This is a genomic window from Serratia sp. NFX21 (assembly GCF_048517035.1).
Taxonomy (GTDB): domain Bacteria; phylum Pseudomonadota; class Gammaproteobacteria; order Enterobacterales; family Enterobacteriaceae; genus Serratia; species Serratia quinivorans.
This window is the reverse complement of sequence record NZ_CP183196.1, coordinates 1,260,222-1,317,892: the sequence shown is the minus strand read 5'-3', so window position 1 is coordinate 1,317,892 and position 57,671 is coordinate 1,260,222. Positions and strand designations below refer to the sequence as shown.

The following is a 57,671-nucleotide window of genomic DNA, read 5'->3' as shown; positions in this document are numbered from 1 at the left end:
CACCCTGCTGCTGATCGCCCTGTGCTTTGCACTCTGCCTGGTACCTATCGCCCTTACCACCCGCACCAACGCACGGCATATGTCACCAGCTCCTATGGAGCTGCGCTACTTTATCGGGGCCATTCCCAAGGTGCTGGCGACCACGCTGGTGATCGGCATGGTGGTGGGATCTTTCTATGGTTTGGCACCGGTGTACGCAAGTCTGCAATCGCTGACCACCCAGCAAACTGGCCTGTTTATGGCGATAGCCATCTTCGCCGGGCTGGTGGCGCAGTTCCCACTCAGTTGGCTGTCAGACCGTTACAACCGAACGCTGCTGATGCGCATCAACGCCATTTTATTGATCGTAGCTTCCCTGCCGCTGGCGCTGGTACCGCACATTGATTTTCCGGTGTTGCTGGTGGTGGGCTTTATCGTCAGCATGTTGCAGTTCACGCTGTATCCGCTGGTGGTCGCCCTGGCGAACGATTTGATCGAACCGGAACGGCGCGTATCCCTCGCCGCCTGTTTGCTGATGGCCTTCGGTGTCGGTGCCAGTATCGGCCCATTGGCGGTCGGTTCACTGATTGAACAGTTAGGCGGCAATATTCTGTATGCCTTCTTCTCGCTTTGCGGCGTGCTGCTGGTGGGCTTCAGCCGGACGGTAAAACAGGACGAGTCGCAGTTTGTGCAGGATGCGCCATTGCCACATATTCCGCTGCCAGACAGCCTGACCAGTTCCCCACTTTCTCCGGCGCTGAACCCAACCTTCGATGAGCAGACAATCCACGACACCATGCCGCCACCGGAGGCGGCGCCTGATCCGGTAGAACCGCAGGTCAGTGAAACGTCGGGGGAAGAAGAAGCCGAGGCGGCCATCCCGCAGGGGGCCGATCCTGATGAAGATACCGGGCTGAAGAAGGCCCACTCGATGCTTTAAGCGGGCCATATTTATATCAGGTTGTGCCTGTTACAGATCGAGGAAAGAACCCAGGCGGTAACCGCGTTCCGCGATCGCGGTTTTAAGCCCCGGCGAAGTCAACACGTCCACTTCGGCCAGCCGTGGATAGCAATACTTGCTCGCCAAAATAGTGTTATCCAGAAACGCCGGGTGGCACATCATCTCCACCGACCGGGCGCCGCGTTGATCGGTGCGCTCAAGCACCTGTAAAAACAGCGCCTCGGATATTTCCTCACCATAAAAGCCCGCATCAAACCATTCGGTGCTGTGGCCATAGCGCAGTGGAATGCCTTGCCGTTCAACCTCCTCGCGACCTATGCGCAACGGCAGGGATTTAGACTGGGCAAAAGCCTCCACCAGCGGATAAATCTGCGGCAGCATGTGCACGTGATGGTGGCTGTCGATATGCGTCGGCGCTTTACCGAACACCGCGACGAATTTGTCATATTGACTCACCAACTCGTCGTGAATTTCATCCAGATCCAACTGCGCGGACTCAGCCCTTTCCCATAACCACTTGCCCAATTCCCCACGTTCGTTGACCAGCGACGACATGGCAGTCAGGGGCTTCCCGTGGGTCAGCACAAAGTGCAGGCCAATCTGCAGCCCGGAATAGAGCTGGCTGAGCCTGGCGGCATGGTGTACATCCACGCTATTGACCATGGCAGTGGTTGAAGAGACAACCCCGTAGTGATACGCCTCGATAACGCCATAATTCTGGCCCTTGCTCAGACCAAAATCGTCAGCATTCACTATCAGTAACTTTTCCATTTTGGCATCCATTTAACAAATTTTTGGCAAGGGAATACCGTCCGTCAGGTACGGCAATTCCCCTTCGCTTAAGCAAAGAAATTTATCTCATCAGGCTATTGGCGGCCTGAAAGGTATTCGGAATATCGGCGTTAATGCTTATCGGGAGCGGCCCTAAATAGGGCCGTAGAACTTTTTTCGGTAATTACCCGGCGTCACTTCAGTGAGTCTTTTAAAGTTTTTAATAAACAGGCTCACGTCGCCATAGCCCGAATCAAAAGCAATATCCGAGACCGAATAGTTGGTGACCTCAAGCTGGGTTTTGGCGAAATTAATGCGAATTTCATTAATCACCTGCATCGGCGTTTTATGGTAATAACGCCGCATTGCCCGGGTCAGGTACTCCTGGGTTTTCCCCGACAGCTCAACCATATTGAGCAACGCCTTTTCACCAAACATCGCTTTATCATGCATGCCGGCCAGGGTGTTCTTCAGCCACTGAGGTATATCATCCCCCTCGCCACTATCTTCTTTATAATGACGAATGCGGCTGATGATATAAAAGGTCAGCGTTTCCAGAAACTCGGCAAAATCATCCTCACGGAACTGTGGGGAACCTACCACCGACTCGATATAAGCCAGAAACTCATTCTTCAGGCTATAGGCCTGAGAGGCGACAAAGCAGCGAGGCAACTGCTGCAGATAGTTTTCTTCAAAGAAAACCTTGCCGACCGCCACGTTAAAGATTTTCGCGGCGCCGAACTCATAGAAGCTCTGGTGACGCGAGCCAATGGGGATAAACACAAAGTCCCCCCGCTCCAGCAGCACCCGCTTACCGTTGATCTCCTGATAGCATTTGCCGCTCAGGACGATAGTGAATTCATAATAGTCATGCTGATGCAGCCCGGTGGCGCTCTCCACCTTGTTATAGATAAACAGATGGAAATCTTTGCAGTTAAAAAAATCCTGCTCCCGAATCAGCTTAACGTCGTTGGTATTCAGCGAAACCAGGTTGTCAGACACCGCGCGCGCTCCCATTAATCAAAACCGTTTTGCCTGGCCGTCTCGGCAAACCAATAGCCGCTCTTTTTAATCGTACGTTGCTGGCTATCCCGCTCCAGCCGGACCAACCCGTAGCGATTCTTGTAGGCATTGAGCCAGGACCAGCAGTCAATAAAGGTCCATAGATGGTAGCCCTTACAGTTGGAGCCCTCGGACAACGCCTGATGCAACCATTTCAGATGGTCACGAATAAAGTCGATTCGATAATCGTCTTCTACCCGCCCACTGGCACCGGTGAAGGCCTCTTCGCCCTCCACGCCCATACCGTTTTCTGAAATATAGCAGGGAATGTTGCCGTAGTTTTCCTTCAGATCCATCAGGATGTCATACAGGCCTTTTTCATAGATTTCCCAGCCGCGGTGCGGGTTAATCTTGCGGCCCGGCATGGCGTAATAGCTGAACAGGTCTTCCGGCATCGTTACCGGGTCGCTGGCCTGATAACCTTCTTTTGCTTTGACCCTGCGCGGTTGGTAGTAATTCACGCCCAGAATATCCACCACCCCATCGGCAATCAGCTGCGCGTCTTCCGCTGCTGTCTGCGGCAACAAATCATTGGCCCGCAGTAAATTCACCAAATCGTCCGGATAACGCCCTTTGGTCACCGGATCGAGGAAGCTTTTATTCAGCAACAGATCCGCATAGTGAGCCGCCACGCCATCTTCCTGGCTGTCCGAACGAGGATAGGTCGGGCTCAGGTTCAAAATAATGCCGATAGAACCCTGGTTCCCCAGCGCCCTGAACTCGCTCACCGCTTTGGCATGGGCCAACACGCTGTGGTAAGCCACTGTAATTGCCCTTTTGAAATCAATGACACAAGGATAATGCAGGTCGTTCAGATACCCGGCTTCGACCGGGACAATCGGCTCATTAAAGGTGAACCAATGGCTGACTCTGTCGCCGAACAGGCTGAAGCAGGTTTTGGCATAACGCGCATAGGCATCAACCACCGCCCGGCTTTCCCAGCCACCTTGTTGCTGCATACACAGCGGCATATCGAAATGGTAAAGATTGATAAATGGCGTGATGCCCTGGGCCAACAGGCTGTCGATCAGCGCATTATAGAAAGCCACCGCTTTCGGATTCACTTCGCCATCCCCATCCGGGATCAACCGCGACCAGGAGATAGAGGTTCTGAAGCTATTATGCCCAAGGTTTTTTAACAGCAGGATATCTTGCTGGAAGTTGTCATAAAACGTGGAGGTCTCGGACGGGCCGACCTGATGATGAAAACGTTCTGGTGCAATCTCATACCAGTAGTCGAAGATGTTCTGGCTTTTGCCATCCCGTGCGGCAGCCCCTTCCGACTGGGGTGCCGAGGTGGCGCTTCCCCACCAGAAATCGTCAGCAAATTGATATTTCATCAGAAGCCCCTCTAAAACCGGGGCAGCGGATTGCTGCCCCAGACTGCAGTTAGAATTTCAACGCCTTGGCGATGTCTTCTTCACTTTCCGTTGCCTGATCAATCTGGCTCTGCGCCTTGTTAGAGATCATCACAAACGGCAGGTAAATCAAGGTCGCGACGCCCAGGTTGAAGAAGCTCAGCAACATGGCAACGATACTGCCGTTAGTGTTGAAGAACGCTCCCAGCCCCACCGGCATGGTCCATGGCGCAATATTGGTGATTGGCGGGATCAATCCGGTGTAATAAGCCACCGTGGTAATAATCGTCAGTACCGGCTGAACCAGAATAAAGGGAATAAACATCACCGGGTTCATAATCACCGGCAGACCGAACAGGATGGGTTCGTTGATCTGGAAGATGCCCGACGGCGTCGCCAGCTTGGCGACCTGACGATAATCTTCACGGCGTGAAGCGATAAAGATGGCAATAATCAGCCCCAGTGTCGAACCCGTCCCGCCCAGATAGATGTAGGAGTCAACGAACGGCTTCGCCCACATGTGGAACTCTTTACCCGCAGCCACCGCGGCTTCGACGGAACCGTACTTGTTGTACAGCTCGACGTTCTCCAGTGCGAATGGCGTCATGATACCGCTGTCCAATGCGGCCAACGCCATTGAACCATGTACCCCGAAGAACCACAGCAGAGAGGAGAACATCACATACACCCAGCCCACTACGCTGCCCATTTTTGCCAGCGGTGCCGAGATGCTGTCCATGATGATTTGGTGGAAGTTGGTGCCCCACAGCGTCAGACAATAGGCCAGTACGCCCATGATCGACAGGATAAGAAAGCCGGGGATCAAGGCCGAGAACGAGCGTGACACTGAAGAAGGTACGCTGTCCGGCAGGCTGATCACCCAATTGCGGCGCACCACAAAGGTAAACATCTCCGCCACCACCAGGCCGATCACCATACCGGAAATGATGTTGGCACCACCCAGCCAGTTAGCGCCTACGGCATAAGCCTCACCGACGCTAAACGGGGTCACGGTCATAAAGGCGGCAACCGCCAGCAGCGCTGCGGCCAACGGGTCGACTTTGCGCTCTTCAGCTAAAGCCATACTGATAAAAAAGGGCGTCATCAGGGACATAATCCCCAGGGTGCCGTTATAAACGCTGCCACCGATGGCCTTCAGGCCATTCAACGTCTCAATGGTAGACGCATCCAGCCGCACCCCCATTGAAAAGAAGAACGAGCCTTCGCCGAAGCTAAGAAACACGTTGTTGATCAGCACGAACATCGCCCCGGTCAACGTCAGCGGCATCAAGCGAATGAACCCGTTTTTGATGGCATTAACATGGGGCTGTTTACCAATTTTCACGGCAAAGGGCAGAATGACCTTTTCCAACGAGGCAATTAACGTATTCACGGCAGACCCCTTTATTGGTTAGCTTTTTTTATGGTGGCGACTGCGGCCTTCAACACGCCCAGGCCATCGAGCTTGCCGTATAAGGCAGAGTCGATCACTTCAACGGGCTTGTTGGGTAACTGCTTTTGCACTTCGGCGAGCGTGTAGGCAATCTGTGGCCCGAGCAGAATCAAATCCGCCTCGGCACCCTTTTCTGCGGCCAACGCCTCAGGATAGGCGGCAATGATCACCGGCACTTCGTACTTCTCGGCCTGTGCTTTCATTTTTGAAACCAGCAGGGAAGTCGACATACCAGCAGAACAAAACAGATAGATTTTTTTCTTTTCCATACCCAATCCCTCAAGATAATCAAAAAAGCCCCGTGTCATTTGTTTGCCAGATGCAATAGCCATTGCCTCACGCACATTCCTTATGAAAATTTCCGTTACTTTGCCCTGGTTGCAGACAGTATACGGAGGCAGTGAAGCGGAACGGTAAGCCATCACCAGTAAGAACCGTCTCTGCTTGACCTTCCTGATTGACCCTCTTCACATTTCACATAAAAAAATAGTGTGATCTGTCTCGCAAATAACCTTTAATTACTGAATAAATTCGTCATAAATAAGCAAATAACAATTATAAACAGTAAGTTATAAACATGCAGGGTATTTATGGATAATTCTATGCGCAGGGTCATCCATCGTTCGATTGATGAGCATAAAATCGTTCGCCCTTGATTAGAACACTTCAGCAAGATAAGGCTATCCAGCGGGTGGAAAAGAAGTGGTAAATGGAAGAATTTTTGGGGCTGGTTTGGCAGGTCAGGCTCAGACAGGGCTGGGTTACTCTTCGGGACAGATCGCCTGATTGGGGTAACACACTGCTTTGATTGCCCACTAAGGACATCTCTGTATCCCCCAAGATTAACCTGTGCAACGCTCTCCCCTGCCTTACAAATCAACTTTGCGTAAAGCTTCCCATTTTTACCTGTGACAGCCGATTGCCCGCTGGGCTAGTATAGCGACAGTATTAAGGGCTTATTGATCCTTACCGCCGTCAACCACTGCTCTATCGAGTGGTTTTTTTGTGCCGCGGCGTGAACCCTAATGATGACAATCAACATCACAACCAACTTTAAATTCAATGGATTGGAAACAGTAATCTTATGAATAGTACCGATAAGCTCGATTCACACACGCCAATGATGCAGCAGTATCTGCGCCTCAAGGCACAGCACCCCGAGATCCTGCTGTTCTACCGCATGGGCGACTTTTACGAGCTGTTCTATGACGATGCCAAACGTGCTTCCCAACTGCTGGATATCTCGCTGACCAAACGCGGTGCCTCAGCGGGCGAGCCCATTCCGATGGCCGGCGTCCCTCACCATGCGGTCGAGAACTATCTGGCCAAGCTGGTGCAGCTTGGTGAATCCGTCGCCCTGTGCGAACAAATCGGCGATCCGGCCACCAGTAAAGGCCCGGTGGAACGCAAAGTGGTGCGTATCGTTACGCCAGGCACCATCACCGACGAAGCCCTGCTGCAAGAACGTCAGGACAACCTGCTGGCGGCCATCTGGCAGGACGCACGCGGCTTTGGCTACGCCACGCTGGACATCAGCTCAGGTCGTTTCCGCGTGGCCGAACCGGCAGATATCGAAACCATGGCGGCAGAGTTGCAGCGCACCAATCCTGCCGAGCTGCTTTACCCCGAAACCTTTGAACAGATGTCGCTGATTGAACAGCGCCATGGCCTGCGCCGTCGCCCACTGTGGGAGTTTGAACCCGAGACTGCGCGCCAACAGCTGAATCTGCAGTTCGGCACCCGCGATCTGACCGGTTTCGGCGTTGAACAGGCCCATCAGGCACTGCGCGCCGCCGGTTGTCTGCTGCAATATGTTAAAGATACTCAACGCACCTCATTACCGCATATCCGTGGCATCACCATGGAGCGCCAGCAGGATGGCATTATCATGGATGCCGCCACGCGGCGTAACCTTGAGCTGACCCAGAACCTGTCCGGCGGCAGCGAAAATACCCTGGCGGCCATCCTCGACCACAGCGTGACGGCGATGGGTAGCCGTATGCTTAAGCGCTGGCTGCATATGCCGACCCGTGACATCAAAGTATTGAATAACCGTCAGCAGGCGATCGGCTCCCTGCAGGATCTGTATAGCGACCTGCAACCTTCGCTGCGTCAGGTAGGCGATCTGGAACGCATATTGGCCCGTCTGGCATTACGCAGTGCCCGTCCACGCGATCTGGCCCGTATGCGTCATGCTTTCCAACAGTTGCCGGATATCCACGCGTTACTGAAAGGGGTAGAAACCCCGTATGTGCAACAGCTACTGTCACAGGTCGGTCAGTTTGATGAACTGCAAGACTTGCTGGAACGCGCAGTGGTCGAAGCCCCACCGGTATTGGTACGCGACGGCGGCGTTATCGCTCCCGGCTACAATAGCGAGCTGGATGAATGGCGCGCACTGGCCGATGGTGCCACCGACTACCTCGACCGTCTTGAGATCCGCGAGCGCGAAAAGCTGGGGCTGGATACGTTGAAGGTCGGCTTCAATGGCGTGCATGGTTATTACATTCAAGTCAGCCGTGGGCAGAGCCACCTGGTACCGATCCACTATGTGCGCCGCCAGACGCTGAAAAACGCCGAACGCTACATCATTCCCGAATTGAAAGAGTATGAAGACAAGGTTCTGACTTCCAAAGGGAAAGCGTTGGCGATCGAGAAGGGTCTGTACGAAGAGTTGTTCGACTTGCTGTTGCCTCACCTGGGCGATCTACAGCAAAGTGCTGCTGCATTGGCCGAGCTGGACGTGCTGGCCAACCTGGCTGAACGTGCAGAAACGCTCAACTACGCCTGCCCAACCATCAGCGAACAGCCCGGTGTACGCATCACTGAGGGCCGCCATCCGGTGGTCGAACAGGTACTGAGCGAGCCGTTTATTTCCAACCCGCTATCGCTGTCGCCTCAGCGGCGGATGTTGATCATTACTGGCCCTAATATGGGCGGTAAAAGTACCTATATGCGCCAAACGGCGCTGATCGTGCTGATGGCACACATCGGCAGCTACGTGCCGGCGAGCAAGGCGGTCATCGGCCCGGTAGACCGAATCTTTACCCGCGTGGGCGCGGCAGACGATCTGGCCTCCGGCCGTTCTACCTTTATGGTAGAGATGACTGAAACCGCCAATATCCTGCACAATGCCACCGAAAACAGCCTGGTGCTGATGGATGAAATTGGCCGCGGTACCTCAACCTACGACGGTCTCTCCCTGGCCTGGGCCTGCGCCGAGAACCTGGCCAGCCGCATTAAAGCCATGACGCTGTTTGCTACCCATTACTTTGAGCTGACCACGTTGCCGGAGAAAATGGAAGGCGTGGTCAACGTACATCTGGACGCGCTGGAGCACGGCGACACTATCGCCTTTATGCACAGCGTACAGGACGGTGCCGCCAGCAAGAGCTATGGCCTGGCGGTTGCCGCTCTGGCAGGCGTGCCACGTGAGGTGATCAAACGCGCGCGCCAAAAACTGCGCGAGCTGGAGGCGATATCCAGCCATACCGCGACGGGTACCGTTGATGCCACCCAGATGACGCTGCTGAATGAGGAAACCTCACCGGCGGTTGAAGCGCTCGAGGCACTGGATCCGGACTCACTGTCACCTCGTCAGGCGCTGGAGTGGATTTACCGCCTGAAGAATATGGTCTGACCCTTCGCAGGTCGCAGGCATAAAAAAACGGTGAGCATAGTGCTCACCGTTTTTATTTTGATGCGATTCAACTGCCTGGGTTACTCGCGGAACAGTGCCTCAATGCTCAGGCCCTGCATTTGCAGAATTTCACGCAGACGGCGTAAACCTTCAACCTGGATCTGACGTACTCGCTCGCGAGTCAGGCCAATTTCACGACCCACATCTTCAAGCGTTGCCGCTTCGTAGCCCAGCAGGCCAAAACGACGCGCCAGCACTTCACGCTGTTTGGCGTTCAGTTCGAACAACCATTTAACGATGCTCTGTTTCATGTCATCGTCTTGCGTGGTGTCTTCTGGTCCGTTGTCTTTCTCGTCGGCCAGAATGTCCAGCAAGGCTTTCTCCGAATCCCCACCCAATGGCGTATCGACAGAAGTGATACGTTCATTCAGGCGCAGCATACGGCTGACGTCATCGACCGGCTTGTCGAGTTGCTCTGCAATCTCTTCAGCGCTCGGTTCATGATCCAGTTTATGAGAAAGCTCGCGCGCGGTGCGCAAATAGACATTCAGTTCTTTAACAATGTGGATAGGCAAGCGGATAGTACGGGTTTGGTTCATGATCGCCCGTTCAATCGTCTGCCGGATCCACCAGGTTGCGTAAGTCGAGAAACGGAAACCGCGTTCTGGGTCAAACTTTTCCACTGCGCGGATCAGACCGAGGTTACCCTCTTCAATCAGATCCAGCAGCGCCAGGCCGCGATTGCTGTAACGGCGGGCGATTTTCACCACCAACCGCAGGTTACTTTCAATCATTCGGCGGCGGGACGGCACGTCACCGCGCAGTGCACGCCGCGCAAAATAAACTTCTTCCTCTGCGGTCAGCAGCGGAGAATAACCGATTTCGCCAAGATAGAGCTGCGTCGCATCCAATACGCGTTGGGTCACGCCTTGTGACAACAACTCTTCTTCCGCTAGATCACTCTCACTGGCCTCTTCTTCAACCAGTGCTTTTTCGTCGAATGATTCCGCTTCCGTTGCGTTCTCGTCGAAATCCGCATCGTCATGTAACTCGTTAACTTTCAGCGTATTTTGGCTCATATGCTGCTCCTACCCGTGATACCGCGAGCAGAATACAGCGTATTCTGCCCAATCTATCGCTGCGGAAGATAACGCAGCGGGTTTACGGATTTCCCCTTGTAACGAATTTCAAAATGCAAACGTACTGAACTGGTTCCGGTGCTACCCATGGTGGCTATTTTTTGACCCGCCTTCACTTCTTGTTGTTCCCGGACCAGCATTGTGTCGTTGTGAGCGTAGGCGCTCAGGTAATCATCATTGTGTTTGATGATGATTAGATTACCGTAACCCCGTAAAGCGTTGCCTGCGTACACTACACGACCATCGGCGGTAGCGAAGATAGGCTGCCCACGAGTCCCGGCGATATCGACACCTTTATTCCCACCTTCTGATGAGGAAAAGTTATCAATAATCTTACCGTCAGTTGGCCATCTCCAGGTACTTACTGGGGCGCTGTTGCTGACGGTGCTGCTCACTGGGGGAGCAACGACCGGTGCGGTAACAGGGGCTGTTGCGGTAGTTGCCGCCACTGCGCCTGCTGCAGGTAACATCTTACCTACATTCTGTTTACCCGAATTATCAGAATACGCGTTAGTTGATGGAGAATCAACCGTTGCAGTTTGTATCTGAGAGGTCGATGGTGGCTTAGGAACACCGCCGCTGGTCGCGTCTGTTGCCGCCAGCATACCGCCGTTTCCGTTGGCGGAACCATTACCAAGCTGAATGCTTTGGCCCACATTCAGGCTGTATGGCTCAGGGATATTGTTGCGCTGGGCCAGGTCACGGTAATCGTTTCCGGTGATCCAGGCGATGTAAAACAGCGTGTCTCCGCGCTTAACCGTGTAGGTATTGCCGCTGTAGCTCCCTTTGGGGATCGAAGTGTAACTGCGGTTGTAAACAATGTGCCCTTCAGCGTTAGCCTGCGCTCCAGCGTTGCTGGATGCGGCGGCTCCGCCACCGTCCACGCTACTAATAGGGGCCGATGTCGATTCAGTGTTCGTACAACCTGCCAACCACAAACTTACCATCGTACACACCGCAACCCGGCGTAATGTAATCATTGGGCTTCCCGTGCTCATGCTTCCCCCATGACAGCAATATCAGCGATATATCCAAATACCCTTTACATGGTAGCTGAGCTTTTAACATTCTCTCGATTTCTACCCTGAAAGGTGCCCACGGCCGATCCCTGAACGTCAGGAAATCTCATACCGGAGCCTCAAAACAGCGCGCCAATGCTAACCACATTAGCGCTGCTGCACCATAAGACAACTACGCAGAAAGGCAATTGTATTGAAAATTAGTTTTATTGAAACGTTAAAACATTAACCGGAGGTGATGAAAGTGCAACAGATTTCGTTTCCTGTCGAAAATTCAGACAATCGCTAGGCCAGTTCACCCTTCACCAGGGGAACAAAACGCACCGCTTCGACGGTATCGATAACAAACTCGCTTCCCTGTCGCCGAATGTACTTCAGAGTTTGGGCCTGCTCACCGACAGGTAACACCAGAATGCCACCGTCGTCCAACTGCTCCATCAGCGCCGGAGGGATCTCCGGCGGCGCTGCTGTGACAATGATGGCATCAAACGGCCCTCGCGATGCCCAACCCTGCCAGCCATCGCCATGACGAGTGGAAACATTGTGAAGATCGAGTTGTTTCAGCCGCCGCTTGGCCTGCCATTGCAGCCCCTTAATACGTTCAACGGAACAAACATGCTGTACCAGATGCGCCAGGATAGCGGTTTGATAGCCAGAACCGGTGCCGATCTCCAATACTCTGGAGGTTGGCGTCAGATTCAGCAGTTCGGTCATGCGTGCAACCATATAAGGTTGAGAGATAGTTTGGCCGGAGCCAATAGGTAACGCCGTATTCTCATAAGCCTTGTGTTCAAGTGCCTCATCAACAAAGCGTTCACGCGGCACTGCTTCGATCGCCTGTAGCAACCGTTCGTCCCGGATCCCCTGTTGACGCAGCTGCGTCAGCAATGTTTGCATACGCTTGTTCACCATTCCCCGCCAACCCCTGCTTTGGTTAACCACGTTTTTACCACGTCCTGGGCTGCATAAGCGGTTAAATCCACCTGCAGTGGCGTGATGGCCACATAACCCTGTTCTACCGCAGCGAAATCCGTGTCCGGCCCGGCATCAAACTTATCACCAGGCGGCCCAATCCAATAGAGATTTTGCCCACGCGGATCTTGTTGGCAGAACACTTTGTCAGCCGGATGGCGACTACCGCAGCGGGTCACACGAATGCCCTTAATCTGGTCCAGCGGCAAATCCGGCACGTTGATATTCAGAATTTTACCGGTGCGCAACGGTTCGCGCTGTAACGCACGCAGCACCCGGCAGGTGATCGCCGCGGCGGTCGCATAATGCTGATGGCCGTTCAACGACACGGCCAGCGCAGGCAATCCCAAATGGCGTCCTTCCATAGCAGCCGCTACGGTGCCGGAATAGATAACGTCATCGCCCAGATTGGGGCCCGCATTGATGCCGGAAACCACGATATCCGGCGCAGGCTGCATCAGGGCATTCACTCCCAGATACACGCAGTCTGTCGGCGTTCCCTGCTGTACGGCGATATCTCCATTGGGCATCGTCAGGGTGCGCAATGGAGATTCCAGCGTCAGCGCATTGGAAGAACCACTGCGGTTACGATCGGGTGCCACAACTTGCACTTCGGCGAACTCTCTCAATGCCGCCGCCAGCACCTGGATGCCCGGGGCGGTCACGCCGTCGTCATTACTCAGCAATATCCGCATAAAAGATTGTCTTCTTTTTTCTCTCTCAATCAGAACGCCTTTAACGCGGCCTGGTATTTAAATACTCGAAATCAACGCCCAAAAGGAGGGACTTAACCAGCAGATATTATGTTTACTCCCCCCGACATGTCCAGTCACCAAGGGAAAAGACGATTTTTCGCGCTGCTTCCAGGCCTCGTGTTAGCACCGAAAACCGCAGTTGGGCAAACACACCTCATTACGTCGTCATGCTCCAGACGAAAAAAAACCTGCATAAGCAGGTTTTTAATTATTACTCACTAATATCCGCATCACTACTGTCCTGCCGCATAATTTCGCGCACCACGCTGGTGGCGAAACTGCCGGCCGGCAGCCAAAAACGCAGTTCAACGGTGGCATCATCCCACCATTCCCACTGCATGTTTTTTGGCTGTAACAGCAACGCACGGCGGGCCGGATCAACACGCTCACGCTTTAAAAGCGCCATCAGTTCCGGTTGCTCCAGCAAGCACTGCTGTTCAAAACTCAGTGCTTCACCGGCGGTGCCTGGTTCGCCGTCACCCGGCAAAGGGGCAGTAATCATCAGTTCGCCGGCATCCAGCCGCTGTTGCAGCGTTTCCAGCTCTTCCGGCTTGGCGACAAACCAACTGCCACGCCCACTGAGCTGTAAGGCATCACCTTCCAGCACGGTATGTTGTTGCTGGTTGGCCAAGCGTCGGCTGGCAATCAAATTAAACAGCGCACTGCGGCTGGCGGAAAGATAAAAACTGCGCTTGCTGCGTTCTTTAACCCGGATCTCATCATTTGCCCAACGGCGCGCCATCACCAGGTTATTGCCGCCGCGACCAAAGCGCTGGCTGCCAAAATAGTTTGGCACGCCGCCGGTTGCAATCGCCTGCAGCCGCGGTTCGACATCCTGACGGTCGGAAATATGACGCAGCACCAGGGTGAAAGCATTGCCTTTTAGCGTGCCAATTCGCATTTTGCGCAGGTGGCGGGCGCTGGCCAGCACTTCGCAGCCTTCCAGTGAAAACTGAGTAAAATCAGGTGTCTCTTTGCCCGGTAGATGCAGGCAGAACCATTGTTCGGTCACCGCATGGCGATCTTTCAGACCCGCGTAACTGACAGAACGGGCGTGAATACCGGCAAAGCGCGCCAAATAATCGGCGACAAACTGAGTGTTACAGCCGTTCTTGCGGATGTTCACCAGCACATGTTCGCCTTCGCCGTCCGGCTCAAAGCCCAGGTCTTCCACCACCACGAAATCTTCCGGGTTGGCTTTCAACACGCCGGTGCTCTGTGGCTGGCCATGCAGCCAGGTCAGGTTAGCCATATCCATGCGTTTATTCCTTGATCAACAAGGCGACCGCTTCACAGGCAATGCCCTCGCCGCGCCCGGTGAAACCGAGCTGTTCGGTGGTGGTAGCCTTAACGTTGACGTCGTCCATATGACACTGCAGATCTTCCGCCAGGAATACGCGCATTTGCGGGATATGCGGCGCCATTTTAGGGGCCTGGGCAATAATGGTGATATCCAGATTCCCCAGACGATAGCCTTTGGCACGGATGCGTTTCCAGGCCTCACGCAGCAGAACACGGCTGTCGGCCCCTTTGAATGCCGGGTCGGTATCCGGGAACAGCTTGCCGATATCCCCTAACGCCGCCGCCCCCAACAGAGCATCGGTCGCCGCATGCAGCGCCACGTCACCGTCGGAGTGAGCCAGCAAACCTTTTTCATAAGGGATACGAACACCACCGATCACCAGCGGCCCTTCGCCACCAAATTTATGTACGTCAAAACCGTGACCGATACGCATGATGCGCTCCTTAATTGTCCAACTGAGTTAAGTAAAAGGCCGCCAGCGCCAAATCTTCCGGGCGCGTGACTTTAATATTGTCCGAGCGTCCACTGACCAGCAGCGGATGATAGCCACAATGCTCCAGGGCAGAAGCCTCATCGGTGACCGTCGCACCGTCATCCATCGCTCGCTGCAGGCAGAGCTTGAGCAACGCCAGCGGGAACAGTTGCGGAGTTAACGCATGCCACAGATCCTGGCGTTCAACGGTGTGTGAGATAGTACTGCGACCAGGTTCGGCACGCTTCATGGTATCACGCACCGGCGCGGCCAAAATGCCCCCCACCTCGCTGTGTTCGGTGATCGCCAGCAAACGTTCCAGATCTTCGGCATGCAGGCAGGGTCTTGCCGCGTCGTGTACCAGCACCCATTTGGCCTCGCCGGCCAGTTGCAACCCGGCCATCACCGAATCGGCGCGTTGCTGACCGCCGACGGTGACCCGCACGCGGGGATCTTTGGCAATCGGTAACTGGTGGAACTGCTGGTCATCGGGACCTATCGCCACAATCACCTGCGGAATACGCGGATGGCGCAATAGCGCATGGATCGCGTGCTCGAGAATGGTTTGGTGGCCGATGGTTAAATACTGCTTCGGGCAATCCGCCTGCATACGGCTGCCGATACCGGCAGCGGGCAGGACGGCAATCACCGGTGGAAAGGTTCCTGCGGAGTGATTCATGCGTTACTTTTGTAGGTTATTTTGCGAGGAGGACGCCGCGTTGCGTCTGGATTGGTCAGGAACCAGACGATAGAAAGTCTCACCGGGCTTGATCATGCTCAGTTCATTGCGCGCACGCTCTTCGATCGCTTCCTGACCGCCGTTCAAATCGTCGATTTCGGCGAACAGCTGATCGTTACGCGCTTTCAATTTAGCATTGCTGCCCTGTTGGACCGCAACGTCATCATTGACCCGCACGTAATCGTGAACACCATTTTTGCCCAGCCACAGTGAATACTGTAACCAACCGAGCAATGCCAGCAATAACAGCGTAAGTTTTCCCATCTCCGCCCCCTGAAAAACCGCCTAATCATCCCACAACTTTTCGTTGGACTCCACACTGGGAACGGCATTTCACCGCCAAATTCAGAGTAGGATGAGAATTTCTTCAGTTTATAACCTAAATTCGCGCCGAAAGCGGCAAAAAAAAGCACTTTCACCCGATAACTCACCAATCGACAGCTTCACATTCCCTCACTCAATGTTTATATCGGTTATGCAGCAAGAAAAACTGGCTGCACCGCCGTTTCGCCAACGCTTCCGCCAATCGCAATGGAAAAGTGCATATTTATCACCATTAAAAATCACACCATCAGGTAGGAGTTGTATTTTTATTCATTGAAGGTTATTTTTATGCACACATAGTGCATAAATAAATCCAATGAATAACTTTTAATTATCGGGGATAGTGATGTTAAAACGCATAATTCTGATTGGCGCCTGCCTGGCCGCCACCCTGTCGGCTTCTGCTCTGGCGGCAGAACCCACTTACGTCGTCGGCTCCGGCGGCACCTATCGTCCGTTCGAATTCGAAAACAGCAGCAAACAGCTGGAAGGCTTTGATATTGATATCATCAAGGCCGTCGCCAAGGCCGAAGGTTTCCAGGTCAAGCTGGTAAATACACCGTGGGAAGGCATCTTTGCCACGCTGAACTCCGGCGATCGCGACATCATTATTTCCGGCATCACCATCACCGATAAACGCAAGCAAATGGTTGATTTCTCTGCGCCTTACTTCCCGGCGGAGCAGACCATCGTGGTTCCCAAAGACTCTCAAGTGAACTCTATTGCCGCGCTGAAAGCGCTGAAAGTTGGCGTGGTGAACTCCAGCACCGGCGACATCGTGGTATCCGACGTGCTGGGTAAAAACAGCACCGCCATCAAACGTTTCGACAATACCCCGCTGCTGCTGCAGGAGTTGTACGAAGACGGCATCGGCGCAGCCGTAGGTGACGTTGGCGTAGCCAAGTTCTACATAAAAACCCACCCGGAAAAAGAGTTCAAATTGGTGTCAGACGCCAAATTCGAACGTCAGTATTTCGGCATTGCCGTTGCCAAAGGCAACGATGAACTACGCGGTAAAATCAACGCCGGCCTGAAGAAAATCATCGCCGACGGCACCTACGCCAAAATTTACCAGACCTGGTTTGACAGCAACGTGCCGACACTGCCTGCCGAATAAGCCTTAAGTGACCGGAGCTCGCACGAGCTCCGGAGCAACACTATCGTGAGAACACCGAGAAGGAACACCCATTGAATTTCCGTTGGGAGATTATCCAGGAATATGCCCCGCTGTTTATGGAAGGCGCCTGGATGACCATCAAATGCACCATTATCTGCGTGATACTGGGCACCACCTGGGGGCTGCTCCTGGGGTTAGGCCGTCTGGCGCAAGCGCCACATGGCATCTGGAAACCAATACTGCATTACGGCGTACAGTGGCCGGTGCGCATTTATATCAGCGCCTTCCGCGGTACGCCGCTGTTCGTGCAGATCATGGTGGTGCACTTTGCCCTGGTGCCGCTGTTTATTAACCCGCGTGACGGCCTGCTGGTCACCAACGGCCTGATGAGCACTGATTTCGCCCGTGCATTGCGCTCCGACTATGGCGCATTTCTCTCCTGCGTGGTGGCGATAACGCTCAACGCCGGTGCCTACGTCTCGGAAATTTTCCGCGCCGGTATTCAGTCAATCGATCGCGGCCAGATGGAAGCTTCGCGCTCGCTGGGCATGGGCTACGGCAAAACCATGCGCAAAGTGATCCTGCCGCAGGCATTCCGTCGCATGCTGCCACCGCTGGGCAATAACGCCATTGCCATCGTCAAGGATTCCTCACTGGCCTCCGCCATCGGTCTGGCCGATTTGGCCTATGCAGCCCGGACGGTTTCCGGCGCTTATGCCACCTATTGGGAGCCTTACCTGACCATTTCGCTGGTCTATTGGGTCCTCACCTTCCTGCTTTCGCTGATGGTGCAACACATGGAAAAGAGGTTCGGGAAAAGTGATTCGCGTACATAACCTGCAAAAACAATTCGGCGAAAGCCACGTACTGCGTGGTATCTCCTGCGAGATCGCGGCCAACGAAGTGGTCTGCGTCATTGGCCCATCCGGTTCCGGTAAAAGTACCTTTCTGCGCTGTATCAACGCGCTGGAGACTCTTTCCGGCGGCGAAGTCCTGGTCAACGGTTTCGCCATCCACAGCCAGAAAACCGATCTCAATAAAATGCGTGAAAGCGTGGGGATGGTGTTTCAGCGCTTTAACCTGTTCCCGCATATGACGGTGCTGGAGAATATTATTATGGCGCCGATGGGGGTGAAAAAACTGTCGCGTGCCGACGCTATCCTGCGTGCAGAAGCGCTGTTACGCAAAGTGGGTCTGTTGGACAAGATTGATGCCTATCCCAGCAGCCTGTCCGGCGGCCAACAACAACGGGTGGCCATTGCCCGGGCGCTGGCGATGGAGCCAAAAATCATGTTGTTCGACGAACCCACCTCAGCACTTGATCCCGAGTTGGTCGGCGAAGTGCTGGCGGTGATGAAGTCATTGGCACACGAAGGTATGACCATGGTGGTGGTGACCCACGAGATGGGCTTTGCCCGTGAAGTGGCCGATCGGGTGTTGTTTATCGATCAGGGGATCATTCAGGAAGAAGGCACACCGCAGCAGATTTTCAGCAATCCGACCAACCCGCGCACTCAGGCTTTTCTAAGCAAAGTTTTGTAACCTTCGGCACGGCTTTGCAATGCTTCGGGTGCAGGCAACTGCGCCCACTCTCTCACCAGCCGGTGAGAAAACTGAATACCAGCCAGAACAGACACAGCACGATAGCGCCGGTCAGCAGCAGCGTCAGGATCAGGCGACCGCGCAACAGCATGCTGAGCGTGATGCCAATCAGCACCGATACCGGCATCAGGGCCAGGAAGAACGGCCAAGTGTAGAGCAGGAAGAATAGCGTGTTGGAACCGTAGACCACAAAAGGCACCGCGAACGCCAGCCAGTAGAAAACAAAGCCGCAGACGCCGCCCAGGAAAGAATAAGAGGGTTCCTCTTTCTCCTGGTTTGAGTCAATCAAGATGGGCGAGACATTTTGCATAGTGATCCCTGGTTATTCGGCACGCTCTCCGGCGGGCTTAGCGTAAAAAGCGTATGGTGCAAAAACGCCACACGCTTTTCTGAATTCAGGGTTTGATAATAGCCCGACCACGCAGCACGTCTAACAATTGCGCAATCAAATTTGTTACCAATTGTTGGCCATCAAGGTGAATATCCGGCCGTTGCGGGGCCTCGTAAACCGAGTCGATTCCGGTGAAATTACGCAGTTCCCCTGCCCGGGCTTTTTTGTACAACCCCTTCGGATCGCGCTGCTCACAAATCGCCAGTGGCGTGTCGACAAACACCTCGATAAAGCGCTCTTCATCAAGCAGTTCGCGCACCATCTGCCGTTCTGTGCGGTGCGGTGAAATAAACGCGGTCAGCACCACTAGCCCGGCATCTACCATCAGTTTGGACACTTCACCCACGCGGCGAATATTCTCACGCCGATCGTCATCTGAGAATCCCAGATCGCGGCACAGGCCGTGACGCACGTTATCGCCATCCAGCAAATAGGTGCTGACGCCAAGGGCGTGCAGCGCCTGCTCCAGCGCACCGGCAACGGTGGATTTACCCGAGCCGGACAGCCCGGTAAACCACAGCACCACGCCTTTATGGCCATTACGGGCTTCGCGATCCGCACGCGCTACCGCATGCGGATGCCAGACCACGTTGTCATCATCCGGCCCGGTGGGTCGTTGCTCTACGTCGGCCACGTTACTTGCCCCCGATCAGGTCGCGTGCGCCCCAATGCGGGAAGTGTTTACGCACCAGGGCATTCAGTTCCAGCTCGAATGCGCTGAAATCACCAGTGGCAGCCTGAGCGTCCTGCAAGGTTTCGCGGATCAGCCCGGCACCAACCGTGACATTGCTCAGGCGGTCGATAAAGATAAATCCGCCGGTGTCATGATTACGCTGATAGCTGTCCAGCACCAGCGGTTCGTCGAAGGTCAGTTCCACCAGGCCAATGCCGTTCAGCGGCAAGGTATCCGCCTGATGCTGAGCCAGCGAGTTGATTTCTACCTGGTGGCGAATGCCTTCCACTCGTGCGCGAGTCTTTTTGCCAGCGACCTTGATGTCGTAGCTCTGCCCCGGTAACAGCGGCTTCTCGGCCATCCACACCACGTCCACCAGTGCGCTTTGCGCCGCCTGCAGGGTTTCCCCGGCATCAACCAGCAAATCGCCGCGGCTGATATCCACTTCATCCTTCAGCACCAGGGTGATCGCTTCACCCGGTACCGCTTCCTGCAAATCACCATCAAAGGTGACAATACGTGCAACGGTGGATTCCACACCGGAAGGCAACACCTTCACACGTTGACCCACGCGCACGACACCGGCCGACAGGGTGCCTGCATAACCACGGAAATCCAGGTTCGGACGGTTAACATATTGCACCGGGAAGCGCAGCGGTTGCGTTTCACGCTCGCTGACAACATCCACGCTTTCCAATACCTGCAACAACGTAGGGCCGTTGTACCAAGGCATATGGGTGCTTTCGCCAGCTACGTTATCGCCGTCCAGTGCCGACAGCGGGACAAACTTGATATCCAGATCCTTTGGCAACTGCTGAGCGAAGGTCAGATAATCCTGCTTGAACTGCTCAAATACCGACTCTTGGTAATCCACCAGATCCATCTTGTTGACCGCCACCACCAAATGGCGAATGCCCAGCAACGTAGCAATAAAACTGTGTCTGCGGGTTTGATCCAGCACCCCTTTACGCGCGTCAATCAGCAAAATTGCCAGATCGCAGGTGGAAGCACCGGTCGCCATATTGCGGGTGTACTGCTCATGCCCAGGGGTATCGGCGATAATAAATTTACGCTTTTCAGTCGAGAAATAGCGATAGGCCACGTCAATGGTGATGCCCTGCTCGCGCTCGGCCTGCAGGCCGTCGACCAGCAATGCCAGATCGAGCTTTTCGCCCTGGGTTCCGATACGCTTGCTGTCACTGTGCAGCGTGGACAGCTGATCTTCGTAGATCTGGCGGGTATCGTGCAGCAGACGACCGATCAGGGTACTTTTACCGTCGTCGACGCTGCCACAGGTCAGGAACCGTAACAGGCTTTTATGTTGCTGCGCGTGCAGGTAAGACTCGACCCCGCCCTGGTCAGCGATTTGTTGGGCAATTGCCTGGTTTTGCGAAACTATAGTGTTCATCCGGCGGCTCCTTAGAAATACCCTTGACGCTTTTTCAGCTCCATCGAGCCGGACTGATCGCGATCGATCATCCGTCCCTGGCGCTCACTGGTGGTGGATACCAACATCTCTTCGATGATTTCCGGCAGCGTTTGCGCTTCGGACTCCACCGCGCCGGTCAGCGGCCAGCAACCCAGGGTGCGGAAGCGCACCATGCGCTGGCTGATCACTTCGCCCGGCTGCAGATCAATGCGATCGTCGTCCACCATCAACAGCATGCCGTCACGCTCTACCACCGGACGTGGTTTCGCCAGGTACAAAGGAATGATGTCGATTTTTTCCAGGAAAATGTATTGCCAGATATCCAGCTCGGTCCAGTTCGACAGCGGGAACACGCGGATGCTCTCGCCCTTGTTGATCTGACCGTTGTAGTTGTGCCACAGCTCCGGGCGCTGGTTCTTCGGATCCCAACGGTGGAAGCGGTCGCGGAAAGAATAGATACGCTCTTTGGCGCGTGACTTTTCTTCGTCACGGCGAGCGCCACCAAAGGCGGCATCAAAACCGTATTTGTTCAGCGCCTGCTTCAGACCTTCGGTTTTCATGATATCGGTGTGCTTGGCACTGCCGTGAACGAACGGGTTGATGCCCATCGCCACGCCTTCCGGATTTTTATGTACCAGCAGCTCAAAACCGTATTCCTTGGCGGTGCGGTCACGGAACTGGTACATCTCGCTGAATTTCCAGCCGGTATCCACGTGTAGCAGTGGAAACGGCAGCGTGCCTGGGAAGAAGGCCTTGCGCGCCAGGTGCAGCATCACGGAAGAGTCTTTGCCGATGGAATAGAGCATCACCGGGTTGCCGAATTCAGCGGCGACTTCACGGATGATATGGATACTCTCCGCCTCCAATTGCCGCAAATGAGTGAGTCGTTTTTCGTCCATAACAGATCCTTAAGCCAAATTCACGACGGCTGGGCGTGATACCCCTTCCGCCTGCGGTTGATGCCCAAACCAGGCGATTTGGTGATGTAATTCCACCACTTCGCCGATCACCAGCAGCGCCGGTAACGGTGCCTGTTGAGCCAATTGTTCGAGTTGTTGCAGCGTACCGGTTTGCACCAGTTGGTCCGCACGGGTGCCACGGCTGATTACCGCCACCGGCGTTGTAGCCGCACGGCCGTGGGCTATCAGGCGCTGGCTGATATCCGCCGCCTTCATGGTGCCCATGTAGATAGCCAGAGTCTGGCGCGCACGCGCCAAATCGGCCCAGTCCAGGCCATCGCCGTCGGGGCGACAGTGGCCAGTAATAAAGGTAACGCTCTGTGCGTGATCGCGGTGCGTCAGCGGGATGCCGGCATAGGCGGTTGCCCCGGCGGCGGCCGTTACTCCCGGTACCACCTGGAAGGGAATGCCCGCCGCGGCGGCCACCTGTAATTCTTCACCACCACGGCCAAAGATAAAGGGATCGCCACCCTTCAGCCGCACCACACGTTTGCCCTGCTGTGCCAGTTCCACCAGCAGACGGTTGGTTTCTTCCTGGATCACTGAGTGTGCGCCGGCGCGTTTGCCCACGCAGATGCGTTCGGCATCCCGACGAACCAAATCAAGAATTTCATCGCTAACCAGATGGTCGTACAGCACCACGTCGGCCTGCTGCATCACCTGCAGCCCGCGCAGGGTCAGTAACCCCACGTCGCCCGGCCCGGCCCCCACCAGGGCAATTTCGCCCTGAGTGCCTTCGCTGCCCTGTGCAAACTGCTCTAAGTCCTGCTCCAGTTGCCGCTGCGCCTCGGCGGTTTGGCCATTGGCCACCAGCGTTGCGAAGCGGCCGCCAAAGGTTTTCTCCCAAAAGCGGCGGCGTTCGCCAATGGCATTCAACCGTTGCTTCACCTGACCACGCCAGCGCCCGGCGACCTCAGCCATCTGTCCCAGGCTGGCGGGCAACAAGGCTTCAAGTTTTTCACGCAGCATGCGTGCCAGCACCGGTGCCTGACCACTGGAAGAGACGGCGACCACCAAGGGTGAACGGTCGATAATCGACGGGAAGATGAACGAACAGCGCGGCTGATCGTCCACTACGTTGGCCAGCACCCGGCGTTTATCCGCCTCGCTAAATACCTCGGCATTCAGCGCACTGTCATCGGTGGCGGCAATCACCAGGAAAACCTCATCGAGTTGCTCAGCGACAAAAGCCTGTCCCAGCCAGTGGATCTGCCCCTGCTGACGCAGATGTTCGAGTATCGGTGAGAGTGACTGCGCAACTATCCGTATTTCAGCCCCGGCGCGCAGGAGAAGGTCAACTTTGCGCGCAGCCACTTCACCGCCGCCAACGACCAACACCGGGCGTTGTTTCAGGTCGGCGAATATAGGTAGATAGTCCACAACAGCCTTTTCATATATGCAGAAAGATACTGTGACTATACGGGCTGAGATTTAGCCTCTGAAATGACGAAAAGGAATGACTAGTTCTTTTATGGAATATAGGCCGCAGCGTCAGGGTTTGCGGCGGTTACACATCCGGTAAGGCCGCGGCGATTATCCAGCCCAGGCAGGCAGAAGTTAAAACCAAAACTTTGCGGCAGTCATGCACAGTCCAGCGACAACCAATATGGTGCTAACCATCCATTTGGTTTGATTAGCCATCTCTTTATGAACCAAACCGATCTCCCGGTGCAGCAATCCCACTTCCTTATGCAAATCGCCTTTGGTAACAAACTCCACTGAACGCATGGTCAGCGTCGCCAAATCGGTTTTGACCTGATTGAGAGTATGTTCCACACACTCGGCTTTCTTATCTATCAGGCCGAACCTGTCATTGCACTTGTCCAACATCAGGGTTTCTCCTTCTATCCATATGAACCTTATCGCTGAATAATAAACCACACCGCGACCATGGTTAAATACCGATTCCCGTAATGTGCCCAGCATTTCGCACAATATTTTGCACGGAACAAGGTTCGACATCATTAGTTGCGCACAGCACCGAAATTTTGCCTGTGCAGCTAAAATTTCAGAGCGGTGGAAATTGTTTAATCTGCCGCCGAGTCTCATACTGAGGGCCGCAAAAAGAATCGGTATTACCGACATTAAAAAGAAGGATTTTTCGGTATGTTTTCCCGCTTTTATCTAAAGGCCGGCCTGCTGGTGGCAGTGCTCGGCGGTGTTTTCAGCGTTTCTGCCGCCACACAGCCCGCGAAAGATCTCCCGATGGGTAAATTCGCCGCTGACCAAATCCGCCATATCGCTACCTATTTCCCCGGCCGTATGGCAGGCAGCCCGGCCGAACTGCTCACCGCAGACTATCTAAACCAGCAGTTCAGCAAGATGGGTTATCAGAGCGATATCCGCAGCTTCAATACCCGTTATCTCTACACCAGTAAAGACGGTAAAAAGAACTGGAATAATGTTACCGCCAGCTCGGTGATCGCCGCTAAAAATGGCAGCAATCCGCAGCAAATTCTGATCGTGGCGCATTTTGATACCTATACGCCACAAAGCGACGCCGACCTGGATAACAACCTCGGCGGCCTGACGCTACAGGGGGTCGATGACAATGCCTCCGGTATCGGTGTAATGCTGGAGTTGGCAGAGCGCCTGAAGAACATCCCCACGGCTTATGGCCTGCGCTTTGTTGCCACCAGCGCCGAAGAAATCGGCTCATTGGGGGCGCAGAACTATCTGCAACGTATGAGCCCGGAAGAAAAACGCAATACTGTGCTGGTGATTAACCTCGACAGCCTGATCACCGGCGATCGACTGTATTTCAACGCTGGCCACAACACGCCACCCAAGTTGGCGAAACAGAGCCGCGATCGTGCACTGGACATCGCCCACCGCTATGGCATTACCGCCGCCACTAACCCAGGCAGCCAGGCGCACCCGAAGGGCACCGGCTGCTGCTCCGATCAGGAGGTGTTTGATAAAGCCGGTATTCCGGTGCTGTCCGTCGAAGCCACCAACTGGTCGTTGGGCAAGAAAGACGGTTATCAGCAGCGTGCCGTCAGCCCGCACTTCCCACAGGGCATAAGTTGGCACCGCCCGCAGTACGATAATCTGCAATACCTGGAACGTAATTTGCCAGGACGGATCGATAAACGCAGCCGCGAGAGCGTGCAGATCCTGCTGCCGTTGATCAAAGAGCTGGCGCAGGCGCATCCACCTAAAGCGCCAAAGAAAAAGTAGTCGTATCGGGGGTAAAATTCAGTACAAATTTTGTACCCCAATGCTCGACTGAGTATACTGTTGCCAGGATTTCGCAGCAGGAGCCCGACTGATGAGCACACAAAAGACCCTGTCGCAGAAAGCGACGCGGGAAAGCCTCGGCTCTCCCGAAATTTTCAAGGGAGGTGTTTGGGTGACGAGAAATGGAACCGCTGAATTATTCGTTCAAACTGCAGCCGAGCGCCAGGAAGAGCTGGCTGCCTGGGAACGAGAACGGCAAACACATGCGTTGCTGAAACTAACATTGAAGGCTAAACAGGATGTCACTGAAGGCAGAACACTTTCTGCTGAAGAGGCATTACAAAGGTTACGCGCATCACGGGGGTAAGGATCACCACCATGTATGATGTTCACCTCACTAATACCGCATTGCAGTGCCTCAGTGATATTGAGTCCTTTAAAGCCATCACTCTTGGCCCACCAGGGGCGGCAAGATTCGTTGATGCGATATTTGCCGAAAATCTCGAACATTTGCGCGTTGACCCACTACGCTGCCGTTATAACGCTCAGTTAGCCGAGTTTGGCCTGGCAGTACGTGAACGTTTGGATCGTCACGACTACCGCACGCTGTATGAAGTGACAGAAAATCGCGTAGATATTCTACTGATTTTACATACCCGCCAAGATATCGGTGCGGCACTCTGGCGACATATGCTGCTAAATTAACAAGGGCCCAGCCAATGCCGAGCCCTTGGAAGTTTACATTAGCCTTCGTGCAGGCCGCACTCACGCTTCAGGCCGAAGAAGCGGGTTTCTTCCTCGCTCATGCCCGGTTCCCATTTCTGCGTAGTGTGGGTATCTCCTACCGACAGATAGCCTTGCTCCCACAGCGGGTGGTAACTCAGGCCGTGCTCGGTCAGGTATTGATATATTTTTCGATTGTCCCAGTCGATAATCGGCAGGATCTTGAACACTCCGCGCTGCACTGCCAACACCGGCAAGTGAGCACGACTGCCCGATTGTTCGCGACGCAGGCCAGCGAACCAGGTCTGCCCGCCGAGGGTTTCCAGCGCGCGATTCATCGGCTCAACCTTGTTGATTTGGTTGTATTTCTCAATGCCCTCAACGCCCTGCTCCCACAGTTTGCCGTAGCGTGCCTCCTGCCAGGCAGGTGACTGTTCGGCGCGGAACACCTGCAGGTTTAACTTCAGCTTGTCGGCCAATTGATCGATAAACTGATAGGTTTCCGGGAACAAATAGCCGGTATCGGTGAGGATCACCGGGATATCCGGTTTGATCCTGGTCACCAAATGCAAACACACCGCCGCCTGAATACCAAAACTTGAAGAGAGTACAAACTCGCCCGGCAAATGCTCCAGCGCCCATTCCACACGTTGCTCGGCAGAAAGGGTTTCCAACTGACCATTAACCACCGCCAGTGACAACGCCTGCCCTGATTTGGGCAGCGCGTTCAGCTCCGCCAGATTGAATTCAGCCATGTTGCCTGCCTCCTGATGCTTGAATCATACCGCGCAGATCCAGCCCCCTGTGCCAGCGGGGCCAAATGGCGTCAGTCCCAGAAATCCTGTGCCGGATCGACCACCGGCCTGACCACACCGGCGCGGATGGTGAAATCACCAAAGCCTTCGCCTGCCGTGCGCTCGGTGGCCCAACGGCCCACCAGTTGGTCAATCTCTCGCAGAATTTCTTCTTCGTTAATATTTTCTCGGTACATGCGCGGAATACGCGTGCCTTCCCGGTTACCGCCCAAATGCAGGTTATAGCGACCTACCGCTTTACCCACCAGGCCAATCTCCGCCAGCAGTGCGCGGCCACAGCCATTCGGGCAGCCGGTGATGCGCAATACGATGTGCTCATCCCCCACGCCGTGCCGATGCAGGATCCCTTCCACCTTGGTGACGAACTCCGGCAAGAAACGCTCGGCCTCCGCCATTGCCAACGGGCAGGTCGGGAAGGATACGCAGGCCATCGAGTTTTGGCGCTGTACGCTGACCCCATCGTCGATCAGACCATGATCTCGCGCCAGAGCTTCGATCTTCGCCTTCTCGCTTTCCGGCACACCGGCGACGATCAGGTTCTGGTTGGCCGTCAGGCGGAAATCCCCTTTGTGGATCCGCGCGATCTCGGCAACGCCGGTTTTCAGCGGACGCCCCGGGTAATCCAATAACCGGCCGTTCTCAATAAACAGCGTCAGGTGCCATTGGCTATCAATACCTTTCACCCAACCAATGCGATCGCCGCGACCGGTGAATTCATACGGGCGGATCGGCTCAAAAGTGATGCCTGCCCGTTTTTCTACTTCGGCGCGGAAAGTATCCACCCCTACGCGCTCCAGCGTGTATTTGGTTTTGGCATTTTTACGATCGGTACGATTACCCCAGTCGCGCTGGGTGGTCACTACCGCTTCGGCGACTGCCAGCGTGTGCTCCAGCGGGATGTAGCCGAACTCGCTGGCCTGGCGCGCATAAGTTTTCTTGTTGCCATGTTCAATCGACAGACCGCCGCCCACCAGCAGGTTGAAGCCCACCAGCTTGCCGTTTTTGGCGATCGCCACAAAGTTCATGTCGTTGGCGTGCAGATCAACGTCATTCTGCGGCGGGATCACCACCGTGGTTTTAAACTTGCGTGGCAGATAGGTCGCCCCGAGGATCGGTTCTTCGTCGGTGGTCGCCACTTTTTCCTGATCCAGCCACACTTCCGCGTAAGCACGGGTGCGCGGCAACAGATGTTCGGAAATCTTCTTCGCCCACTCGTAGGCTTCCTGATGCAGTTCTGACTCCACCGGGTTAGAAGTACAAAGCACGTTACGGTTAACGTCGTTGGCGGTAGCCAGCGCGTCCAGCCCCAGGCGGCCCAACAGTTGGTGAACCGGCTTCACGTTGCCCTTCAAAATGCCATGGAACTGGAAGGTCTGGCGGTTGGTGATACGGATGCTGCCGTACAGGGTGCTTTCCTGCGCGAACTTATCAATGCCCAGCCATTGCTGGGGAGAGATAATCCCTCCCGGCAGACGGCAGCGCAGCATCATCGCGTGGCGCGGCTCCAGCTTCTGCTCGGCGCGTTCGGCGCGAATATCACGGTCGTCCTGCTGGTACATGCCGTGAAAACGGATCAGCAGGAAGTTGTCACCGGTAAAACCACCGGTCAAACCGTCCTTCAAATCTTCAGCGATGGTGCCACGCAGGAAGTTGCTTTCTTTCTTCAAACGCTCGGCATCGGCCAATTTGCCTTCAACCACCAGAGGCCCCGGGTGTTTATCACTCATCAGTAAACATCTCGCTGATAACGGCGCTCAAGGCGCAGCTCACTTAAAAATTCATCCGCCAGCTCGGTATCCATACCACCGTGCTCGGCCACCAGTTCCAGTAATGTGTTTTCCACGTCCTTCGCCATGCGGTTGGCATCGCCACAGACGTAAATATGCGCGCCTTCCTGGATCCAACGCCACACTTCCGCGCCCTGTTCGCGCAGTTTGTCTTGAACATAGACTTTATGTTGTTGATCGCGTGACCAGGCCAGATCGATACGAGTCAGCAGGCCATCCTTCACATAGCGCTGCCATTCGACCTGATACAGGAAATCTTCGGTAAAGTGCGGGTTGCCGAAGAACAGCCAATTCTTACCGCCGGCGCCATCAGCGTCACGTTGCTGCATAAAGGCGCGGAACGGCGCAATGCCGGTGCCAGGGCCAATCATGATCACCGGCGTTTCCGGGTTGGCTGGCAGGCGGAAGTTGTCGTTGTGCTCGATGAACACCCGCACATCACCGTCCTCTTCCAGGCGATCGGCCAGGAAGCTGGAAGCGCCACCGGCACGAGCGCGACCGTCAATGTCGTAGCGCACCACGCCGACGGTCACGTGCACTTCGTTTTCGTTCTCAGCCTGCGAGGAGGCGATGGAGTACAGACGCGGCGTCAGAGGGCGCAACAGGCCAATCAACTGTTCGGCATTGAGATCGGCCGGTGCCTGACGCACCATGTCGACAATCGGCGTGTTGTGCGCGTAATGCTGCAGCGCGGCTTTATCTGCCAGTAGGCCAATCAGTTTCTCGTCGCGCGACAGCGCCGCGTATTTGTCGACGATCGGCGTAGTGTTCTGCGTCAATTCGAAATGGCTGCGCAACGCTTGCGCCAGCGGCAGAGTTTTACCTTCGACCTCCACCGGCTCGTCGCCTTTCAGCCACAGCAGTTGCACCAGTTCGTCTACCAGCGCAGGATCGTTATCGAACCAGACGCCCAACGCGTCACCCGGTCGGTAGCGCAGACCCGAATCGCCCAGATCAATCTCGATATGGCGTACGTCTTTATCTGACGCACGGCCGGTAATTTTTTGCTTCACCGCCAGTTGCGCGGTCAGCGGCTGTTCTTTGCTGTATGGGCTGCTATCGAGCAGGTCAACTGCGCCGCTGGCTAGTACTCCCGGTGCGGAATTTTCCGCCGGCGCGCGGACTTTCAGCACTTCCACTACCTGTTTACGCCAGGCCGTGGCCAGTTCCTGATATTCCACGTCGGCATCCACCCGCTCGACCAGGCGCTCGGCACCCAGTTCGGCCAGCTTGCCGTCGAAGTCTTTGCCCGACTGACAGAAGTTTTCGTAGGAAGTATCCCCCAGCCCGAAGACCGCAAACGCGGTTTCGTTAAGCTTGGGCGCTTTCTTTGAGAACAGGAATTTATGCAGCGCAACCGCCTCTTCCGCCGGCTCGCCTTCTCCCTGCGTGGAGGCGACGATCACCAGCAAGCGTTCCTGGGCAATCTGCTTGAACTTGTAGTCACCGGCATTCACCAGGGTGACGCTCAGCTTGGCGGCCAACAGATCGTCGCGCAGCTGTTCCGCCAGGCGACGTGCATTGCCAGTCTGCGAAGCAGAGATCACCGTGATGCTGGCGGCAGCGGAAGCCACCGGCGCAATGGCAACGCTGCCAGGCTGTTGATTAACCATTCCCCAGAAATAACCTGACAGCCACGCCAGCTGCGTTGGTGAATATTCACCAATCGCCGCCTGCAGGCGCGCCAGCTGTTCGGGCGTCAGCGGGAGCAAAGATGTTGGAGGTGCCTGAGTCGTCATTGCAGTACTTATTTCCTATACATGGCACCTATCCAGCCAGGTGCTCGCCAGTGTCAGCCGCTATTTTTTCGTTCGGTCTGCGGTCCTGAAAAGATCAGGAGAGTTTGTAAGGTTACCCAGCCGATTGGCAACGATTAAATAAGGGATAGCAATAAATAATAACTAAAATGACTAAGCTGTTTTTCTGGTAACGGATAGTGCTTAAAGCGCTAAGCGGACTTTTTTATCTACATGAAAATTAAACCGTTTTTTTGACACTTATTGAATGAATCGCATTTACCGCTCATTACCCCAACCGATAGGTCTATCAAGGACCAAACAAAAAAAGTGTTAAGCCAACTTTGACAGCGCTACCGGTAGACCAAAGCGGTATAAATGGCAAGAAAGCTCCGTTTCCGGTAAACTTCGGCGGTTTTTGAGTCAATGAGGCCGTAATAATGGCAACCACGCTGTTTAAAGATTTTCAGTTTGAAGCCGCACACCGCTTGCCGAACGTAGCGGAGGGCCATAAATGCGGCCGTCTGCACGGGCATTCGTTTATGGTGCGTCTGGAAGTGACCGGTGAAGTGGATGCACACACCGGTTGGGTGATGGATTTCGCCGAGCTTAAAGCCGTGTTCTCCCCAATCTGGGAGCGCCTGGATCACAATTATCTCAATGATATTCCAGGATTGGAAAATCCCACCAGCGAAGTCCTTGCCGCCTGGATTTGGCAGCAGCTTAAACCCCAGTTGCCGGAGCTGACTGCGGTGATGGTGAAAGAAACCTGTACCGCCGGATGCGTGTATAAAGGCTAAAGAAAGGGCGCCCTATGGCGCCCTTCTACAAAATGTCCTGTTTCAAACCTCTACAACAGTTTTTTTACTGCGCTTATGATCAACAGAAACAATACGCCCATTGATCATTTGATATTCGCCAGTTTGTAACTTCTTCTTCATGATGTCTCTGGCCGCTGCGTGAAGTTTGGAACCCAAGTCTAAAGACAAACGCTCCAGAGTTGCAGCATCAGTAACTTTCTGTAGTGACGACATATCCTCTCCCTCCTTCACCCAGATTGCCATAACATTTCATATTAGGTAGTGCGACCAACGGTTTCGTTCTTTTATAGCCTAATCCCAAGAAACCATTATAAATGCTTACGAGATCCACATTCCTCTCATGCTCTCGGTCCAGTGCAGCACTGAAAACATAAGCACCTGCATTTGATACATAGTAATGCTCAATAATTGACCTGGCAACTTTAAGCAGCACCTTACCGGCCAATAATCCAGGTAATCTCACGTGGTTGTAACCCCCCCACGCTTCAGCCGTTTCAACCTGATCAAATGCGACAGCCCACATTCCCGCATCAGGAAATTGGAAATCAGGTATGTCGGCGTTGATATGAATACCTTTATTTACCAATTGTTGATCGTTGTAGATTTCCTCAAAACCCACTGCATAGACCCTACCAGAAACAACAAACATTCTGGTAATAAATCCGGGGCCATAGCTGTCATCAAAAGGTTCTTCCCAAGCAATTTCTCTTTTCAATCCTAACCATCCTTGGTTAACTTTTTTATGAGATATTCAGATACTTATGGGTCTGCATCGACAGGCGCCAGTTGCGCGCAATGCAGGTTTCAATACACAGGCGGGTCGCCTCTTCCTTCTGACTGATCGGCTGCAACGCTATAATCCGCGGCTTCTCATCGTGCAGCGTCGCCAGCAGCGCATCCAGCGCTTCAATATCACGCTCACGTCCGACCGGATGTTTCACTTCATCAGCGCGCTGCAAAGCCTGGCTCAGCACCTTCATGCCACCGCGCATATTCACCTTGGGTGAAACCGTTACCCAGGTTTTCGCCGAGCATTGGATCTCGTGAGTGCCGCTGGTTTCAATCTGGCAACCGTAGCCATGCTCTTCGAGTAATTCAGTCAGCGGAGTCAGATCGTAAATGCAGGGTTCACCGCCGGTGATCACTACATGGCGCGCGGTGTAGCCTTGTTGGCGAATGACCGCCAGTAACTGCTCGGCGCTGGCACTGCCCCAGGCGTCGCTCTCTTCGGTTTTCACTAAAATCCGTTGCATGTCGACTTCCCGATTGGCTTCCTTTTCCCAGGTATGTTTGGTATCGCACCAGCTGCATCCTACCGGGCAGCCCTGCAGGCGGATAAAAATGGCCGGAACGCCGGTAAAAAAGCCTTCGCCCTGCAAGGTTTGGAACATTTCATTAATCGGGTACTGCATCGGTTTCTCAATCTGGAAAGGTAAAAAGAGATTATCGCAGATTCCGGCCCGGCGACCAAACGGGCGAAATTGTATTAAATTTTATCCAGCGCTCGGCGGCCAGCCGATCTCACCGGCTATCGGCTTCATTTAATTAGTTTACTGAACCAGTCCCTTGCACTGACGGTGTAATCTGCTTCGCAAAAACAACATTTAATTAACGTATAAGATAAATATATTTGACATAAATCGCTCGCACGCAGATGTATATACAGGCAAGCACAAGCCGGACGCCAGTTTCGGCGGTTCATCCACCACAATCACATCTGCGTTTAGAGGGTGCCATGGCTCATTCCACCGAGTTAAATATTCAGCAGGCCATCGACGACAGCAAATTCTCGCTGTTTCACTGGACCTTGATCATTTTGGGATTCCTGATCCTGGCCATTGATGGCTTCGACACCGCGGCCATGGGGTATATCGCCCCTTCGGTCGCCAAAGACTGGGGCATTGTAAAACAGGATCTCGGCCCGGTACTGAGCGCCGCCCTGTTGGGCCTGTCACTCGGTGCACTGGTTGCCGGACCGATCTCCGACCGAATCGGCCGCAAACGGGTGTTGGTGTTTTCATGCCTGTTCTTCGGTCTTTCAAGCCTGGCCACCGCCTATGCCGGCTCACTCAATAGCCTGACGCTGTGGCGTTTTCTCACCGGTCTGGGGCTGGGAGCGGCAATGCCGAACGCCATCACGCTGATTTCCGAATATGCACCGCAGCGCTGCCGTTCATTGGCGATTAACACCATGTACTGTGGTTTCCCTCTGGGTGCCGCAGGCGGCGGAGCGATTTCGTCATGGCTGATCCCGGCCTATGGCTGGCACAGCGTGCTGTTGCTGGGAGCGATCGCTCCGCTGGTGCTGACGGTATTGTTGATCCTGTTCCTGCCGGAATCGGTGAAGTACATGGTTAACCGCGGCAAAGACGCGATCAAAATCAAACGCATTGCCCAGCGCTTTGTCAGCCAAAATCTCGATAACGTCACGCGTTTCTATCTGTATGAAGAGAAACTGGCACAGTCGAAAACCAGCGTCGGCCTGTTGTTCACCCGGCCTTATCTGACCGGCACGCTGATGCTGTGGCTGACCTACTTTATGGGGCTGGTAATTTATTACGTGCTGCTGAGCTGGATGCCTATCCTGATGCAGGGGCTGGGCTATCAGTTGGAGCAGTCGGCGATCCTGACCTCGCTGTTCACCTTCGGCGGCACCCTTGGCATTCTGGTGGCCGGCTGGCTGATGGATCGCTGGAATGCCCATAAGGTGGTGTCGAGCGGCTTTGTCATTACCGCGCTGCTGATCGTGGCGATGGCCACCGAGGACAGCCATATCGTGCTGCTGGGCACCTTTATCTTCCTGATGGGGATTACCATGAACGGCGCGCAGTCCGGCCTGCAAACGCTGGCGGCGACCTTCTACCCCACCCACAGTCGCGCAACCGGCATTGCCTGGATGCAGGGCATCGGCCGCTTTGGTGGCGTGGCGGGCACCATGATGGGAGCGCAGCTGCTGGCCATGCAGTGGGAAGTGCAGAGTATTTTGATGTTCCTGTGCGTGCCGGCGTTGATCGCCGCTATCGCCACGGTATTCAAAATGACCCGCAGAGCGGTATTACAGCCTGCTGCATAAAGAAAAATGCCCGCCCTCTGGCGGGCGTTTTGCTTTCAGATATAGGACTTTTTTATCACAGGGCCTAACTTGTAATAGGTATGTAAATTTATTGTGATTAGACGCGCAAAATTGACCCATTTTTAATTCATTTTTGTTGAATAGCTCACTGTTCTCCCCTGCCCAGCTAATGGCCACAACGTCTGATTAAATAACAACACATTGATTAATAACAAAAATAACTTTCTCTTATGCCATTTTTGGCATCCACTGGTCGGTGTTGCATATGCTTGTACATACAAGTATATGTTAATAAACCCTACGCATTGTTATGGCGTGGTGATTCACCCCACCGCGTTATGGGATTCTGCACCAATACTGTTTGAGGAAAATGCTGTGACTGCAAATAACAAAGTTCGCAATGTCGAAGTACGCGCGCCACGCGGCACAAAATTAAATGCAAAAAGCTGGCTGACCGAAGCGCCGTTGCGCATGCTGATGAACAACCTCGATCCTGAAGTGGCGGAGAATCCGCACGAGCTGGTGGTATACGGCGGCATCGGCCGCGCCGCGCGTGACTGGGATTGCTACGACAAAATTGTCGCTACCCTGAAAACCCTGGAAGACGACGAAACCCTGCTGGTGCAGTCCGGCAAACCGGTTGGGGTATTCAAAACCCACAGCAACGCGCCACGCGTGCTGATCGCCAACTCCAACCTGGTGCCTCACTGGGCAACCTGGGAACACTTTAACGAACTGGATGCCAAAGGCCTGGCCATGTACGGCCAGATGACCGCCGGCAGCTGGATCTACATCGGTAGCCAGGGCATCGTCCAGGGCACCTACGAGACCTTCGTCGAAGCGGGTTGCCAACATTATGACGGCAGCCTGCAAGGCCGCTGGGTACTGACCGCCGGTCTGGGTGGCATGGGTGGCGCACAGCCGCTGGCTGCCACGCTGGCAGGTGCTTGCTCGCTGAACATCGAATGCCAGCAGAGCCGCATCGATTTCCGCCTGAAAACCCGCTACGTCGATGAACAGGCCAAAGATCTGGACGACGCACTGGCCCGCATCAAGAAATACACCGCTGAAGGCAAAGCCATCTCCATCGCCCTGTGCGGTAACGCGGCGGACGTTCTGCCGGAACTGGTGCGCCGCGGCGTGCGTCCGGACATGGTCACCGACCAGACCAGCGCCCACGATCCGCTGAACGGCTACCTGCCTAAGGGCTGGAGCTGGGAAGAATACCGTCAGCGTGCGCTGACCGAACCCGCTCAGGTGGTTATCGCCGCCAAGCAGTCAATGGCCGAACACGTTGAAGCCATGCTGGCGTTCCAGAAAATGGGCGTGCCAACCTTCGACTACGGCAACAACATTCGCCAAATGGCGAAAGAAATGGGCGTCAGCAATGCCTTTGATTTCCCAGGCTTCGTACCGGCTTATATCCGTCCGCTGTTCTGCCGCGGCGTTGGCCCGTTCCGCTGGGCCGCACTGTCTGGCGATCCACAAGACATCTACAAAACCGACGCCATGGTTAAAGAACTGATCCCGGATGACGAGCATCTGCACCGCTGGCTGGATATGGCACGCGAGCGCATCAGCTTCCAGGGTCTGCCGGCACGTATCTGCTGGGTCGGTCTGGGCCAACGCGCCAAACTGGGTCTGGCGTTCAACGAAATGGTCCGCAGCGGTGAGCTGTCCGCACCTATCGTCATCGGCCGTGACCATCTGGACTCCGGCTCGGTTGCCAGCCCGAACCGTGAAACCGAATCAATGAAAGACGGCTCAGACGCCGTGTCCGACTGGCCGCTGCTCAACGCCCTGCTCAATACCGCCAGCGGCGCGACCTGGGTTTCCCTGCACCACGGCGGTGGCGTCGGCATGGGCTTCTCCCAACACTCCGGTATGGTTATCGTTTGTGACGGCACCGATGAAGCCGCAGAACGCATCGCCCGCGTATTACATAATGACCCGGCCACCGGCGTAATGCGTCACGCCGATGCCGGTTACGACATCGCCATTGAATGCGCCCGCGAGCAAGGTCTGAACCTGCCGATGGTGGCTGCGACTCAAGGAGACAAAGCATGAAAGCGCTGACTATTCGCCCAGGCCAACTGACACTGGCGCAACTGCGTGAAATTTATCAACACCCGGTCACCCTGACTCTGGACGACAACGCCTACGCAGATATCCAGAAAAGCGTTGCCTGCGTTGAACGTATCGTTGAGGAAAACCGTACCACCTACGGCATTAACACCGGTTTCGGCCTGCTGGCATCCACCCGCATCGCCCGCGAAGATCTGGAAGACCTGCAGCGTTCTATCGTGCTGTCGCATGCCGCCGGTGTCGGTGCGCCCACCGACGACAATCTGGTGCGCCTGATTATGGTGCTGAAAATCAATAGCCTGTCGCGCGGCTTCTCCGGCATCCGTCTGGAAGTGATCGAGGCGCTGATGGCGCTGGTCAACGCCGAAGTCTATCCGCATATCCCGCTGAAAGGCTCCGTAGGCGCCTCCGGTGACCTGGCACCGCTGGCACACATGAGCCTGGTGCTGCTGGGTGAAGGCAAGGCCCGTTATCAGGGCGAATGGCTGCCTGCCACCGAAGCGCTGGCCAAAGCGGGCCTGAAACCGCTGACGCTGGCGGCCAAAGAAGGTCTGGCACTGCTGAACGGCACCCAGGTTTCCGCTGCCTTTGCCCTGCGCGGTTTGTTTGACGTGGAAGATCTGTACGCCGCGGCAACGGTCACCGGTAGCCTGACGGTGGAAGCCGCTCTGGGTTCACGCAGCCCGTTTGATGCGCGCATTCATGCCGTGCGCGGTCAGCGTGGTCAGATCGACGCCGCCGCCGCTTACCGCCATCTGCTGGGCGAGCGCAGCGAAGTGTCCGATTCACACCGCAACTGTGAAAAAGTGCAGGATCCGTACTCCCTGCGCTGCCAGCCGCAGGTGATGGGCGCCTGCCTGACGCAAATTCGCCAGGCCGCCGAAGTGCTGGAAGTCGAAGCCAACGCCGTCTCCGACAACCCGTTGGTCTTTGCTGACCAAGGCGACGTACTGTCCGGCGGTAACTTCCACGCCGAACCGGTCGCCATGGCCGCCGACAATCTGGCGCTGGCGTTTGCCGAAATCGGTTCACTGTCCGAACGCCGCATCTCGCTGATGATGGATAAACACATGTCGCAGTTGCCACCTTTCCTGGTGGACAACGGCGGGGTGAACTCCGGCTTTATGATTGCCCAGGTGACCGCCGCGGCGCTGACCAGCGAAAACAAAGCGCTGGCGCACCCGGCCAGCGTCGACAGCATTCCGACCTCGGCCAACCAGGAAGACCATGTTTCCATGGCACCGGCCGCCGGTCGTCGCCTGTGGGAAATGGCGGATAACGTTCGCGGCATTCTGGCCGTCGAGTGGCTGGCAGCCTGTCAGGGGCTGGATCTGCGTAAAGGGCTGAAAACCACCGAAAGCCTGGAGCAGGCCCGCCGCACACTGCGCGAGCAAGTCAGTTACTACGACAAGGATCGTTTCTTCGCTCCCGACATTGAAGCCGCCAGCCAGCTGTTGGCGGCCGGTCACCTGACCTCGCTAATGCCTGCAGCACTGCTGCCTAGCCAGGCATAAATAAAACCTACCACGCAGTTTGTTCTGTCCCACCGGGCGCTATCCGCCCGGTGCGGATAGCGCGTGCCTGTTCTGCCGTAAAAACTCGACGGGAAGCAACATGCATAACGAAACACCACAACTCAGACGCGGATTAAACGCGCGACATATCCGCTTTATGGCACTCGGCTCCGCCATCGGCACCGGGCTGTTCTATGGCTCCGCCGGGGCGATCCAACTGGCCGGTCCTGCAGTGCTGCTGGCCTATCTGGTGGGCGGCGCGGCGGTCTTTATGGTGATGCGCGCGCTGGGGGAAATGGCGGTGCATCAGCCGGTTTCCGGTTCATTCGGCCACTACGCCAGCCATTATCTTGGCCCGCTGGCCGGTTTCCTCACCGGCTGGACCTATACCTTCGAAATGGTGATTGTCGCCCTGGCGGACGTGACCGCCTTCGGCATCTATATGGGGCTGTGGTTCCCGGACGTCGCCCAATGGGTGTGGGTACTCAGCATTATCATGTTTATCGGTGCGCTCAATCTGTGCAGCGTGAAAGTGTTCGGCGAAATGGAGTTTTGGCTGTCGCTGATCAAGGTTGCTGCCATTGTGGCGATGATAGTCGGCGGCGGTGCCGTGATGCTGTTTGGTTTTGGCCAGGCTCAGCACGCCACCGGCATCAGCAATCTGTGGGCGCACGGCGGCTTTATGCCTAACGGCATCGGCGGCGTGGTCGCTTCATTGGCGGTGGTGATGTTCGCCTTCGGCGGCATTGAGATCATCGGCATTACCGCCAGCGAGGCAAAAGACCCCGCGAAGGTACTGCCGAAGGCGATCAATGCCGTACCGATCCGCATTTTGCTGTTTTATGTGCTGACGCTGCTGGTGCTGATGGCTATCTATCCGTGGAACAGCATCGGCCAGAACGGCAGCCCCTTTGTTGAGATTTTCAGCAATCTGGGCATCAGCTCGGCCGCCAACGTACTTAACGTGGTGGTGATCACCGCCGCCATTTCCGCCATTAACAGCGACATCTTCGGCGCAGGCCGCATGATGTACGGCATGGCGCAGGATGGTCAGGCACCGAAAAGCTTCTCCAAACTGACCTCCAATGGCGTGCCCTGGATGACGGTGTTGGTGATGTCGGTCGCCCTGCTGCTGGGCGTGGTGCTCAATTACCTGATCCCGAAACAGGTATTTATGATCATCGCTTCCATCGCCACCTTCGCCACCGTCTGGGTATGGCTGATGATCCTGCTATCGCAGATTGCCATGCGCCGTACGCTGACGCCGCAAGAAGTCAGCAAATTGAGTTTCCCGGTGCCGTGGTGGCCGGTCGCACCGGCGCTGGCAACGATATTTATGCTGTTCGTTATCGGCCTGCTCGGTTACTTCGAAGACAGCCGCATTGCCCTGTACGTCGGGCTGGTGTGGGTGGCCTTCCTTACCCTGGCTTACTGGTTGTGGGTACGTAAAAAAGGCGGGGGTTCACCCGTCACGTCCTCACCACAGTATTAATCTCACGAGCCCGCCGTTCCCGGGCTCTTCGTCATTAAAGTGGAGTATCACTATGCAAACACGACACAAATTATGGATACCGCTGATCGCGCTCGGGCTGATGACAGGCAGCCTGTCCGCGCGCGCAGCAGGCTGGTGCGAGTCCGGCAAGCCGGTCAAATTCGCCGGACTCAACTGGGAAAGCGGCATGCTGCTGACCGACGTCATGCAATATGTGCTGCAAAAGGGTTACGACTGTAAAACCGACGCGCTGCCGGGTAACTCCATCACCATGGAGCAGGCAGTCGGCACCAACGACATTCAGGTGTTCGCCGAAGAGTGGATTGGCCGCAGCGAAGTCTGGAACAAGGCAGAGAAAGCCGGCAAAGCGGTCAGCGTGGGTGCGCCGATTGTCGGCGCGGTTGAAGGCTGGTACGTGCCGCGCTATGTGATTGAAGGCGATGCCAAACGCAAGTTGAAACCGCTGACGCCGGATCTGAAAAGCATCCCCGATTTGGCCAAATATGTGCAGGTATTTCGCGATCAGGAAGAACCGGACAAAGGCCGTTTTTACAACTGCCCGGCCGGCTGGACCTGCGAACTGGATAACACCGCGATCCTCAAAAAATTCAAGCTGGACGACAAGTTCACCAACTTCCGCCCTGGCACCGGCCCGGCACTGGATACCGCGATCCTCTCCAGCTACCGTCGCGGCGAACCTATCCTGTTCTACTACTGGTCCCCTACCCCGATCATGGGTCAGCTCGATCTGGTGAAACTGGAAGAACCGGGCGTGGACAAGAACATCCACATCAAGGTCGGTATTTCCAGCGTGTTTAACCAGCAGGCGCCTGAACTGGTGCAGGTGTTGTCAAAAGTGAATCTGCCGCTTGATCTGATTAACCAGAATCTGGCGCGCATGAGCAAGGAACGCATCAGCTCAGAGAAGCTGGCGCTGGAGTTCTTCAAGCAGCACCCGGAAATCTGGAAACAGTGGGTCAGCGAAGACGCAGCGAAAAAAATTCAGGCCTCCTTGTAATCGCTTTGGCATTCAGTAAACACCAACCCGGAGCCTGTGCGCTTCGGGCCTGACAGGGGTAAATACTTATGTTTCCAGATCGTTTTACTTTCTCCATCGCCGATTGGATCAATCGCTGGGTCGACGTGCTGGTCAACAACTATGGCGATATGTTCCGCAAGATCTCCGACACCTTGCTGTGGGCGGTGATCCACCTCGAAAGCCTGCTGCGCGCCACCCCATGGTGGGTGATGCTGGCCGTGGTCGGGCTACTGGCCTGGCACGCCACCCGCCGTTGGCTGCCGACGGTAGTGATCGTCGGCCTGTTGCTGCTGGTCGGTACCGCAGGGATGTGGGACAAATTGATGCAAACACTGGCGCTGGTGCTGGTCGCCACGCTGCTGGCGGTGATTATCGGCATTCCGCAAGGCATATTGGCGGCGCGTAGCGATCGCGTACGGGCAGTAATGATGCCGCTGATGGACGTGATGCAAACCATGCCGAGCTTCGTCTACCTGATCCCGGTGTTGATGCTGTTCGGGCTGGGCAAGGTGCCGGCAATTCTGGCGACGGTGATCTACGCCACGCCACCGCTGATCCGCCTGACCGATTTGGGTATCCGCCAGGTGGACAAAGAAGTGATGGAATCCGTCACTGCCTTTGGCGCCAACCGCTGGCAGAAACTGTTCGGCGTGCAGTTGCCGCTGGCGCTGCCAAGCATCATGGCCGGTATCAACCAGACCACCATGATGTCGCTGTCAATGGTGGTTGTGGCCTCGATGATCGGTGCACGCGGGCTGGGCGAAGACGTGCTGGTGGGCATTCAGACACTGAACGTCGGTCTGGGCCTGGAGGCAGGTCTGGCGATCGTTATTCTCGCCGTAGTCATTGACCGTATCACCCAGGCTTATGGCCGCACCGCCATTGCGAGGTAACCCCGATGAACAAAATCGAAATCAAGAACGTCTACAAGATCTTCGGCCACAAAACGACGGCGGCGCTGGCAATGAGCCAGCAGGGTAAAACCAAGCAGGAAGTGCAGGCCGCGACGGACTGCGTGATCGGCGTGCACGATCTGTCGATGTCGATCGAAGCCGGTGAGATCTTTGTGATCATGGGCCTGTCCGGATCGGGGAAATCCACCCTGGTACGCCACTTCAACCGGCTTATCGATCCCACCAGCGGCCAGATCCTGGTGGATGGCGAGGATATCCTGCGCTACGACGAAAAGCAGCTTGAGCACTTCCGCCGTCACAAGATCAGCATGGTGTTCCAGAGCTTTGGCCTGCTGCCGCACAAGACAGTGCTGGACAACGTGGCCTACGGATTGAAAGTACGCGGTGAAACAAAAGAAGTGTATCAGGAGCGCGCACTGCATTGGATCAACACCGTCGGGCTAAAGGGCTATGAGAAATCCTACCCGCATCAACTCTCCGGCGGCATGCGTCAACGCGTCGGGCTGGCGCGTGCGCTGGCCACCGATACCGACATCATTTTGCTGGACGAAGCGTTCAGCGCGCTCGATCCGTTGATCCGCGCCGAAATGCAGGATCAACTGCTGGCGCTGCAAAAAGAGCTGCACAAGACGCTGGTGTTTATCACCCACGATCTGGACGAGGCCGTGCGCATCGGTAACCGGATCGCGATCCTCAAAGACGGCAAACTGATCCAGGTCGGCACGCCGCAGGAGATCCTTAACAACCCGGCCGATGAGTATGTTAACCGCTTCGTGCAACGCCGTCTGGCGCTGGATGAGAACGTACAGAAACCGCGCCCGATGATCGCGGCCCGTGCCTGAGGAGAGCAATATGCACTACCCTATTTCGGTCACCCTCGACAACCTGCCGTTGCGCTGGCAAGACGTGGTGGCGGTAGCCAGATATCAGGCACCGCTCAACCTGTCTGACGCTGCCTGGGCGCGTATCGACAATGCGCAGGCCATCGTTCAGAAAATTGTCGCCAGTGAACAACGTGCCTATGGCGTCAATACCGGCCTGGGGGCGCTATGCAATCAGGCACTGCACGGCGAACAATTGGCGCAACTGTCCCGCAACACGCTGATGAGTCACGCCTGCGGCGTAGGGGAACCGCTGAGCGATGAGCAGACCCGCGCCATTATCTGCTGCGCCATCGTCAACTATTGCCAGGGTAAGTCCGGCATTCAACGCCCGGTAGTTGAAGCGCTGCTGGCACTGCTTAACCGGGGGATAACCCCGCGGGTGCCGTCGCAAGGGTCGGTCGGCTATCTGACCCATATGGCACACGTCGGCGTCGCGCTGCTCGGTCTGGGCGAAGTCAGCTACCGTGGCCAACTCGTCTCCGCCGCTCAGGCGCTGGCGGAGGAAGGCATTGTGCCGCCACAGTTGGGCGCCAAAGATGGTCTGTGCCTGGTCAACGGCACGCCGTGCATGACGGGATTGAGCTGCCTGGCGCTGGCCGATGCCTGGCGGTTGGCCCGCTGGGCGGACGTGCTCGCGGCGATGAGCTTTGAAGCGCTGGGTGGACAGATCGCCGCCTTCGACAGCGAAATCCTGGCACTGAAACCGCACCCGGGTATGCAACGGGTCGGCAGTAATTTGCGGATGTTATTGAACGGCAGCGAGATGATTGCCGCCAGCAAGGGCATTCGTACCCAGGATGCGCTGAGCATCCGTTCAATCCCGCAGGTGCACGGTGCCTGCCGCGATCAAATTGCTCATGCAGAACGGCAGATTGAAATCGAGCTGAACGGCAATAGCGATAATCCCCTGCTGCTCGGCACGCCGGACAACTATAGAGTGATGTCACAGGCCAACCCACACGGCGAGTCTGTGGCCATGGCCGCCGATCTGCTGGCGATTGCCATCGCCGAACTGGGTGGTATCGCAGAACGGCGCATTGATCGGCTGATTAACCCACTGGTCAGTGGCTTACCGGCATTTCTGGTCAGCGAGCCCGGGGTGAACTCAGGCATGATGATCGCTCAATACGTGGCGGCATCGCTGTGTGCGGAGAACCGCCAACTGGCGCAGCCTTGCGTGGTGGATAATTATGTGACCTCGGCGCTGCAGGAAGATCACCTCAGCCTGGGCACCGGGGCGGCGCTAAGGCTGCATAAGGCGCTGGGCAACATTAACCAGATCCTGGCGATTGAATACCTGCTGGCGGCACAGGCCTTTGAGTTCCTGCAGCAGCACCGTTTCGGTGACGGCACCCAACGTGCCTGGCAACGGCTGCGGCAAACAGTGGCCCCTTATCATCAGGACCGCTGGCTAGCACCGGATATCGCCAGCAGCGCCGCACTGTTACAGGATGAACAGGCGCTGGCGGAGATCGCCCCGACGCTGCTGTAATCCCCGCCCCCGCCTTCTGGGCGGGGGCATCGTGCTTAGCGCTGGGCCAACGCCTGACGGATATCCGCCTGCAGATCGTCAGGATCTTCGAGTCCGGCAGACAGCCGCACCAAACCATCGCTGATATGGTGGCGCTGCCGCTCCTCGGCGCTGTAGGCCGAGTGAGTCATACTGGCGGGGTGCTGGGCCAAAGACTCGCAATCCCCCAGGCTGACCGCACGCAAGATTAGGCTCAACCCATTGAGAAAGCGGATCCCCGCCGCCATACCGCCTTTCAATTCAAAGGCCAGCATGCCCCCCGGTCGCGCCATTTGCCGCTGCGCCAATACATACTGCGGGAAGTCCTCCAGACCGGGATAATAAACCCGTTCCACCGCCGAATGCTGCGCCAGCATTTCCGCCAGGCGTTGAGCGTTGTCGCAGTGGCGTTCCATGCGTAACGGCAAGGTTTTCAGCCCACGCAGCAACAGTGCGGCATCCTGCGCCGACAGCACCGCCCCGTTCATATCCTTCAGCCCGACCAAACGGATGTCCTGCGCCAGATCCTGACGCGTCACCGCCAGACCGGCCAGTAAGTCACCGTGTCCGCCGATGTATTTGGTGGCGGAATGCACCACAATGTCGGCCCCCAACTCCAGTGGCCGTTGCAGATACGGCGTGCAATAGGTGTTATCCACCAGCAGCAGCGCCCCCTGACGGTGAGCAATTTCGGCCACTGCGGCAATATCGACCAGGCGCATATTGGGGTTAGCCGGCGTTTCGCAATACACCAGCCGGGTACGCGGGCCTATCGCCGCCGCCAACCGCTCTGGCCGGGTCAGGTCAACGTGGGTGATTTTCACGCCGTAGCGCGCCAGCCCATGATGAAAATAGCTGAAAGTGCAGCCATAAATGGTTTCATCGACGATCAGCTCATCCCCTGGACTGAGCAGCGTCCAGCAGCAGGCGGTAATCGCGCCCATGCCGGAGGCAAAGGCCACCGCCGCCTCCCCGCCCTCCAGATCGGCAATTCGCTGTTCCAGCAGATTGACCGTCGGATTGGCAATACGCGAATAAAAATAACCTGGCTCAGTACCGGCAAAACAGGCACCGCCGTATTCCGCCGTCGGGAAGGTAAAGGTCGAACTCATAAACACCGGCGGGCAGAGCGCTCCCAGATATTGCTGGGGATCGTAGCCATGGTGGATCGCACGTGTGGCAAAACCGTGCCTAAATGTGACAGACATGACAACTCCTTTCCTGAGTGAGTGAAAGCAATTCCAATGATTTCGCTTAAACGTCCGGCGGTAACGCGCTGCTGCGTACCCGCTGGCCGATGATTTGCAGGGTGCGAAGTACCAGCATCAGACCCAGCAAGGTATCCGGCTGACGTAACAGGGCATACAGCGAGCGAAAATTAGCAGACGACGGATCTGACTGCAGCTCGGTATGCGCCATCTTCAACGCCATTCCCCCTTCCCAGCCTGCCGCCACCAGGCCTTCAAACACGCCGGCCAACTTTTCCACAAGTGCGTTATCGGCGATATCCACCAGGTCCGACAGCAGTGACAATAAATCGACCACGTTATCGAGCCGCCCACCGGCCAGCAGTGGCTGCAGCTTGTCCAGCAAGGGTGCCAGGGATGCTTGTTCAGATGCGTTCATAAGCTCTCCGTTAAATCAGCCCGCGTACCGTTGCCCAATACAGCCCGCGATTAAAGCCGTTGCGCAGCATGCCGCCTACTTTGGTTGACGGCGTCGGCAGCACATCGTGGCGATAGTCGTAAACCAGTGGCATACCGGCCTGTAGCCCCATTTGAGCGATCGCCTGCACCTTGCCGTCATAGTGGCTGACGGTCTGGCCCAGCCGCAGTTCAGCCACGATATTGTCGGCGATCACCGGCGCCTGATTGTGGCAAGAGCCACCGGCCTTGCTGACCGGCAGATCCACCGTATCGCCGATGACATAAACCCCCTGTTGACCATAAACCTGTAATGTCTGGTGGTCGGTCGGCAGCCACCCTTCGCCATTATTACCCTCGCTGAGGTCGGTATTGCGCACCGCTTCTACGGCGCGGATCGGCGGCGTGGCCATCAGAATATCGAACGGCTGTTCTTCTCCCTCGGCGGAGTAAGCGACTTTCTGCTGCGCGTCCACCCGGCTGAGAGTAAAGCCACGCTGATGACGGATATCACGCGCTGCGAAGATACCGGGCAAGGCTTCGGCGGTCGGGCGTTGCAAAAACAGGCAGTTACGCAGCAGCTGCGAGACGCTGGGATAGGTATAAACAATTTCGATCGCCTTGCGCACCCCGCGTCGACGCAGGTAATCATCGAGCATCAGCGTGGTTTCTATCGGGGCAATGCCGCACTGATGCGGCACGTTAGGCGTTTCGGGGAAGGAGACGGTAATAAAAATTCGGCCTTTCTCAATCGTTGCCAGCTTTTGCGCCAGCTGTCGGGCGGCCTGATATTGATAGAAATGATCGCCCGCCTGCGCCAGCCCGTCGATACGATCCGGCCAGGGCACACAGCCGGTGGCAAACACCAGAAAATCATAGGAGTAATGTTTACCACTTTGACAGTTAATGACCCTTTGGGATAAATCAAAACGCTCGGCTTTATCGACAATAAATTTTATTTCCGGGCGCAGCAGACTTTGTTGAGAGCGGGTCAACTCCTGCTTAAAAAAAGCGTTGAAGGCCACGTACATAAAAGCGGGTTTATAATAATGAACCGGAGAGTCCGAAAGCATTAATAACTCAACTTTATTATTCAATATCTCCCAGTGTAATTTCGCCGCCAGTAAATTAGCCAATATAGTCCCGCCAGTGCCACCACCGACAATCACAATCCTGTTTCGCATCAAACCCTCGCCCAGCCGGCCTACGGGTCGGCAGCCATGTTATGGGAAACGAACTGAGGCAGGACGACGGAGGATAAACACTCTGCCCTACTGGCAGTCTAGTAACTAAAAGATATAAAGCAATTTAAAAAGGAATTTATGAATAGGAATTTTATTATTATAATTAAATTATAGGCTTAAAAACCACAAAAAATAAATTAATAACTCACTATAACTGACTGTAATTATAGTTAAGTGAATAACACCTATAAAAAAACCCGCCGCAGCGGGTTTTTATTTAACAACGAATCAAACCGTTATTACTGACCTTTAACTTCTTTCAGGCCATTGAACGGTGCGCGTGAACCCAGCGCTTCTTCGATACGGATCAGTTGGTTGTATTTGGCAACGCGGTCAGAACGGCTCATGGAACCGGTTTTGATCTGGCCAGCCGCAGTACCTACCGCGAGGTCTGCGATAGTTGCGTCTTCGGTTTCACCTGAACGGTGAGAGATCACCGCGGTGTAGCCTGCGTCTTTCGCCATCTTGATAGCAGCCAGAGTTTCGGTCAGAGAACCGATCTGGTTGAATTTGATCAGGATGGAGTTAGCGATGCCTTTCTCGATGCCTTCTTTCAGGATCTTGGTGTTGGTAACGAACAGGTCGTCGCCCACCAGCTGGATTTTGTCGCCCAGCACTTTGGTCTGGTATGCGAAACCATCCCAGTCAGATTCGTCCAGGCCATCTTCGATGGACACGATTGGGTACTGTTTGGTCAGGTCTTCCAGGAAGTGAGTGAACTCTTCGGAAGTGAAGGCTTTGTTGCCTTCGCCGGCCAGTACGTATTTACCGTCTTTGTAGAACTCGGAAGCCGCACAGTCCATTGCCAGGGTCACGTCTTTGCCCAGCTCGTAGCCTGCTGCTTTTACCGCTTCAGCGATAACCGCCAGCGCTTCAGCGTTGGAACCCAGGTTTGGTGCGTAGCCGCCTTCGTCACCGACAGCCGTGTTCAGGCCTTTGGCCTTCAGCACTTTGGCCAGGTGATGGAAAACTTCAGAACCGATGCGAACGGCTTCTTTCAGGGATTTAGCGCCAACCGGCTGAATCATAAATTCCTGAATATCGACGTTGTTGTCAGCGTGCTCGCCGCCGTTGATGATGTTCATCATAGGCAGTGGCATAGAGAATTTGCCTGGGGTGCCGTTCAGCTCAGCGATGTGCTCATACAGCGGCATACCTTTGGAAGCCGCAGCCGCTTTGGCAGCAGCCAGAGAAACCGCCAGAATGGCGTTAGCGCCGAACTGGGATTTGTTTTCGGTGCCGTCCAGGTCGATCATGATCTTGTCGATGTTAGCCTGGTCTTTGGCATCTTTACCCAGTACTGCCTGAGCAATCGGGCCATTTACTGCAGCAACGGCTTTCAGTACGCCTTTACCCAGGAAACGAGACTTGTCACCGTCACGCAGTTCCAGTGCTTCACGGGAACCGGTAGAAGCACCTGACGGCGCAGCAGCCAGACCTACGAAACCGCCTTCCAGATGCACTTCGGCTTCAACAGTCGGGTTACCGCGGGAGTCGATGATTTCACGACCGATGACTTTAACGATTTTGGACATTAGGTTTTCCTCAGTACAAGTTAAACTAAAACTCCAGACAAACAGCGCGCGGTTCTCACCGCGCGCCGCCTACCAAATATTTTATTTCACCTGGCGCTTCTGATACTCACCAGCGGCCTTCACAAAGCCGGCGAACAACGGATGACCATCACGCGGCGTCGAAGTAAATTCCGGGTGGAACTGACATGCTACAAACCACGGGTGATTCGGCAGTTCGATAATCTCAACCAGCTTGTTGTCTGCGGAACGGCCGGCAACCAACAGCCCGGCGGCTTCGATCTGCTTCAACAGCATGTTGTTAACTTCATAACGGTGACGATGACGTTCAACAATGGTCGGTTCGCCGTACATCTGACGCACCAGGCTATTGTCGGTCAGGTGGCATTGCTGGCCACCGACACGCATCGTGCCACCCAAATCGCTTTCTTCAGTACGCACTTCGACGTTGCCGTCTTCGTCGCGCCACTCGGTGATCAACGCCACCACCGGGTACTTACAGTCTGGCACAAACTCGGTAGAGTTGGCGTTCTCCATACCCACCACGTTACGGGCGAACTCCATCAGTGCCACCTGCATCCCCAGGCAGATGCCCAGGTAAGGGATGTTATTTTCACGCGCGTAACGCGCGGTCATCACCTTGCCTTCCACACCACGGTAACCGAAGCCGCCCGGGATCAGGATAGCATCCAGACCTTTCAGCACTTCTACGCCACGGGTTTCCACATCCTGCGAGTCGATCAGCTTGATGTTCACGGTCAGACGATTTTTCAGGCCGCCGTGTTTCAAAGCTTCAATTACCGACTTATAGGCATCCGGCAGTTCTACATATTTGCCGACCATACCTATGGTCACTTCGCCGCCCGGATTGGCTTCTTCGTAAATCACCTGCTCCCATTCGGCCAGGTTGGCTTCCGGCGCATTGAGGCTGAATCGTTTACAAATATAATCATCAAGCCCCTGAGATTTCAAGAGGCCTGGGATTTTATAAATAGAATCAACGTCTTTCAGGGAGATAACCGCTTTTTCCGGCACGTTACAGAAAAGTGCGATTTTTGCACGTTCGTTAGCAGGAACGGCGCGATCGGAACGGCAAATCAGCACATCAGGCTGAATACCGATGGAAAGCAGCTCTTTTACGGAATGCTGGGTAGGTTTGGTTTTCACTTCACCGGCAGCGGCCAGGTACGGCACCAGCGTCAGGTGCATATACAGGGTGTGCTCACGGCCCACTTCCACGGCCATCTGACGAATGGCTTCCAGGAACGGCAGCGATTCGATATCGCCCACGGTACCGCCAACTTCCACCAATACCACGTCGTGACCTTCGCCACCTTCGAGGATACGCTCTTTGATCGCGTTGGTGATGTGCGGAATAACCTGTACGGTTGCGCCCAGATAGTCGCCACGGCGTTCTTTACGCAGAACGTCGGAGTAGATACGACCGGTGGTGAAGTTGTTGCGACGCGACATTTTGGTACGGATGTAGCGCTCGTAGTGACCCAAATCCAGATCGGTTTCTGCGCCGTCTTCGGTGACGAAAACTTCCCCATGCTGAATCGGGCTCATGGTGCCCGGATCCACGTTGATGTACGGGTCCAGTTTCATGATGGTAACGTTGAGGCCACGGGCTTCAAGAATAGCCGCCAGAGAGGCTGCGGCAATGCCTTTACCCAGAGAGGATACGACCCCGCCGGTCACAAAAATATAATTAGTTGTCATGCTGAACCTGAGAGTTTAGGTTTAAAGACGATGGAAGAACCAAGACGGGAAAGTAGTATACCCGAACCTCTTCAGACCTACAAACGATCGTTTTACTGTCCATCATCTCTTTTCCCCTCGGGAGTTCATCCGGGTTTACTCTTTCGGCCCGCTAGAAACGCTCTTTTTAAAACAATGAGTTAGCACAGAAAAATTCAATTTACCGCCCTTTCGAGATAATAAAACGCCTTAGAATTCAGTTTGTTGGCGTTTTACTGTCGGCGGACCACAGTTCAGCAAACCATAACCCTGAGCTTAACCGTTTCAGCTTGCGTAAATCTTGTCGCCGATCAACATTGCGATAATCATAGGACAGCACTGCTGCTGATTAGTTTTCCTGGCGTTTAACCTGTTGCCACGCCTCTTCCATCTGCTCCAGCGTAGCTTCGCCCATCTGTAGCCCGCGCTGTTTGACAATTTCTTCCACCTGACGGAAACGGCGTTCGAACTTGCGATTGGCGGCCTGTAGCGCGTTTTCTGCCTTGTGGCCAAGATGACGCGATAAATTCACCGTGGCGAACAGCAGATCGCCGATTTCCTCTTCCAGCTTCTGTTCGTCGACTACCGCCTGCCGCGCTTCATGCATCACTTCGTCAATCTCTTCGTACACCTTGTCCAGCACCGGCCCCAGGGTGTGCCAGTCAAAACCGACCGAGGCACAGCGTTTCTGAATTTTATGCGCCTTCATCAACGCCGGCAGCGCCTGCGGAATATCATCCAACGCCGAATGCAGCTCTTTCTCGGCGCGCTCACCGGCTTTCAGTTGCTCCCAGCGCGCCGCAACGGCCTCACTGTCTGCTGCATCGGCTTCGCCAAAGATATGCGGATGACGGCGTTCCAGCTTGTCGCTGATGGCATTGCAGACCTCGTCGAAGTCAAACAGCCCCTGCTCCTGGCCCATCTGGGCGTAAAACACCACCTGGAACAGCAGGTCACCCAGTTCGTCACGAAGATCGCCGTAGTCCTGGCGCTCTATGGCATCCAGCACCTCATAGGTTTCTTCCAGCGTGTAAGGGGCGATAGTGGCAAAGGTCTGCTTGCGGTCCCACGGGCAACCGGCCTGCGGATCGCGCAGCGTTCTCATGATGTTCAGCAAGCGTTGTAACGGAGAAGATTGGGTCATGACGAAGTCTCTGAAACGAGCGAGGCCCAATATATGGGCCCCGCGATAAAAAATGTAAGGTTAACTGCCGTGCAGTCGTTTGGCATCAATCACGTCCGGCAGTTGATTGAGCTTGGCCAATACCCGGCCCAGCACCTGCTGGTTGTAGATTTCAATGTCCATATCGATGGTCGCCAACTGCTTTTTGGTGTCGCTGCGGCTGGCCACGCCCAGCACGTTGACCTTTTCGTTGGCCAAAATGGTGGTGATGTCGCGCAGCAGACCGCTGCGATCGTTGGCCATCACGCGGACCACCAGCGAGTATCCGCTGGAATAGCTCTCGCCCCACACCGCGTCAACGATGCGTTCCGGCGCGTGTGACTGCAGATCCACCAGTTGGTCACAGTCTGCCCGGTGGATCGAAATACCGCGGCCCTGGGTGATAAAGCCGATAATATCGTCACCCGGGATCGGCTGGCAGCAGCGGGCAATGTGGTGCATCAGGTTACCTACCCCTTCCACCACCACCCGGCCGTTGTCCTTGCTGCGGGTGGCTGCCGGCGCTTTGTGCTGCACCAGCTGGCGCAACGCTTCGCGATCCTGCTCCTCGGCGCTCGGTTTGTTGAACTTGCCCTGCAGGAAGTTCACCATTTGATTCAGGCGAATATCCCCGCCGCCAATCGCCGCCAGTATTTCATCCAGCGAATTCATGTTGTAACGCGGGATCAGCAGTTTCTCGGCCTCTTTCAGGCTGATGCCGAGGTGCTCCAGCTCGCTGTCCAGCATTTGGCGACCGGCCAGAATGTTCTTGTCGCGATCCTGCTTGCGGAACCAGTTGTGGATTTTGGAGCGCCCACGGCTGGTGGTGACATAGCCCAGATTCGGGTTCAGCCAGTCGCGGCTCGGGTTCGGCTGCTTCTGGGTGATGATTTCAATCTGATCGCCCATCCGCAACTGATAGGTAAAGGGCACGATACGGCCGCCAATTTTGGCACCGATGCAGCGGTGGCCAACGTCGCTGTGAATATGATAGGCAAAGTCGAGCGGCGTGGAGCCGGCCGGCAGATCCACCACGTCGCCTTTCGGGGTAAACACGTAAACCCGATCGTCGAACACCTGGCTGCGAACCTCGTCGAGCATTTCGCCGGAATCCGCCATCTCTTCCTGCCAGGCGATCAGTTTGCGCAGCCAGGCGATGCGTTCTTCATAGCCGGAACGTACCGTCGCAACCGCGCCCTCTTTGTATTTCCAGTGCGCGGCCACGCCCAGTTCGGCGTCTTCATGCATCTGGCGGGTACGGATCTGGATCTCCAGCGTTTTACCGCGTGGCCCCAGTACTACGGTGTGGATCGACTGGTAACCGTTGGGTTTCGGGTTGGCGACATAGTCATCGAACTCATCCGGCAGATGGCGGAAGTGGGTATGCACAATCCCCAGCGCCGCATAGCAGTCCTGCAAGCGCTCGACCACCACACGCACCGCGCGCACGTCAAACAGCTCGTCAAACGCCAGCGCCTTCTTCTGCATCTTGCGCCAGATGCTGTAGATATGTTTTGGACGGCCGTAGATGTCCGCCTTGACGCCTTCATCGACCATCGCGTTACGCAGCGAGGCGACGAAATCATCAATAAACTGTTCGCGATCGATGCGGCGTTCATGCAACAGTTTGGCGATGCGTTTGTATTCGTCCGGGTGTAGGTAACGGAAGCAGAAATCTTCCAGCTCCCATTTCAGTTGGCCGATACCGAGACGGTTGGCCAGTGGCGCATAAATATTCGAACACTCTTTGGCCGCCAGGACGCGTTCGTCTTCCGGCGCGTCTTTCACTTCACGCAGGTGGGCGATACGCTCCGCCAGCTTGATCACCACGCAGCGGAAATCCTCCACCATCGCCAACAGCATGCGGCGCACGTTGTCGACCTGTTCGGAGGCCATCGAATCGTTTTGGGTGGCTTTCAGTTGGCGGATGGCGTCCATATCGCGTACGCCATGTACCAGGTAGGTGATGCCCTTGCCGAAGGCTTCGGTCAGGGTTTCTTCATCCACGATACCGGCATCCACCAACGGGAACAGCAGCGCGGCGCGCATGCTGTCGTTGTCCATGCTCAGGGTGGAGAGGATTTCCACCATTTCCAGCCCGCGCCACAGTAACAGCGACGCGTTGGGATGGTTCTGAGTCTGTTGCTCACAGTAGCGCCAGGTTGCGGCTAATCGCTCACATGACTGCGGGTTAGGTAGCCCCAAGCTGGCAATCCACTCGTCGAGAGCAAATTCGCCAGCCGTGTTCAGATGTGCACTTCTTACCGCAACCATAACCTCTCCCTACTTTGCAGCGACCTCTGGCGCAAAACCGTTAATCAACAGCGCCATTGACTCAAGATGCCCCGTATGCGAAAACCGCTCCAATATCCACACACGCGCAAGACGATAAGAAGCCGGCGTAACTCAGCCTATTCTTATGTGCATTATATTGCCCATTCGCTCGCGGTGTGGCAACACCTCTATGCCAGCGGCGCGTCGCGCCAACGGCTGGGCAGAATGGCCCTGACCGCAGAACAGATCCAATACCCGATCATTGGGTTGAATAGCGAACCATTCAAGGGCCTGCCCCACCATTGACTGATTTAATAAGCTATTTATATGAATAAAGTCACACGGACGGCAGTCTAAGCGTAGTCCGTCGACCTGATAATACAGCGTTTCACCGCGCAGTTTTTCGAGGCGCTCACCGCAGGGTGCCGAATAAAGAAATGCACCATAGTTTGTCGATCGAGCGCCGGTTCATTTAAAGTAGAGTCTGTCCGGCAATTTTCCCACTTTGGAAACCCATGACCAAATACAGCCTGCGGGCGCGCATGATGATCCTGATTCTGGCCCCAACGCTGTTGATTGGTCTGTTGCTCAGCACCTTCTTCGTAGTGCATCGCTACAATGAATTGCAGGAACAGCTGGTTGACGCCGGTGCCAGTATTATCGAACCGCTGGCGGTGGCCAGCGAGTACGGCATGACGTTCCGCAGCCGCGAGTCGGTCAGGCAGTTGGTCAGCCTGTTGCACCGCCGTCATTCAGATATCGTGCGCTCGATTACGGTGTTCGACGCGCAGAATAATCTGTTTGTCACCTCCAATTATCATCACAACTTTACCCAACTGCAGTTGCCGAAAGGGGTACCCATCCCCACCGATCTGATGCTGACACGGCGTGGCGACTCACTGATCCTGCGCACCCCGATCCTGGCGGAGAGCCAGTATCCGGACCAGGCCGCCAGCAGCGATCCTCAGCAGGACAACCGCCTGGGCTATGTGGCGATCGAGCTGGATCTGCAGTCGGTCCGGTTACAGCAATATAAAGAGGTGTTTGTCTCTACCCTGCTGCTGCTGCTGTGCATGTGTATCGCCATTTTGTTCGCTTACCGCCTGATGCGTGACGTTACCGGCCCGATCCGCAATATGGTCAATACCGTTGACCGCATCCGCCGCGGCCAGCTCGACAGCCGCGTCGAAGGCTTTATGCTCGGCGAACTGCACATGCTGAAGAACGGCATTAACTCGATGGCGATGTCGCTCACCGCCTACCACGAAGAGATGCAGCAGAATATTGATCAGGCGACCTCCGATTTGCGCGAGACGCTGGAGCAAATGGAGATCCAGAACGTCGAACTGGACCTGGCAAAAAAACGTGCCCAGGAAGCGGCGCGCATCAAATCCGAATTCCTGGCGAACATGTCGCACGAGCTGCGTACCCCGCTCAACGGCGTGATCGGTTTTACCCGCCAGATGCTGAAAACCGAAATGAGCGTCACCCAGACCGACTATCTGCAAACCATCGAGCGCTCGGCCAACAACCTGCTGACCATCATCAACGACGTGCTGGACTTCTCCAAGCTGGAGGCCGGCAAGCTGGTGCTGGAGCATATCCCGTTCGCGCTGCGCGAGACGCTGGACGAAGTGATAGTGCTGCTGGCGCCCAGCGCCCATGAGAAAGGGCTGGAGCTGACGCTGGACGTGCACAACGACGTGCCGGAACAGGTGATTGGCGACTCCTTGCGGCTGCAACAGATCATTACCAACCTGCTGGGCAACGCGATCAAATTTACCGAAACCGGCAACATTGATATCCGCGTCGAGCTGCGCGGCCAGCAAGAGCGCCAGATGGAGCTGGAAGTACAAATCCATGACACCGGCATTGGCATCTCAGAACGGCAGCAGTCACAGCTGTTCCAGGCGTTCCGTCAGGCGGATGCCAGTATTTCGCGCCGCCACGGCGGTACCGGCCTGGGGCTGGTGATCACCCAGAAGCTGGTGAAAGAGATGGGCGGCGATATCTGTTTCCACAGCCAGCTGAACCGTGGTTCGACCTTCTGGTTCCATATCACCCTCGACTTGCACGAGGGCATGCTGTCGCTGCCGTCGAACCTGCCGGATCTGCAAGGCAAGACCCTGGGCTATATCGAAGCCAACCCGATGGCGGCGCAGGCGACGCTGAATATGCTGAGCGTCACCCATTTGGTGATCACCCATTCGCCAACGCTGGCCCAGTTGCCGAAGAAAAATTACGACTTCCTGCTGGTCGGGGTACCGATCCCGTTCCGCGAGAATATGGCGCAGCACGAAAGCAAGTTGCTGGCGGCGCTGAAAATCGCCGACCGGGTGATTCTGGCCCTGCCCTGCCAATCGCAAATCAACGCCGAACAGCTTAAACAACAGGGTGCGGCCGGTTGCCTGATCAAGCCGATCACCAGCAACCGTCTGTTCCCGCTGCTGCGCATGGAAACACCGCCACGCCTCGCCGCCCTACCGGAACATAAGCGCCTACCGCTGACGGTGATGGCGGTCGATGATAATCCGGCCAATCTGAAGCTGATTGGCACTCTGCTGGCCGAGCAGGTGGAAAAGACCCTGCTGTGCGAAAGCGGCGAAGAAGCGCTGCAGCTGGCGCGCGACAACGTGCTGGACTTGATCCTGATGGATATTCAGATGCCCAATATTGACGGCATTCGTACCAGCGAGTTGATCCGCCAACTGCCGCACCACAATTCGACGCCAATCGTCGCCGTCACCGCCCATGCCGTCAGCGGCGAACGTGAGCATTTGCTGCAGGCCGGGATGGATGACTATCTGGCCAAGCCGATTGACGAAGCGATGCTGACGCGCGTACTGGCGCGTTACTACAGCGGCGAGCCGGAGCCGGAAACTGCGGTCAATCAACCACTGCTGTCGCTCGACTGGCCGTTGGCGTTGCGTCAGGCGGCGAACAAGCCCGATCTGGCGCATGACCTGCTGCAGATGCTGCTCGATTTCCTGCCGCAGGTCAGCGGACGGGTGCAAGCGATACTGGACGGCACGCCGGATGACGGCATTCTCGATTTGATCCACAAGCTGCACGGCAGTTGCAGCTACAGCGGCGTACCGCGCCTGAAACAGCTGTGTTTCTACCTTGAACAGCAGTTACGTCAGGGCGTCAGCAACGACGAGCTGGAGCCGGAATGGCTGGAACTGTTGGATGAGATTGAGCTGGTCAGCCAGGCGGCTCGCGCTCATCTGGCCTGATACGACAGGCAACAAAAAGGCACTCCGTCGTGGAGTGCCTTGTTCACAAGGATTGGCTGGTTAACCTTACTGCATCAGCAGATACAGCGTGGTATCACCGCGCAGGATATTCAGCGCCAGTACCGACGGTTTGCTGTCGAGGATTTTACGCAGTTCGCCCAGGTTCTGGATCGGCTGCTGGTTAACCCCAAGGATAAAGTCGCCTTTTTTCAGACCGATACGTGCGGCAGCGCTGCCGGCCTTGACGTTATCGACCTTCACGCCTTTCTGAGCGCCAGCCTGACCATTGCTCAGTTCGGCGCCTTCAATACCGGTGTAGATATTGCCGGATTCAACCTGAGTCTGGGCGCTTTGCTCCAGCGTGACGTCCACGGTCACCGGTTTGCCGTCGCGGATAATGCCCAGCGACATTTTGCTGCCGACCGGCAAAGTACCGATTTCCGCACGGAACGACGCGAAGCTGGAGATGGCTTTACCGTTCATGGTAACAATCACATCACCGGCCTTGATACCCGCCTTGGCGGCAGAGGATTTCGGCATCACCTGGCTGACAAAGGCCCCGCGCTGCGCGTCCACTTTCATCGCTTTCGCCAGCTCAGAGTTCAGTTCGGTACCCATAATGCCCAATTCGCCGCGTTTCACCTGGCCATATTCGACCATCTGCGCCGTCAGGTTTTTCACCATGTTGCTCGGGATGGCGAAGCCGATACCGATGTTGCCGCCGTCCGGTGCCAAAATGGCGGTGTTAATGCCGATCAGTTCACCGTTCAGGTTAACCAACGCACCACCGGAGTTACCGCGGTTAATCGCCGCATCGGTCTGGATGAAGTTCTCGTAGTTTTCGATATTCAAGCCGCTGCGGCCCAGTGCAGAAACAATACCAGAGGTGGCGGTTTCACCCAGCCCATACGGGTTGCCGATCGCGACGGTGTAATCACCAACTCGCAGTTGTTCGGAGTCCGCCATTTTGATCGCCGTCAGATTTTTAAAGTCTTTCAGTTGGATCAGCGCGATATCGGAGCGTGGATCCTTACCGATCACCTTGGCGTCAAATTTACGGCCGTCGTTCAATTGGACCTGAATTTTATTGGCGTTATCCACCACGTGATTGTTGGTCACCACGTAGCCTTTAGCGGCATCAATCACCAC

51 protein-coding genes (2 of these 51 cut by a window edge) are annotated in these 57,671 nt (G+C 55.6%); 18 read left to right on the top strand and 33 right to left on the bottom strand.

Annotated features, from left to right (window positions below; translation table 11 throughout):
- On the top strand, positions 1 to 919 hold the 3' portion of the coding sequence (locus ACNT1W_RS06105) for an MFS transporter (protein WP_419246523.1). Its footprint begins 476 nt before the window's first position; the window shows 919 of its 1,395 coding nt (coding positions 477–1,395); its start codon lies off the left edge, out of view; its stop codon occupies positions 917 to 919.
- 30 nt (positions 920 to 949) lie between these two features.
- Here ACNT1W_RS06105 and chbG read toward each other — a convergent pair whose 3' ends face one another.
- The 5 genes from chbG to ACNT1W_RS06080 form a co-directional block, all read right to left on the bottom strand.
- Positions 950 to 1,711, bottom strand: a complete 762-nt coding sequence (gene chbG / locus ACNT1W_RS06100; RefSeq protein ID WP_041418464.1) for a chitin disaccharide deacetylase — start codon at positions 1,709 to 1,711, stop codon at positions 950 to 952.
- A gap of 153 nt (positions 1,712 to 1,864) precedes the next feature.
- A complete protein-coding gene (chbR, locus tag ACNT1W_RS06095; RefSeq protein WP_112362947.1) occupies positions 1,865 to 2,728 on the bottom strand; it encodes a transcriptional regulator ChbR in 864 nt (287 codons plus the stop codon).
- On the bottom strand, positions 2,728 to 4,113 hold the full coding sequence (locus ACNT1W_RS06090) for a glycoside hydrolase family 1 protein (RefSeq protein WP_419246522.1): 1,386 nt from the start codon (positions 4,111 to 4,113) through the stop codon (positions 2,728 to 2,730). Before ACNT1W_RS06090 ends, chbR begins: the two co-directional genes overlap by 1 nt.
- Before the next feature lie 49 nt (positions 4,114 to 4,162).
- Positions 4,163 to 5,524, bottom strand: a complete 1,362-nt coding sequence (gene chbC, locus ACNT1W_RS06085; protein WP_012005283.1) for a PTS N,N'-diacetylchitobiose transporter subunit IIC — start codon at positions 5,522 to 5,524, stop codon at positions 4,163 to 4,165.
- A gap of 11 nt (positions 5,525 to 5,535) precedes the next feature.
- Entirely contained in the window at positions 5,536 to 5,853 is a 318-nt protein-coding gene (locus ACNT1W_RS06080; protein WP_020825274.1) for a PTS sugar transporter subunit IIB, read from the bottom strand.
- 815 nt (positions 5,854 to 6,668) lie between these two features.
- Between ACNT1W_RS06080 and mutS the strand changes: the two genes are divergently transcribed.
- Positions 6,669 to 9,224 (top strand): DNA mismatch repair protein MutS, encoded by a 2,556-nt coding sequence (gene mutS, locus ACNT1W_RS06075; RefSeq protein ID WP_115183265.1) that lies wholly within the window; start codon positions 6,669 to 6,671, stop codon positions 9,222 to 9,224.
- An 80-nt stretch (positions 9,225 to 9,304) separates the two neighbouring features.
- On the opposite strand, the gene rpoS is transcribed toward mutS, so the two are convergent.
- The 8 genes from rpoS to ftsB form a co-directional block, all read right to left on the bottom strand.
- On the bottom strand, positions 9,305 to 10,303 hold the full coding sequence (gene rpoS / locus ACNT1W_RS06070) for an RNA polymerase sigma factor RpoS (protein ID WP_012005280.1): 999 nt from the start codon (positions 10,301 to 10,303) through the stop codon (positions 9,305 to 9,307).
- A 53-nt stretch (positions 10,304 to 10,356) separates the two neighbouring features.
- Positions 10,357 to 11,343 carry a murein hydrolase activator NlpD gene (nlpD, locus tag ACNT1W_RS06065; protein ID WP_012005279.1) on the bottom strand — a complete coding sequence of 329 codons (987 nt, stop codon included), beginning with the start codon at positions 11,341 to 11,343 and terminating at the stop codon, positions 10,357 to 10,359.
- Positions 11,344 to 11,667: 324 nt separating this feature from the next.
- Positions 11,668 to 12,294 carry a protein-L-isoaspartate(D-aspartate) O-methyltransferase gene (locus ACNT1W_RS06060; RefSeq protein WP_012005278.1) on the bottom strand — a complete coding sequence of 209 codons (627 nt, stop codon included), beginning with the start codon at positions 12,292 to 12,294 and terminating at the stop codon, positions 11,668 to 11,670.
- Positions 12,288 to 13,049, bottom strand: a complete 762-nt coding sequence (gene surE / locus ACNT1W_RS06055; RefSeq protein WP_012005277.1) for a 5'/3'-nucleotidase SurE — start codon at positions 13,047 to 13,049, stop codon at positions 12,288 to 12,290. The genes ACNT1W_RS06060 and surE overlap by 7 nt, the downstream gene beginning before the upstream one ends.
- Before the next feature lie 271 nt (positions 13,050 to 13,320).
- Positions 13,321 to 14,367, bottom strand: coding sequence for a tRNA pseudouridine(13) synthase TruD (gene truD / locus ACNT1W_RS06050; protein WP_419246521.1), 1,047 nt, complete (start codon positions 14,365 to 14,367; stop codon positions 13,321 to 13,323).
- 4 nt (positions 14,368 to 14,371) lie between these two features.
- Positions 14,372 to 14,845: a 2-C-methyl-D-erythritol 2,4-cyclodiphosphate synthase gene (gene ispF / locus ACNT1W_RS06045; protein WP_012005275.1), complete on the bottom strand. Its 474-nt coding sequence runs from the start codon at positions 14,843 to 14,845 to the stop codon at positions 14,372 to 14,374.
- A 10-nt stretch (positions 14,846 to 14,855) separates the two neighbouring features.
- Positions 14,856 to 15,563 (bottom strand): 2-C-methyl-D-erythritol 4-phosphate cytidylyltransferase, encoded by a 708-nt coding sequence (gene ispD, locus ACNT1W_RS06040; RefSeq protein WP_012005274.1) that lies wholly within the window; start codon positions 15,561 to 15,563, stop codon positions 14,856 to 14,858.
- Between the two features lie 3 nt (positions 15,564 to 15,566).
- Positions 15,567 to 15,887: a cell division protein FtsB gene (gene ftsB, locus ACNT1W_RS06035; protein WP_012005273.1), complete on the bottom strand. Its 321-nt coding sequence runs from the start codon at positions 15,885 to 15,887 to the stop codon at positions 15,567 to 15,569.
- 406 nt (positions 15,888 to 16,293) lie between these two features.
- Between ftsB and ACNT1W_RS06030 the strand changes: the two genes are divergently transcribed.
- The 3 genes from ACNT1W_RS06030 to ACNT1W_RS06020 all read left to right on the top strand — a co-directional run bounded on the left by ACNT1W_RS06030 (position 16,294) and on the right by ACNT1W_RS06020 (position 18,606).
- On the top strand, positions 16,294 to 17,064 hold the full coding sequence (locus ACNT1W_RS06030) for a basic amino acid ABC transporter substrate-binding protein (RefSeq protein ID WP_012005272.1): 771 nt from the start codon (positions 16,294 to 16,296) through the stop codon (positions 17,062 to 17,064).
- 116 nt (positions 17,065 to 17,180) lie between these two features.
- Positions 17,181 to 17,900, top strand: a complete 720-nt coding sequence (locus tag ACNT1W_RS06025) for an amino acid ABC transporter permease (RefSeq protein WP_419246857.1) — start codon at positions 17,181 to 17,183, stop codon at positions 17,898 to 17,900.
- The gene (locus tag ACNT1W_RS06020) at positions 17,884 to 18,606 is read left to right on the top strand and encodes an amino acid ABC transporter ATP-binding protein (RefSeq protein WP_017891645.1); all 723 of its coding nucleotides are present in this window, start codon (positions 17,884 to 17,886) and stop codon (positions 18,604 to 18,606) included. Before ACNT1W_RS06025 ends, ACNT1W_RS06020 begins: the two co-directional genes overlap by 17 nt.
- Before the next feature lie 52 nt (positions 18,607 to 18,658).
- Here the strand turns inward: ACNT1W_RS06020 and ACNT1W_RS06015 are convergent, their stop codons facing one another.
- From ACNT1W_RS06015 to ACNT1W_RS05990, 6 genes are all read right to left on the bottom strand, one after another.
- Positions 18,659 to 18,976 carry a DUF3561 family protein gene (locus ACNT1W_RS06015; protein WP_012005269.1) on the bottom strand — a complete coding sequence of 106 codons (318 nt, stop codon included), beginning with the start codon at positions 18,974 to 18,976 and terminating at the stop codon, positions 18,659 to 18,661.
- Positions 18,977 to 19,061: 85 nt separating this feature from the next.
- Positions 19,062 to 19,691 (bottom strand): adenylyl-sulfate kinase, encoded by a 630-nt coding sequence (gene cysC, locus ACNT1W_RS06010; RefSeq protein ID WP_012005268.1) that lies wholly within the window; start codon positions 19,689 to 19,691, stop codon positions 19,062 to 19,064.
- Position 19,692: 1 nt separating this feature from the next.
- Positions 19,693 to 21,138: a sulfate adenylyltransferase subunit CysN gene (gene cysN, locus ACNT1W_RS06005; protein WP_012005267.1), complete on the bottom strand. Its 1,446-nt coding sequence runs from the start codon at positions 21,136 to 21,138 to the stop codon at positions 19,693 to 19,695.
- Positions 21,139 to 21,149: 11 nt separating this feature from the next.
- Positions 21,150 to 22,058, bottom strand: a complete 909-nt coding sequence (gene cysD, locus ACNT1W_RS06000; protein ID WP_012005266.1) for a sulfate adenylyltransferase subunit CysD — start codon at positions 22,056 to 22,058, stop codon at positions 21,150 to 21,152.
- A 9-nt stretch (positions 22,059 to 22,067) separates the two neighbouring features.
- Positions 22,068 to 23,498: a siroheme synthase CysG gene (cysG, locus tag ACNT1W_RS05995; protein ID WP_419246520.1), complete on the bottom strand. Its 1,431-nt coding sequence runs from the start codon at positions 23,496 to 23,498 to the stop codon at positions 22,068 to 22,070.
- Positions 23,499 to 23,675: 177 nt separating this feature from the next.
- Positions 23,676 to 23,948, bottom strand: coding sequence for a hypothetical protein (locus tag ACNT1W_RS05990; protein WP_261138958.1), 273 nt, complete (start codon positions 23,946 to 23,948; stop codon positions 23,676 to 23,678).
- A 276-nt stretch (positions 23,949 to 24,224) separates the two neighbouring features.
- Between ACNT1W_RS05990 and ACNT1W_RS05985 the strand changes: the two genes are divergently transcribed.
- The 3 genes from ACNT1W_RS05985 (at position 24,225) to ACNT1W_RS05975 (ending at position 26,003) form a co-directional block, all read left to right on the top strand.
- Positions 24,225 to 25,298 (top strand): aminopeptidase, encoded by a 1,074-nt coding sequence (locus ACNT1W_RS05985; RefSeq protein WP_112362956.1) that lies wholly within the window; start codon positions 24,225 to 24,227, stop codon positions 25,296 to 25,298.
- A gap of 91 nt (positions 25,299 to 25,389) precedes the next feature.
- Positions 25,390 to 25,665 (top strand): hypothetical protein, encoded by a 276-nt coding sequence (locus ACNT1W_RS05980; protein WP_012005262.1) that lies wholly within the window; start codon positions 25,390 to 25,392, stop codon positions 25,663 to 25,665.
- A gap of 11 nt (positions 25,666 to 25,676) precedes the next feature.
- On the top strand, positions 25,677 to 26,003 hold the full coding sequence (locus ACNT1W_RS05975; protein WP_115183271.1) for a type II toxin-antitoxin system RelE/ParE family toxin: 327 nt from the start codon (positions 25,677 to 25,679) through the stop codon (positions 26,001 to 26,003).
- A gap of 38 nt (positions 26,004 to 26,041) precedes the next feature.
- Here ACNT1W_RS05975 and ACNT1W_RS05970 read toward each other — a convergent pair whose 3' ends face one another.
- From ACNT1W_RS05970 to cysJ, 3 genes are all read right to left on the bottom strand, one after another.
- Positions 26,042 to 26,776, bottom strand: a complete 735-nt coding sequence (locus ACNT1W_RS05970; RefSeq protein WP_012005260.1) for a phosphoadenylyl-sulfate reductase — start codon at positions 26,774 to 26,776, stop codon at positions 26,042 to 26,044.
- Positions 26,777 to 26,847: 71 nt separating this feature from the next.
- On the bottom strand, positions 26,848 to 28,563 hold the full coding sequence (cysI, locus tag ACNT1W_RS05965) for an assimilatory sulfite reductase (NADPH) hemoprotein subunit (RefSeq protein ID WP_419246519.1): 1,716 nt from the start codon (positions 28,561 to 28,563) through the stop codon (positions 26,848 to 26,850).
- Positions 28,563 to 30,362, bottom strand: a complete 1,800-nt coding sequence (gene cysJ / locus ACNT1W_RS05960; protein ID WP_419246518.1) for an NADPH-dependent assimilatory sulfite reductase flavoprotein subunit — start codon at positions 30,360 to 30,362, stop codon at positions 28,563 to 28,565. The genes cysI and cysJ overlap by 1 nt, the downstream gene beginning before the upstream one ends.
- Before the next feature lie 437 nt (positions 30,363 to 30,799).
- Between cysJ and queD the strand changes: the two genes are divergently transcribed.
- On the top strand, positions 30,800 to 31,159 hold the full coding sequence (gene queD / locus ACNT1W_RS05955; RefSeq protein ID WP_012005257.1) for a 6-carboxytetrahydropterin synthase QueD: 360 nt from the start codon (positions 30,800 to 30,802) through the stop codon (positions 31,157 to 31,159).
- A gap of 42 nt (positions 31,160 to 31,201) precedes the next feature.
- Here the strand turns inward: queD and ACNT1W_RS05950 are convergent, their stop codons facing one another.
- From ACNT1W_RS05950 to queE, 3 genes are read right to left on the bottom strand one after another with little or no spacing between them, the layout of a single operon-like run.
- Positions 31,202 to 31,393, bottom strand: a complete 192-nt coding sequence (locus tag ACNT1W_RS05950; RefSeq protein WP_115183273.1) for a hypothetical protein — start codon at positions 31,391 to 31,393, stop codon at positions 31,202 to 31,204.
- Positions 31,368 to 31,895: a hypothetical protein gene (locus ACNT1W_RS05945; RefSeq protein ID WP_115183274.1), complete on the bottom strand. Its 528-nt coding sequence runs from the start codon at positions 31,893 to 31,895 to the stop codon at positions 31,368 to 31,370. Before ACNT1W_RS05945 ends, ACNT1W_RS05950 begins: the two co-directional genes overlap by 26 nt.
- 25 nt (positions 31,896 to 31,920) lie before the next feature.
- Positions 31,921 to 32,592 carry a 7-carboxy-7-deazaguanine synthase QueE gene (queE, locus tag ACNT1W_RS05940; protein ID WP_419246517.1) on the bottom strand — a complete coding sequence of 224 codons (672 nt, stop codon included), beginning with the start codon at positions 32,590 to 32,592 and terminating at the stop codon, positions 31,921 to 31,923.
- A gap of 323 nt (positions 32,593 to 32,915) precedes the next feature.
- On the opposite strand from queE, the gene ACNT1W_RS05935 reads away from it, so the two are divergent.
- The 8 genes from ACNT1W_RS05935 to ACNT1W_RS05900 all read left to right on the top strand — a co-directional run bounded on the left by ACNT1W_RS05935 (position 32,916) and on the right by ACNT1W_RS05900 (position 43,673).
- The gene (locus ACNT1W_RS05935; protein WP_017891638.1) at positions 32,916 to 34,253 is read left to right on the top strand and encodes an MFS transporter; all 1,338 of its coding nucleotides are present in this window, start codon (positions 32,916 to 32,918) and stop codon (positions 34,251 to 34,253) included.
- Between the two features lie 375 nt (positions 34,254 to 34,628).
- Positions 34,629 to 36,320 (top strand): urocanate hydratase, encoded by a 1,692-nt coding sequence (hutU, locus tag ACNT1W_RS05930; RefSeq protein ID WP_419246516.1) that lies wholly within the window; start codon positions 34,629 to 34,631, stop codon positions 36,318 to 36,320.
- Positions 36,317 to 37,852, top strand: a complete 1,536-nt coding sequence (gene hutH / locus ACNT1W_RS05925) for a histidine ammonia-lyase (protein WP_419246515.1) — start codon at positions 36,317 to 36,319, stop codon at positions 37,850 to 37,852. The genes hutU and hutH overlap by 4 nt, the downstream gene beginning before the upstream one ends.
- 100 nt (positions 37,853 to 37,952) lie before the next feature.
- Positions 37,953 to 39,344, top strand: a complete 1,392-nt coding sequence (locus ACNT1W_RS05920; protein ID WP_012005251.1) for an amino acid permease — start codon at positions 37,953 to 37,955, stop codon at positions 39,342 to 39,344.
- Between the two features lie 52 nt (positions 39,345 to 39,396).
- Positions 39,397 to 40,362: an ABC transporter substrate-binding protein gene (locus tag ACNT1W_RS05915; RefSeq protein WP_112362963.1), complete on the top strand. Its 966-nt coding sequence runs from the start codon at positions 39,397 to 39,399 to the stop codon at positions 40,360 to 40,362.
- Between the two features lie 68 nt (positions 40,363 to 40,430).
- Positions 40,431 to 41,276, top strand: coding sequence for an ABC transporter permease (locus tag ACNT1W_RS05910; protein ID WP_012005249.1), 846 nt, complete (start codon positions 40,431 to 40,433; stop codon positions 41,274 to 41,276).
- A 5-nt stretch (positions 41,277 to 41,281) separates the two neighbouring features.
- Positions 41,282 to 42,139, top strand: a complete 858-nt coding sequence (locus ACNT1W_RS05905; protein ID WP_115183277.1) for a quaternary amine ABC transporter ATP-binding protein — start codon at positions 41,282 to 41,284, stop codon at positions 42,137 to 42,139.
- A gap of 10 nt (positions 42,140 to 42,149) precedes the next feature.
- A complete protein-coding gene (locus tag ACNT1W_RS05900; RefSeq protein WP_419246514.1) occupies positions 42,150 to 43,673 on the top strand; it encodes an HAL/PAL/TAL family ammonia-lyase in 1,524 nt (507 codons plus the stop codon).
- Between the two features lie 35 nt (positions 43,674 to 43,708).
- Here the strand turns inward: ACNT1W_RS05900 and ACNT1W_RS05895 are convergent, their stop codons facing one another.
- From ACNT1W_RS05895 to relA, 7 genes are all read right to left on the bottom strand, one after another.
- Positions 43,709 to 44,899 (bottom strand): methionine gamma-lyase, encoded by a 1,191-nt coding sequence (locus tag ACNT1W_RS05895; RefSeq protein WP_419246513.1) that lies wholly within the window; start codon positions 44,897 to 44,899, stop codon positions 43,709 to 43,711.
- 46 nt (positions 44,900 to 44,945) lie between these two features.
- Positions 44,946 to 45,317, bottom strand: coding sequence for a hypothetical protein (locus tag ACNT1W_RS05890; protein ID WP_012005245.1), 372 nt, complete (start codon positions 45,315 to 45,317; stop codon positions 44,946 to 44,948).
- 10 nt (positions 45,318 to 45,327) lie between these two features.
- Complete coding sequence (locus tag ACNT1W_RS05885; RefSeq protein ID WP_419246512.1) at positions 45,328 to 46,518, bottom strand: NAD(P)/FAD-dependent oxidoreductase; 1,191 nt, start codon at positions 46,516 to 46,518, stop codon at positions 45,328 to 45,330.
- Positions 46,519 to 46,817: 299 nt separating this feature from the next.
- A complete protein-coding gene (eno, locus tag ACNT1W_RS05880) occupies positions 46,818 to 48,113 on the bottom strand; it encodes a phosphopyruvate hydratase (RefSeq protein WP_012005243.1) in 1,296 nt (431 codons plus the stop codon).
- Positions 48,114 to 48,194: 81 nt separating this feature from the next.
- Positions 48,195 to 49,832: a glutamine hydrolyzing CTP synthase gene (pyrG, locus tag ACNT1W_RS05875; protein ID WP_012005242.1), complete on the bottom strand. Its 1,638-nt coding sequence runs from the start codon at positions 49,830 to 49,832 to the stop codon at positions 48,195 to 48,197.
- Between the two features lie 367 nt (positions 49,833 to 50,199).
- The gene (mazG, locus tag ACNT1W_RS05870) at positions 50,200 to 50,994 is read right to left on the bottom strand and encodes a nucleoside triphosphate pyrophosphohydrolase (protein ID WP_012005241.1); all 795 of its coding nucleotides are present in this window, start codon (positions 50,992 to 50,994) and stop codon (positions 50,200 to 50,202) included.
- A gap of 60 nt (positions 50,995 to 51,054) precedes the next feature.
- Positions 51,055 to 53,286 (bottom strand): GTP diphosphokinase, encoded by a 2,232-nt coding sequence (relA, locus tag ACNT1W_RS05865; protein WP_012005240.1) that lies wholly within the window; start codon positions 53,284 to 53,286, stop codon positions 51,055 to 51,057.
- A gap of 515 nt (positions 53,287 to 53,801) precedes the next feature.
- Here relA and barA point away from each other — a divergent pair.
- Positions 53,802 to 56,522 (top strand): two-component sensor histidine kinase BarA, encoded by a 2,721-nt coding sequence (barA, locus tag ACNT1W_RS05860; protein ID WP_112364375.1) that lies wholly within the window; start codon positions 53,802 to 53,804, stop codon positions 56,520 to 56,522.
- A gap of 66 nt (positions 56,523 to 56,588) precedes the next feature.
- Here barA and degP read toward each other — a convergent pair whose 3' ends face one another.
- Positions 56,589 to 57,671 carry the 3' portion of a serine endoprotease DegP gene (gene degP / locus ACNT1W_RS05855; protein WP_012005237.1) on the bottom strand. It continues 348 nt past the right edge of the window, so 1,083 of the gene's 1,431 nt are visible here — the last part of the coding sequence; its start codon lies beyond the right edge, outside the window; its stop codon occupies positions 56,589 to 56,591.

Coding starts and splice junctions, on each gene's coding strand:
- chbG (WP_041418464.1), bottom strand. CDS start 1,711: ATGGAAAAGTTACTGATAGTGAATGCTGACGATTTTGGTCTGAGCAAG.
- chbR (WP_112362947.1), bottom strand. CDS start 2,728: ATGGGAGCGCGCGCGGTGTCTGACAACCTGGTTTCGCTGAATACCAAC.
- ACNT1W_RS06090 (WP_419246522.1), bottom strand. CDS start 4,113: ATGAAATATCAATTTGCTGACGATTTCTGGTGGGGAAGCGCCACCTCG.
- ACNT1W_RS06080 (WP_020825274.1), bottom strand. CDS start 5,853: ATGGAAAAGAAAAAAATCTATCTGTTTTGTTCTGCTGGTATGTCGACT.
- mutS (WP_115183265.1), top strand. CDS start 6,669: ATGAATAGTACCGATAAGCTCGATTCACACACGCCAATGATGCAGCAG.
- rpoS (WP_012005280.1), bottom strand. CDS start 10,303: ATGAGCCAAAATACGCTGAAAGTTAACGAGTTACATGACGATGCGGAT.
- nlpD (WP_012005279.1), bottom strand. CDS start 11,343: ATGATTACATTACGCCGGGTTGCGGTGTGTACGATGGTAAGTTTGTGG.
- ACNT1W_RS06060 (WP_012005278.1), bottom strand. CDS start 12,294: ATGGTGAACAAGCGTATGCAAACATTGCTGACGCAGCTGCGTCAACAG.
- surE (WP_012005277.1), bottom strand. CDS start 13,049: ATGCGGATATTGCTGAGTAATGACGACGGCGTGACCGCCCCGGGCATC.
- truD (WP_419246521.1), bottom strand. CDS start 14,367: ATGGATATGGCTAACCTGACCTGGCTGCATGGCCAGCCACAGAGCACC.
- ispF (WP_012005275.1), bottom strand. CDS start 14,845: ATGCGTATCGGTCACGGTTTTGACGTACATAAATTTGGTGGCGAAGGG.
- ispD (WP_012005274.1), bottom strand. CDS start 15,563: ATGAATCACTCCGCAGGAACCTTTCCACCGGTGATTGCCGTCCTGCCC.
- ftsB (WP_012005273.1), bottom strand. CDS start 15,887: ATGGGAAAACTTACGCTGTTATTGCTGGCATTGCTCGGTTGGTTACAG.
- ACNT1W_RS06030 (WP_012005272.1), top strand. CDS start 16,294: ATGTTAAAACGCATAATTCTGATTGGCGCCTGCCTGGCCGCCACCCTG.
- ACNT1W_RS06025 (WP_419246857.1), top strand. CDS start 17,181: ATGGAAGGCGCCTGGATGACCATCAAATGCACCATTATCTGCGTGATA.
- ACNT1W_RS06015 (WP_012005269.1), bottom strand. CDS start 18,976: ATGCAAAATGTCTCGCCCATCTTGATTGACTCAAACCAGGAGAAAGAG.
- cysN (WP_012005267.1), bottom strand. CDS start 21,138: ATGAACACTATAGTTTCGCAAAACCAGGCAATTGCCCAACAAATCGCT.
- cysD (WP_012005266.1), bottom strand. CDS start 22,058: ATGGACGAAAAACGACTCACTCATTTGCGGCAATTGGAGGCGGAGAGT.
- ACNT1W_RS05990 (WP_261138958.1), bottom strand. CDS start 23,948: ATGTTGGACAAGTGCAATGACAGGTTCGGCCTGATAGATAAGAAAGCC.
- ACNT1W_RS05985 (WP_112362956.1), top strand. CDS start 24,225: ATGTTTTCCCGCTTTTATCTAAAGGCCGGCCTGCTGGTGGCAGTGCTC.
- ACNT1W_RS05980 (WP_012005262.1), top strand. CDS start 25,390: ATGAGCACACAAAAGACCCTGTCGCAGAAAGCGACGCGGGAAAGCCTC.
- ACNT1W_RS05975 (WP_115183271.1), top strand. CDS start 25,677: ATGTATGATGTTCACCTCACTAATACCGCATTGCAGTGCCTCAGTGAT.
- ACNT1W_RS05970 (WP_012005260.1), bottom strand. CDS start 26,776: ATGGCTGAATTCAATCTGGCGGAGCTGAACGCGCTGCCCAAATCAGGG.
- cysI (WP_419246519.1), bottom strand. CDS start 28,563: ATGAGTGATAAACACCCGGGGCCTCTGGTGGTTGAAGGCAAATTGGCC.
- cysJ (WP_419246518.1), bottom strand. CDS start 30,362: ATGACGACTCAGGCACCTCCAACATCTTTGCTCCCGCTGACGCCCGAA.
- queD (WP_012005257.1), top strand. CDS start 30,800: ATGGCAACCACGCTGTTTAAAGATTTTCAGTTTGAAGCCGCACACCGC.
- ACNT1W_RS05950 (WP_115183273.1), bottom strand. CDS start 31,393: ATGTCGTCACTACAGAAAGTTACTGATGCTGCAACTCTGGAGCGTTTG.
- queE (WP_419246517.1), bottom strand. CDS start 32,592: ATGCAGTACCCGATTAATGAAATGTTCCAAACCTTGCAGGGCGAAGGC.
- ACNT1W_RS05935 (WP_017891638.1), top strand. CDS start 32,916: ATGGCTCATTCCACCGAGTTAAATATTCAGCAGGCCATCGACGACAGC.
- hutH (WP_419246515.1), top strand. CDS start 36,317: ATGAAAGCGCTGACTATTCGCCCAGGCCAACTGACACTGGCGCAACTG.
- ACNT1W_RS05920 (WP_012005251.1), top strand. CDS start 37,953: ATGCATAACGAAACACCACAACTCAGACGCGGATTAAACGCGCGACAT.
- ACNT1W_RS05915 (WP_112362963.1), top strand. CDS start 39,397: ATGCAAACACGACACAAATTATGGATACCGCTGATCGCGCTCGGGCTG.
- ACNT1W_RS05910 (WP_012005249.1), top strand. CDS start 40,431: ATGTTTCCAGATCGTTTTACTTTCTCCATCGCCGATTGGATCAATCGC.
- ACNT1W_RS05905 (WP_115183277.1), top strand. CDS start 41,282: ATGAACAAAATCGAAATCAAGAACGTCTACAAGATCTTCGGCCACAAA.
- ACNT1W_RS05900 (WP_419246514.1), top strand. CDS start 42,150: ATGCACTACCCTATTTCGGTCACCCTCGACAACCTGCCGTTGCGCTGG.
- ACNT1W_RS05895 (WP_419246513.1), bottom strand. CDS start 44,899: ATGTCTGTCACATTTAGGCACGGTTTTGCCACACGTGCGATCCACCAT.
- ACNT1W_RS05890 (WP_012005245.1), bottom strand. CDS start 45,317: ATGAACGCATCTGAACAAGCATCCCTGGCACCCTTGCTGGACAAGCTG.
- ACNT1W_RS05885 (WP_419246512.1), bottom strand. CDS start 46,518: ATGCGAAACAGGATTGTGATTGTCGGTGGTGGCACTGGCGGGACTATA.
- eno (WP_012005243.1), bottom strand. CDS start 48,113: ATGTCCAAAATCGTTAAAGTCATCGGTCGTGAAATCATCGACTCCCGC.
- pyrG (WP_012005242.1), bottom strand. CDS start 49,832: ATGACAACTAATTATATTTTTGTGACCGGCGGGGTCGTATCCTCTCTG.
- mazG (WP_012005241.1), bottom strand. CDS start 50,994: ATGACCCAATCTTCTCCGTTACAACGCTTGCTGAACATCATGAGAACG.
- relA (WP_012005240.1), bottom strand. CDS start 53,286: ATGGTTGCGGTAAGAAGTGCACATCTGAACACGGCTGGCGAATTTGCT.
- barA (WP_112364375.1), top strand. CDS start 53,802: ATGACCAAATACAGCCTGCGGGCGCGCATGATGATCCTGATTCTGGCC.